43 protein-coding genes (2 of these 43 running past the window's edge) are annotated in these 57,671 nt (G+C 64.2%); 18 read left to right on the forward strand and 25 right to left on the reverse strand.

Going from position 1 to position 57,671, the window contains the following annotated elements:
• Window positions 1-323 carry the beginning of an MFS transporter gene (locus AAC014_RS02535; RefSeq protein WP_339703779.1) on the reverse strand. It extends 904 nt beyond the left edge of the window, so only the first 323 of its 1,227 coding nucleotides appear in the window; it begins with the start codon at window positions 321-323; its stop codon lies beyond the left edge, outside the window.
• 186 nt (window positions 324-509) lie between these two features.
• Here AAC014_RS02535 and AAC014_RS02540 point away from each other — a divergent pair, with 186 nt between their 5' ends.
• The 3 genes from AAC014_RS02540 to AAC014_RS02550 all read left to right on the forward strand — a co-directional run bounded on the left by AAC014_RS02540 (window position 510) and on the right by AAC014_RS02550 (window position 3,908).
• Window positions 510-1,595 carry a hypothetical protein gene (locus AAC014_RS02540; RefSeq protein WP_339703780.1) on the forward strand — a complete coding sequence of 362 codons (1,086 nt, stop codon included), beginning with the start codon at window positions 510-512 and terminating at the stop codon, window positions 1,593-1,595.
• Window positions 1,596-1,608: 13 nt separating this feature from the next.
• Entirely contained in the window at window positions 1,609-2,772 is a 1,164-nt protein-coding gene (locus AAC014_RS02545) for a DUF5624 domain-containing protein (protein ID WP_339703781.1), read from the forward strand.
• Between the two features lie 353 nt (window positions 2,773-3,125).
• Window positions 3,126-3,908 (forward strand): integrase family protein, encoded by a 783-nt coding sequence (locus AAC014_RS02550; protein WP_339703782.1) that lies wholly within the window; start codon window positions 3,126-3,128, stop codon window positions 3,906-3,908.
• On the opposite strand, the gene AAC014_RS02555 is transcribed toward AAC014_RS02550, so the two are convergent.
• Window positions 3,829-4,194: a hypothetical protein gene (locus AAC014_RS02555; RefSeq protein ID WP_339703783.1), complete on the reverse strand. Its 366-nt coding sequence runs from the start codon at window positions 4,192-4,194 to the stop codon at window positions 3,829-3,831. The genes AAC014_RS02550 and AAC014_RS02555 overlap by 80 nt on opposite strands.
• A 127-nt stretch (window positions 4,195-4,321) precedes the next feature.
• Here AAC014_RS02555 and AAC014_RS02560 point away from each other — a divergent pair, with 127 nt between their 5' ends.
• Window positions 4,322-4,597, forward strand: a complete 276-nt coding sequence (locus AAC014_RS02560) for a protein usg (protein ID WP_339703784.1) — start codon at window positions 4,322-4,324, stop codon at window positions 4,595-4,597.
• A gap of 3 nt (window positions 4,598-4,600) precedes the next feature.
• Here the strand turns inward: AAC014_RS02560 and AAC014_RS02565 are convergent, their stop codons facing one another.
• The 5 genes from AAC014_RS02565 to AAC014_RS02585 form a co-directional block, all read right to left on the reverse strand.
• Window positions 4,601-5,695, reverse strand: coding sequence for a PstS family phosphate ABC transporter substrate-binding protein (locus AAC014_RS02565; protein ID WP_339703785.1), 1,095 nt, complete (start codon window positions 5,693-5,695; stop codon window positions 4,601-4,603).
• A 153-nt stretch (window positions 5,696-5,848) separates the two neighbouring features.
• Entirely contained in the window at window positions 5,849-8,665 is a 2,817-nt protein-coding gene (gene polA, locus AAC014_RS02570; RefSeq protein ID WP_339703786.1) for a DNA polymerase I, read from the reverse strand.
• Window positions 8,666-8,701: 36 nt separating this feature from the next.
• The gene (nadB, locus tag AAC014_RS02575; RefSeq protein ID WP_339703787.1) at window positions 8,702-10,291 is read right to left on the reverse strand and encodes an L-aspartate oxidase; all 1,590 of its coding nucleotides are present in this window, start codon (window positions 10,289-10,291) and stop codon (window positions 8,702-8,704) included.
• Window positions 10,291-11,211: an ABC transporter ATP-binding protein gene (locus AAC014_RS02580; RefSeq protein WP_339703788.1), complete on the reverse strand. Its 921-nt coding sequence runs from the start codon at window positions 11,209-11,211 to the stop codon at window positions 10,291-10,293. Before AAC014_RS02580 ends, nadB begins: the two co-directional genes overlap by 1 nt.
• Window positions 11,212-11,253: 42 nt before the next feature.
• Window positions 11,254-11,694 (reverse strand): host attachment family protein, encoded by a 441-nt coding sequence (locus tag AAC014_RS02585; protein ID WP_339703789.1) that lies wholly within the window; start codon window positions 11,692-11,694, stop codon window positions 11,254-11,256.
• 93 nt (window positions 11,695-11,787) lie between these two features.
• Here AAC014_RS02585 and serS point away from each other — a divergent pair, with 93 nt between their 5' ends.
• From serS to rimO, 4 genes are all read left to right on the forward strand, one after another.
• On the forward strand, window positions 11,788-13,059 hold the full coding sequence (serS, locus tag AAC014_RS02590) for a serine--tRNA ligase (protein ID WP_339703790.1): 1,272 nt from the start codon (window positions 11,788-11,790) through the stop codon (window positions 13,057-13,059).
• Window positions 13,056-13,823, forward strand: coding sequence for a 5'/3'-nucleotidase SurE (gene surE, locus AAC014_RS02595; RefSeq protein WP_339703791.1), 768 nt, complete (start codon window positions 13,056-13,058; stop codon window positions 13,821-13,823). Before serS ends, surE begins: the two co-directional genes overlap by 4 nt.
• A 49-nt stretch (window positions 13,824-13,872) precedes the next feature.
• Window positions 13,873-14,907 carry a M23 family metallopeptidase gene (locus tag AAC014_RS02600; RefSeq protein WP_339703792.1) on the forward strand — a complete coding sequence of 345 codons (1,035 nt, stop codon included), beginning with the start codon at window positions 13,873-13,875 and terminating at the stop codon, window positions 14,905-14,907.
• 533 nt (window positions 14,908-15,440) lie between these two features.
• On the forward strand, window positions 15,441-16,769 hold the full coding sequence (gene rimO / locus AAC014_RS02605) for a 30S ribosomal protein S12 methylthiotransferase RimO (protein ID WP_339703793.1): 1,329 nt from the start codon (window positions 15,441-15,443) through the stop codon (window positions 16,767-16,769).
• A gap of 4 nt (window positions 16,770-16,773) precedes the next feature.
• On the opposite strand, the gene AAC014_RS02610 is transcribed toward rimO, so the two are convergent.
• Entirely contained in the window at window positions 16,774-18,198 is a 1,425-nt protein-coding gene (locus AAC014_RS02610) for an FAD-binding oxidoreductase (RefSeq protein WP_339703794.1), read from the reverse strand.
• Window positions 18,199-18,517: 319 nt separating this feature from the next.
• On the opposite strand from AAC014_RS02610, the gene AAC014_RS02615 reads away from it, so the two are divergent.
• From AAC014_RS02615 to AAC014_RS02630, 4 genes are all read left to right on the forward strand, one after another.
• Entirely contained in the window at window positions 18,518-21,505 is a 2,988-nt protein-coding gene (locus tag AAC014_RS02615) for a TonB-dependent receptor (RefSeq protein WP_339703795.1), read from the forward strand.
• Window positions 21,506-21,613: 108 nt separating this feature from the next.
• On the forward strand, window positions 21,614-23,035 hold the full coding sequence (locus AAC014_RS02620) for a diguanylate cyclase (RefSeq protein ID WP_339703796.1): 1,422 nt from the start codon (window positions 21,614-21,616) through the stop codon (window positions 23,033-23,035).
• Window positions 23,036-23,144: 109 nt separating this feature from the next.
• Window positions 23,145-24,518, forward strand: a complete 1,374-nt coding sequence (locus AAC014_RS02625; protein ID WP_339703797.1) for a DEAD/DEAH box helicase — start codon at window positions 23,145-23,147, stop codon at window positions 24,516-24,518.
• Window positions 24,519-24,656: 138 nt separating this feature from the next.
• The gene (locus AAC014_RS02630; RefSeq protein WP_339703798.1) at window positions 24,657-25,706 is read left to right on the forward strand and encodes a GGDEF domain-containing protein; all 1,050 of its coding nucleotides are present in this window, start codon (window positions 24,657-24,659) and stop codon (window positions 25,704-25,706) included.
• A gap of 18 nt (window positions 25,707-25,724) precedes the next feature.
• Here AAC014_RS02630 and pip read toward each other — a convergent pair whose 3' ends face one another.
• The 6 genes from pip to AAC014_RS02660 all read right to left on the reverse strand — a co-directional run bounded on the left by pip (window position 25,725) and on the right by AAC014_RS02660 (window position 35,020).
• The gene (gene pip / locus AAC014_RS02635) at window positions 25,725-26,669 is read right to left on the reverse strand and encodes a prolyl aminopeptidase (protein ID WP_339703799.1); all 945 of its coding nucleotides are present in this window, start codon (window positions 26,667-26,669) and stop codon (window positions 25,725-25,727) included.
• 62 nt (window positions 26,670-26,731) lie between these two features.
• Window positions 26,732-28,540 (reverse strand): CocE/NonD family hydrolase, encoded by a 1,809-nt coding sequence (locus AAC014_RS02640; protein ID WP_339703800.1) that lies wholly within the window; start codon window positions 28,538-28,540, stop codon window positions 26,732-26,734.
• The gene (locus AAC014_RS02645) at window positions 28,540-29,901 is read right to left on the reverse strand and encodes an amino acid permease (RefSeq protein ID WP_339703801.1); all 1,362 of its coding nucleotides are present in this window, start codon (window positions 29,899-29,901) and stop codon (window positions 28,540-28,542) included. The genes AAC014_RS02640 and AAC014_RS02645 overlap by 1 nt, the downstream gene beginning before the upstream one ends.
• Window positions 29,898-31,436: an AMP-binding protein gene (locus AAC014_RS02650; RefSeq protein WP_339703802.1), complete on the reverse strand. Its 1,539-nt coding sequence runs from the start codon at window positions 31,434-31,436 to the stop codon at window positions 29,898-29,900. The genes AAC014_RS02645 and AAC014_RS02650 overlap by 4 nt, the downstream gene beginning before the upstream one ends.
• The gene (locus tag AAC014_RS02655) at window positions 31,436-32,782 is read right to left on the reverse strand and encodes an aspartate aminotransferase family protein (RefSeq protein WP_339703803.1); all 1,347 of its coding nucleotides are present in this window, start codon (window positions 32,780-32,782) and stop codon (window positions 31,436-31,438) included. The genes AAC014_RS02650 and AAC014_RS02655 overlap by 1 nt, the downstream gene beginning before the upstream one ends.
• Before the next feature lie 66 nt (window positions 32,783-32,848).
• Window positions 32,849-35,020, reverse strand: coding sequence for a TonB-dependent receptor (locus AAC014_RS02660; protein WP_339703804.1), 2,172 nt, complete (start codon window positions 35,018-35,020; stop codon window positions 32,849-32,851).
• 123 nt (window positions 35,021-35,143) lie between these two features.
• On the opposite strand from AAC014_RS02660, the gene AAC014_RS02665 reads away from it, so the two are divergent.
• Both AAC014_RS02665 and AAC014_RS02670 read left to right on the forward strand, forming a co-directional pair.
• Window positions 35,144-35,743, forward strand: a complete 600-nt coding sequence (locus AAC014_RS02665; RefSeq protein ID WP_339703805.1) for a helix-turn-helix domain-containing protein — start codon at window positions 35,144-35,146, stop codon at window positions 35,741-35,743.
• A gap of 209 nt (window positions 35,744-35,952) precedes the next feature.
• Entirely contained in the window at window positions 35,953-37,155 is a 1,203-nt protein-coding gene (locus tag AAC014_RS02670) for a DUF2254 domain-containing protein (RefSeq protein WP_339703806.1), read from the forward strand.
• A 153-nt stretch (window positions 37,156-37,308) separates the two neighbouring features.
• Here AAC014_RS02670 and AAC014_RS02675 read toward each other — a convergent pair whose 3' ends face one another.
• The 9 genes from AAC014_RS02675 to AAC014_RS02715 all read right to left on the reverse strand — a co-directional run bounded on the left by AAC014_RS02675 (window position 37,309) and on the right by AAC014_RS02715 (window position 52,460).
• Window positions 37,309-39,552 carry a TonB-dependent receptor gene (locus AAC014_RS02675; protein WP_339703807.1) on the reverse strand — a complete coding sequence of 748 codons (2,244 nt, stop codon included), beginning with the start codon at window positions 39,550-39,552 and terminating at the stop codon, window positions 37,309-37,311.
• 151 nt (window positions 39,553-39,703) lie between these two features.
• On the reverse strand, window positions 39,704-40,813 hold the full coding sequence (locus tag AAC014_RS02680; protein WP_339703808.1) for an acyl-CoA dehydrogenase family protein: 1,110 nt from the start codon (window positions 40,811-40,813) through the stop codon (window positions 39,704-39,706).
• Between the two features lie 41 nt (window positions 40,814-40,854).
• The gene (locus tag AAC014_RS02685) at window positions 40,855-42,429 is read right to left on the reverse strand and encodes a long-chain-fatty-acid--CoA ligase (protein WP_339703809.1); all 1,575 of its coding nucleotides are present in this window, start codon (window positions 42,427-42,429) and stop codon (window positions 40,855-40,857) included.
• Complete coding sequence (locus AAC014_RS02690; RefSeq protein ID WP_339703810.1) at window positions 42,426-42,947, reverse strand: hypothetical protein; 522 nt, start codon at window positions 42,945-42,947, stop codon at window positions 42,426-42,428. Before AAC014_RS02690 ends, AAC014_RS02685 begins: the two co-directional genes overlap by 4 nt.
• Before the next feature lie 137 nt (window positions 42,948-43,084).
• Window positions 43,085-45,310, reverse strand: coding sequence for a hydantoinase B/oxoprolinase family protein (locus tag AAC014_RS02695; protein ID WP_339703811.1), 2,226 nt, complete (start codon window positions 45,308-45,310; stop codon window positions 43,085-43,087).
• Window positions 45,307-47,463, reverse strand: a complete 2,157-nt coding sequence (locus AAC014_RS02700) for a hydantoinase/oxoprolinase family protein (RefSeq protein ID WP_339703812.1) — start codon at window positions 47,461-47,463, stop codon at window positions 45,307-45,309. Before AAC014_RS02700 ends, AAC014_RS02695 begins: the two co-directional genes overlap by 4 nt.
• Window positions 47,464-47,466: 3 nt before the next feature.
• Window positions 47,467-47,877, reverse strand: a complete 411-nt coding sequence (locus AAC014_RS02705; RefSeq protein ID WP_339703813.1) for an acetone carboxylase subunit gamma — start codon at window positions 47,875-47,877, stop codon at window positions 47,467-47,469.
• A gap of 6 nt (window positions 47,878-47,883) precedes the next feature.
• On the reverse strand, window positions 47,884-49,746 hold the full coding sequence (locus AAC014_RS02710; protein ID WP_339703814.1) for a hydantoinase/oxoprolinase family protein: 1,863 nt from the start codon (window positions 49,744-49,746) through the stop codon (window positions 47,884-47,886).
• Window positions 49,747-49,853: 107 nt separating this feature from the next.
• Window positions 49,854-52,460, reverse strand: a complete 2,607-nt coding sequence (locus AAC014_RS02715; protein ID WP_339703815.1) for a LuxR C-terminal-related transcriptional regulator — start codon at window positions 52,458-52,460, stop codon at window positions 49,854-49,856.
• Between the two features lie 155 nt (window positions 52,461-52,615).
• Between AAC014_RS02715 and AAC014_RS02720 the strand changes: the two genes are divergently transcribed.
• Both AAC014_RS02720 and AAC014_RS02725 read left to right on the forward strand, forming a co-directional pair.
• Complete coding sequence (locus AAC014_RS02720; protein ID WP_339703816.1) at window positions 52,616-53,812, forward strand: lipid-transfer protein; 1,197 nt, start codon at window positions 52,616-52,618, stop codon at window positions 53,810-53,812.
• Window positions 53,787-54,848 carry an NADP-dependent oxidoreductase gene (locus AAC014_RS02725; protein WP_339703817.1) on the forward strand — a complete coding sequence of 354 codons (1,062 nt, stop codon included), beginning with the start codon at window positions 53,787-53,789 and terminating at the stop codon, window positions 54,846-54,848. Before AAC014_RS02720 ends, AAC014_RS02725 begins: the two co-directional genes overlap by 26 nt.
• A 93-nt stretch (window positions 54,849-54,941) precedes the next feature.
• On the opposite strand, the gene AAC014_RS02730 is transcribed toward AAC014_RS02725, so the two are convergent.
• Complete coding sequence (locus tag AAC014_RS02730) at window positions 54,942-55,415, reverse strand: GreA/GreB family elongation factor (RefSeq protein ID WP_339703818.1); 474 nt, start codon at window positions 55,413-55,415, stop codon at window positions 54,942-54,944.
• Window positions 55,412-56,725, reverse strand: a complete 1,314-nt coding sequence (locus AAC014_RS02735; protein ID WP_339703819.1) for an Hsp70 family protein — start codon at window positions 56,723-56,725, stop codon at window positions 55,412-55,414. The genes AAC014_RS02730 and AAC014_RS02735 overlap by 4 nt, the downstream gene beginning before the upstream one ends.
• 475 nt (window positions 56,726-57,200) lie before the next feature.
• On the opposite strand from AAC014_RS02735, the gene AAC014_RS02740 reads away from it, so the two are divergent.
• Window positions 57,201-57,476: an HU family DNA-binding protein gene (locus AAC014_RS02740; protein ID WP_339703979.1), complete on the forward strand. Its 276-nt coding sequence runs from the start codon at window positions 57,201-57,203 to the stop codon at window positions 57,474-57,476.
• A 44-nt stretch (window positions 57,477-57,520) separates the two neighbouring features.
• Window positions 57,521-57,671: the 5' portion of a PaaI family thioesterase gene (locus AAC014_RS02745; RefSeq protein WP_339703820.1), read on the forward strand. It continues 446 nt past the right edge of the window; only the first 151 of its 597 coding nucleotides appear in the window; the start codon lies at window positions 57,521-57,523; the stop codon falls past the right edge of the window.

Genomic DNA, 57,671 nt, shown 5'->3' on the forward strand with positions numbered 1-57,671 from the left:
AGAACCAGAAGGCTCTGGAACGTTTCGGCGAGGGCGCACAGCAGCGTTGCGACGCCTGCGAGCAGCAGAGACAGGACGAGCATCGGCTTGCGGCCGAGTCGATCGCCGAGCGGCCCCATCGCGAGCCCGCCGATCACCGCCCCGCTGTAGCCCGCGGCGAACACGCCGCCGATCTGGGGATGTGTCAGGCCCCAGTTCTGCGCAAGGAGCGGCGCGATGAACGCGATCATCAGCGTATCGTAGCCGTCCACCATGGCGATGAAGAATGCCTTCGTCGCAACGCTTTTCGATGTGGTGCCCGTAGACACTGGTGCGCTCGTCATTTCCGTTCACTCCCCCGGATCAACCGATTGAACCTCTCCCAAAGGCGCGCGCCGATCCAATTCAATCCTCCTTGACGATTGATGGGCGTTCTAAATCAATTGCCGGGTAAAAATGAAATTGTGCGAACCATTCGGCCGCAATACCCATGCCATGGCAATATAAGCGCAATCCGGGCGAGGCAGGTGATGTCCATCCTTTCGATCCACCAGCGCCTTGAAACCTCGGGGGCAAGAACGGCGCTGCCATTCAGGCGCGGGAACGACATCTGGCTTGGGGTGGCGCAGCTCGCCGAAGACATCGAAGGCACACCGCCGCACATGAACGGCGGCAACAACGACGTCGATGCGCTTCTTTTCAGGTGGAACGATGGACGCTTCGAACTGCAAGCGCGTATTCCCGCGCACGGCGGCGAGGACATCGAGGTCTTCCAGATCGGCCATGCCGTGTTTCTGGCTCTCGCCAACCTCAGAAGCGGGTCGGGGCCTTACGAGCCGAACGTGGCGTCCGTCATCTATCGGTGGCGTGCTGGGGGATGGGAGGTCTTTCAAACAATCGATACCTTCGCGGCAAAGCAGTGGCGCCACTTCACGTTCGACGGACGCCATTTCCTGGCGCTCGCGCAGGGGCTCACCCTGCCGCATCTCACTGCCGTGAACCCCGCGCAATCATGCATCCTTGAATGGGATGGTGCGCACTTCGTGCCGTTTCAGGTGCTGGACGGCATGTGGGGGTATAATTTCACGCACTTCACGGTCGATGGTGCGCACTATCTCGCCTACGCGGATCATACGAGCGAGAGTCTGGTCTGCCGATGGGACGGCAGGGCCTTCGTTCGCTTCCAGTCGCTTTCCGACAAGGGCGGGCGGGCGTTCAGCCATTTCCGCTGGGACGGGACCGATTATCTCGCTTTCGCCCGGATCGACGGCGAATCCATGCTTTACCGTTGGAACGGCGGCGAATTCGTGCCTTATCAGACGCTCGGCGGCCCGGCGGGGCGCGAGTTCTGCGTTTTCGAGTCCGGGGGCGATCTCTATCTCGTCCGCATCTGCTTCATCGAGGGAACACCGGCGGACCCGAAGAGCGATCTCCAGTCGGAGCTCTATCGCTGGAAGGGCGATCGCTTCGTTCTCGCCGAAACGTTTCCGACCTTCGGCGGAACCGATGCCCATGTTTTCGAGAAGAATGGCAGCAGATATCTCGTCGTTTCTAACAGCCTGACCGCTGATATCCGCTTCCGTACCGACACGATCGTCTACCGTCTCGGCGTTTGATCAGGGCAATCCGATGCAAGAACCGCACGCAGCATTTCTGGATCTCTTCGAGGCCTACACCGGCCAGCCCGATGCGATCGGCCCGCACCTCAACGCGCACATGGGCAGGTTGTCGGCAGGCGACCCGCTTCTGGTGGCGACTGGAACCGATCTCGTGCTGTTCTCCGGCAGCGGGGCGAAGCCGCGCATCCTGAATTTTCGGCTCGGTACGCGGGGGTTCAAGGAACTGACGGCGATCTCGCACCTCGGTGTCGCGGTTCCCTACCTGCGGCGCATGTACGAGCTCGACTGCGCCCAGTGGCGGGATGACGCGATCCGGCTCAAGGCTGCCATCGAGACTGCCCAGCGTGTGAATTCACCCGCGTTCTGGCGTGACGATGTCGCCGCCGTCGCATTCAGGGGCCGCGAAGAGGCAATCGCCGGAATGACAGCCTACGCCTGCAGGGTGACGCTCCGGGTTCTGGAAAACCTGCTTCGCGATCCCACGCGCATCGACTTCGAATATCTTCGAACCGAATGGCTGGACGTCCTCTCGGGCGGCGATTTTCCTATCGCGATGAACGACGTGATGGCCGCGACCTTCGCGCTTGTCTTCCTCGATGCCGCATACCGGACGATCACATGGCTCGGCGAGCACGACATCGCGTGGGACCGCGCAATGGTCCTTATCAGCGGAAAGGCGGGCCGGCCGACGGCGGGGGTGACCTGGCAGACGAACAGCATGTGCCACCTGCTGTGGCAGGCGTCCGGGCAACAATTGTCTCCCGATCGTCTGTACATCGCGCCGCACGGGCCCGATCTCGATCTGGCCCAGCTGGCGGATGAAGCCGCCGCCAGTAGAATCGAGGCGCGGTTCCGGGAAATCTGGTTCAGCACCAACGCGACGGTGGAAATGGGCCGCCTGATGTTCGACGGATATCCCGCGTTTCACCGGCCGGCCGAGGCGGCGCCCGTCATTGATGTCGAAACACGGGAGGCGACCGAGCTCCCCCGCGTCCGCTCCGTCGACGATCGCAGGGCGATCATCACGCGGCTCCGTTTCGTCATGGAAGATCCTGCGCAGCAGCTCGCAAACGCCGGTGCGCAGTTCATTGTCGACCAGCTCTGCAGTAACGGCAATGTACCGGAAGCCGTCGTCATCCCAGGGCTCGACAATATTAATTACCGCGCGAGCTGATCCGGACAGCACGTTATCAGGTCGACGGGCACGTGGAGATCATTAGAGGGCGCTAAAAGTACACGGTTTGGGAATCGCATTGAGCATGTTTGTTTTGACGGTATATCTGACGGTACATCATGCGTACCGCGTGCAAATAAACGCATGATATATTTGTAGAAATTTTCCCTTTTCGATTCCGTCCCCGGCACCATTTGTTCTCCATAGCCGTCCATAGCCGTCCAAGAAAGTACGCATTTCTGCGGCTCTCCGGAGATTTGAGTCCGGCGCAGTTCGGGGCCAGTTGTTGGTATCCAGAGCGTTCAGTGGTAAAAATGATGGTATCTGCCAACACTCGAACGGGAGATACCATCATGGCGCTATCCGCAGTGGCGGTGCTGCACGCGAAGGGCAGGCAGCAGCCGTACAAGCTGACCGATTCTCCGGGTCTCGTGCTTCTAGTGAACCCCGACGGCCGGAAGTATTGGCGCTACAACTACCGCTTCGACGGCAAACAGAAGACGATGGCCCTCGGCGTCTACCCGGATATCAGCCTCGCTGAGGCGCGCGAGAAGCGCGATGCTGCGAGAAAACTCGTGGTTTCGGGCATCGACCCGATGAAGCAGCGCAAGGAAGCCGAGCGTGAAAAACGTGTCCGCGAACAGGAAACCTTCAAGGCGATTGCCGAAGAGTGGCTGGAACGCCTCGAGCTCCAGGGACGCGCGGCAGCGACGCTGAAAAAGAACCGGTGGCTGATGGAGTTCTCCTACCCGCGCCTCGGCGATCGTCCCATCGCCGAAATTACGGCGACGGACCTCCTGGAGGTGCTTCGTAAAATCGAGGTTCGGGGCCGCTACGAAACAGCGAATCGGTTGCGCGGGACGTTCGGCACGCTCTTCCGTTTTGCCGTCGCGACTGGCCGCGCGCCGCGCGACGTCGCCATCGACCTTCGCGGAGCCCTCATCCGGCCGCAGGTCACGCATCGTTCCGCGCTGCTGGAGCCTGGAGACATCGGCGCCCTTCTGCGAGCGATCGACGGGTATGAGGGTCAGCCTACCGTTCAGATCGCGCTACGCCTCAGCGCGCGCGGCGGCCTTCGCGGGCGCTGGCCAGCGCGTGGGCGAGCGCGGCAAGGCCGAGGCACAGCATGGCCGTGAGGACGACGCCATAGAAACCCGCGCTCTGCTTTGGCGGGCCATGGAGCAGGTGATCGAGCGTCGGGACGAGCAGCGACAGCATCAGACCGCAAAAGGCACCCCATGCGGCGACGATCGCCGAGGGGCCGAGGCGCTTCGTCAGAAGCGCGGCGAGCGCGAGGCCAGCGCCCACCAGCACCTCGTCGAAGGCCAGCGGAACGAGGCGCGGATTGCCCCACCAGCGGGCGAGTTCACTGGCGGCGAGGAGGCTTCCGGCCGCGAAGGTGATGATGCGAAAGCGTTTCATGCCGCACGGCTACCAGCAATCGGCAAAGAGGGCGAGACAGGCGCCCGGCCGTTAACGTTATTTACAGTCGTGTGACGGCATGATTCTCTGTGCACCGGTTCCAGATTTGCGTGGAAGGGAGCATGCGATGCACGGCGTTGATGACGACTTCACCCGGCAACTGCAGGACTGGCGGATGCTGACCGCCGAAGTGCTTTACCACATGCCCGATCACCCGCATGTGCTGCAAAGCTTCACATGGCAGACACTGGACGTGCCGCCGCGCTTTCCGCGACTGATCGGCTTCCTCGATTTCTGGTCGCACAGCATCGACGGCATGCTGCATTCGGTGCGGATCATGCACGATGCCCTGATCCGCCCGGCCGAATACCGCTTCGTCGACAAGGAACTGCGGCTGAACTGACGCCTACTTGAGGACGGCAATATCGAGCGGCGTCAGCGCGGCCGCAGCGGCGGCGCTCGCCTTGCGCTCGGCATCAGGCTCGGCGATGAGACCGCGTGCCTTGAGATAGCCTTCGGGCCCGAACGCCGCTTCGCTCGTGTATTCCTGCAGGAACACCGCAAGTGCCGGCTTGGCGCGAGCATGCTCGCCCTTCACGTAGATGTAGAGCGGGCGCGAGGCGGGATAGGTTCCGCTGGCGATCGCTTCATACTCTGGCGCGACGCCGTTCATCTTCACGCCCTCGATCTTGTCGAGATTCTCTTCGAGATAAGAATAGCCGAAGACGCCGAGCGCGGTGGGGTTCGCCACCAGCTTTTGTACGATGAGGTTATCGTTCTCGCCAGCCTCCACATAGACACCGTCCTCGCGCAGCTTCGTGCAGCGCGTCTTGTATTCGTCCTCGTTCGAATCCTTCAGCGCCTTCAGGTTCGCGAAGGTGGCGCAGCCAGCTTCCATGACGAGTTCATTGAAAGCGTCGCGCGTGCCCGAGGTCGGCGGCGGGCCGAGCACCTCGATCTTGCGGTTCGGCAGCTTCGGATCGATCTGGTTCCACGTGGTAACGTCGTTCTTCGAGCCGTCCGGCTTCGTGGCAGCGAGCGCGAGGAAAATCTGCGCGGGCGTCACGTCCATCTCGGCATCCGACTTCGCCTGCGCGACGGCGATGCCATCGATACCGACCTGCACTTCGACGATCTGCTTGACGCCGTTGGCGTTGCAAAGCTCGACCTCGCTCTTCTTGATGCGGCGGGAGGCGTTGGCGATGTCCGGGTGCTGCGTTCCGACGCCGCCGCAGAACAGCTTGATGCCGCCGCCGGTACCGGTCGATTCGACGATCGGCGCCGCCGCCGCCGGATACTTGCGGCGGAAGTTCTCAGCGACTGCCGTGGTGAATGGGTAGACGGTGGAGGAGCCGACGATGCGCAGCGCCGGGCCAGAAACGTTGATGCCGCCCGTCGCAGCCGTATCGCCGCCCTGCGGCGGTGTGGGCGCGGGGGACGAATCGCAGGCGGCGAGCGCCAGAAGACCGATACCGGCAAGAGCAAGGCTGGTGGTGCGCATGGGATTTCGTCTCCGCTTCAAGGATGACCTGTTCTGACGCCGCCCCTAGGCGTGTTCAATGACGCTTTGGTGACAGACAAATGTCGGATGCATGACAGCTACTCTTGTTTGCCCCTCTCCCCAACCCTCTCCCCGGGTGGGGAGAGGGAGTCTTTAATGCGCGGCGTTCCAGTTTTGGCCGGTGCCGACCTCGACGACGAGGGGGACCGTCATTTCGACGATCGGCGCACAGGCATCCTCCATCACGCGCTTGATGACCGTGCCCGCCGCTGCCGCCTTGTCCACGGGAACCTCGAACACGAGTTCGTCGTGCACCTGCAGCAGCATCCGTGCGGCTGACAGGTTTTCGGCTTCGAGCGCATCTTCGATGCGGACCATGGCGCGGCGGATGATGTCGGCGGCTGTGCCCTGCAGCGGTGCGTTGATCGCGGCGCGCTCGCCGAAGGCGCGCTCGGCCTGGTTGGAGGACTTGATGAGCGGCGTGTGGACGCGGCGGCCGAACAGCGTTTCGACATAGCCGTGATCGCGCGCGCTCATCTTGGTGCGCTCCATGTAGTCACGGATGCCCGGGAAGCGCTCGAAATAGCGCTTGATATAGTCGCCAGCGACACCGCGATCGATGCCGAGGTTGCGCGCGAGGCCGAACGCCGAGATACCGTAGATGATGCCGAAGTTGATCGCCTTCGCCTGGCGGCGTACGGACGGGTCCATGCCCTGGATGGGCACGCCGAACATTTCGGACGCTGTCATTGCGTGGATGTCGAGACCGTCCGCGAACGCCTGGCGGAGCGCCGGAATCTCGGCCATCTCGGCAAGCAGGCGCAGCTCGATCTGGCTGTAGTCGGCCGAGAGCAGCACATTGCCCGCTTCCGGCACGAAGGCGTCTCGGATCTTGCGGCCTTCCTCGGTACGAACGGGGATGTTCTGGAGGTTGGGATCGGTGGAGGAGAGGCGCCCCGTGGTCGTGGAGGCCAGCGCGTAGCTGGTGTGCACGCGGCCCGTTTCAGGGTTGATCTGTTCCTGCAGCGTATCGGTGTAGGTGGACTTGAGTTTGGCGAGCTGGCGCCAATCCAACACCTTCTGCGCGATCTCCACGTCTTCGCCGGCGAGCCGATCGAGCACATCCACGTCGGTTGAATAAGCGCCGGTCTTGGCTGATTTCTTGCCGCCCTGCAGGCCCATCTGTTCGAACAGGATCTCGCCGAGCTGGCGGGGCGAGGCAACATTGAAGGGCGCGCCCGCAAGCGTGTGGATTTCTGCCTCCAGCCGCTCGAGGCCCTGCGCATAGTCCGCCGAAAGGCGCGCGAGCGCTGCCCGGTCCACCTTGATGCCGCGCCGCTCCATACGCATCAGTACGGGAACGAGCGGGCGTTCGAGCGATTCGTAAACTCGCGTGAGCTTTTCCCGCCACAGGCGCGGCTTCAGATGCTGCCAGAGACGGAGCGTGCAATCGGCGTCCTCGGCGGCGTATTTCGTCGCGGCATCGAGCGGCACCTTGTCGAACGTGATCTGCGCCTTACCGGTGCCCGCGACCGTCTTGAACGCGATTGGCTTGTGACCGAGCAGCCGCTCCGAAAGCCCGTCCATGCCGTGACCCATCGGGCCGCCGTTTTCGAGCGCCTTGCCTGAATCGAGCGCGTAAGACATCAGCATCGTGTCGTCGAACGGCGCGATTCCGATGCCCTGCCGCGCGAGCACAAGCATGTCGTACTTGAGGTTCTGACCGACCTTCAGCGTCGCGGGATCTTCGAGCAGCCGCTTCAGCCGGGCGAGCGCTTCCGCCCGGTCCACCTGCACCGGTGTTTCGCCGAGCAGCCCCTCGCTCGCGACATGGCCGAGCGGGATGTAGCAGGCGCGGTTCGGCGCGGTCGCGAGGCTGACACCGACGAGGTTGGCGCGCATGGCATCGAGATTGTCCGTTTCGGTATCGACCGCGACAGTGCCGACCGCCAGCGCCTCGGCGATCCAGCGGTCGAGCGCCTCGAGCGTCGCGACGGTCTCGTACGTGTCGTGCGCGAAGGGCAGCAGGGGCGGCGAGAAGGCATCGGGCGGGGGAAGCGCCGCACCCGGCGCGCCGCCTGCCGCTTCCACCGCCGCGTGCTTCCCGAGCTTGGAGAGGAGCGTGCGAAAGCCATGCTTCTTGAAGAATGCCGAGAGCGGCTCATGCGGCGGATCCTTGAGCGCGAAGGTCTCGATCGGCTCGGGCAGCGGCCAGTCCGTCTTCAAGGTGACGAGCACGCGCGACATGCGGATGGCGTCGACGCTTGATGTTATCATCTCGCGCAGTTTGTCGCGCTTGATCTCGGATGCGCGAGCGATCAGTGTCTCGACGTCGCCGAACTGCTGGATAAGCTGCGTCGCTGTCTTGGGGCCCACGCCGCGCACGCCGGGGATGTTGTCGACCGCGTCGCCCATCAGCGCCAGCACGTCGCCGACCTTTCCGGGCGGCACGCCGAACTTCTCTTCGACGTGGGCGACGTCCATCCTGAGGTCGCGCATGGTATCGAGCATGTCGATGCCGCCGCCGACGAGCTGCATCAGATCCTTGTCCGACGAGACGATGGTGACCTTCATGCCGTCCGCGCGCGCCTTCACGGCGTAGGCGGCGATGATATCGTCGGCCTCGATGCCGATCTCCTCGATGCACGGCACGGAAAAGGCGCGCACGGCATCGCGAATCAGCGGGAACTGCGGGATCAGGTCCTCGGGCGGCTCCGGCCGGTTCGCCTTGTATTCGGGGTAGATCTCCATGCGGAAGCTGTGCTTCGAGGCATCGAGGATGACCGCCAGATGCGTGGGCCCCTCGCCCCGGTTCAGCTCCTCAATCAGCTTCCAGAGCATCGCGGTGAAGCCGAACACGGCGTTGACGGGCGTGCCTTCGGGATCGGTGAGCGGCGGCAGGCGGTGGTAGGCGCGGAAGATGAAGCTCGACCCGTCGACGAGGTAGAGATGCTGGGGGGAGTCGGTCATGAAGGTGCGTTTAGCAAGCCCCGCCCAGCTTGGCGACTAGGGGATCAGCACCGTGTCCTCCGCGACCGGCGATGGCTGCGGATAGTCGAGCGTGTAGTGGAGGCCCCGGCTTTCGTGGCGGCGGAGTGCCGAGCGGACGATGAGGTCGGCGGCCATCAGCAGATTGCGCAGCTCGATGAGATCGGGCGTGACGCGGAAGTGGCCGTAGAAATCCTCAACCTCGCCTGTGAGTAGCTTGATGCGGTGCTGCGCGCGCTCCAGCCGCTTCGTGGTGCGGACGATGCCGACATAGTTCCACATGAACCTGCGGATTTCCGTCCAGTTCTGCTTGATGACGACTTCTTCGTCCGAATCCGTCACGCGGCTTTCGTCCCACGCGCGGATCGGCGGCGGCGCGGCCAGCCCGTCCCAGTTCGCGGCGATGTGCTTCGCCGCCGCTTCCCCGAACACGAAGCATTCGAGGAGCGAGTTGGAGGCGAGGCGGTTGGCGCCGTGGAGGCCGGAGTGGCTGACCTCGCCCGCCGCGTAAAGGCCGGGAAGGTCGGTGCGGCCGTCGCGGTCGATGACGACGCCGCCGCACGTATAGTGCTGCGCGGGGACGACCGGGATCGGGTCCTTCGTCATATCGATGCCAAGCGAAAGCAGCTTCTCGTAGATGTTCGGGAAGTGGCCCTTCACGAAATCGGCGCCCATGTGGCTGATATCGAGGTGCACGTAGTCGAGGCCGAGGCGCTTGATCTCGTGGTCGATGGCGCGGGCGACGATGTCGCGGGGGGCAAGCTCGGCGCGCGAATCGAAGCGCGGCATGAAGCGCTCGCCGCCGCCGGGAACGCCGGGCGGTAGTTTCAGGTGGCCGCCCTCGCCGCGCACCGCTTCGGTGATGAGGAAGTTCTTGACCTCCAGATTGTAAAGGCAGGTTGGGTGGAACTGCATGAATTCCATGTTGGCGACGCGGCAGCCCGCGCGCCACGCCATCGCGATGCCATCCCCCGTGGCGCCGCGCGGCGCGGTCGAGAAGAGATAGGTGCGGCCCGCGCCGCCGGTCGCGAGCACCGTCGCGCGCGCCGTCAGCGTCTCGACACGACCGCTGGCCCGGTCGAGCGCGTAGACGCCCCAGACGTGTCCGTCGCCCGAATAGCGCTCGCCATGGCGGCTGGTGACGAGATCGATTCCCACCCTGTCCGGCAGCAACGTGATGTTGGGGCTGGCGGCAGCGGCCTTTTCGAGCGCCTGCTGCACCGCCCAGCCGGTCGCGTCGTCGACGTGCACGATGCGGCGGTGGCTGTGCCCACCTTCGCGCGTCAGGTGCCAGCGCTCGGTGCCGCCTGCGTTGAAGGGCACGCCGATCTCGGCGAGCCGCTCGATCGCGGCGGGGGCGTTCTCAACGACGAACTCGACAATGTCGCGATGGTTGAGCCCAGCGCCCGCCACCATCGTGTCCTCGATATGGCTTTCGAACGTATCACCCGGCTCCAGCACGGCGGCGATGCCGCCCTGCGCCCACGACGTGGACCCGGCGGAGAGGTCTGCCTTCGACAGCACGCCCACCTTGAAGCGCTGCGCGAGGTTGAGCGCGCAGGTGAGCCCCGCGGCGCCGGAGCCGATGACGAGAACGTCGAACTGCATCACGCGGCCACTTGCCGCGTGAGGTGAAGGAACACGTCTTCAAGGTCCGCCTCGCGTGTCGAGACATCGACGACGCCGAGGCCGGTGGCGCTGATCGCCTGCAGAAGCTCGCCCGCGGTGAGCGCGCCGCGATTGTAGGTGAGGATAAGCTGGCGCGCGCCCTTTAGCTCGATCTTTTCGGCAGGGAGACCGGCGGGCGGGGTATCGAGGTCGCGGTCCACCGTGACGATCAGACACTTTTCCTGCGCGCTGGCGAGGAGCGCGTGCGTTTCGTCATTCGCCACCACCTCGCCGTTGTTGATGATGGCGATGCGGTCGCAAAGCTCCTCCGCCTCTTCGAGATAGTGCGTGGTGAGCACGACCGTGGTGCCTGCTGCGTGGAGCTGGCGCACGTAGGACCAGAGCTGCTGGCGCAGCTCGATGTCGACGCCCGCGGTGGGCTCGTCGAGAATCAGGATCGGCGGATTGTGGACGAGCGCCTTGCCGATCAGCAGGCGCCGCTTCATGCCGCCCGAGAGCGTGCGCGCGTAGGCGTGCGCCTTGTCCTCGAGCCGGAGCGCGCGGAGAATTTCCATGGTGCGGCGTTCCGCCTTCGGCACGGCATAGAGCCCGGCGTGGATTTCCAGCGTCTCGAACGGCGTGAAGAAGGCATCGAACAGGATTTCCTGCGGCACGATGCCGATCGCGCGCTTCGCGTTCCTGCGGTCTTCATCAATGTCGAAGCCCCAGATGCGCGCGCTGCCGCCGGTCTTGTTCACAAGGCCCGCGAGGATGTTGATCAGTGTGGACTTCCCCGCGCCGTTGGGGCCCAGAAGGCCGAAAATCTGGCCGCGCGGCACATCGAAGCTGACGCCCTTCAGGGCGCGCTTGCCGTCCGAATAGGTTTTTTCGAGGTCGCGGATTTCGATGGCAGGCTGCATGGACGCCTCGCATAGCGCGGACGTCCATGCCCGCCAAGCGACTTACGCGGCCTCCACCATTGCGGCGATGGCATCAGGCGGCAGATTCGTCGCTTCCTTGGCGATCTCGGCGACGATGCGGCCCGAGACCTCCTTGTGATAATGCTTGCGCATCTCGCCGAGCGTCGCTGGCGGCGCGATGATGATGAGACGGTCGGTTTTGCCGCCAAGCGCGCGCTTTTTCAGGATTTCGGCAACCTCTGCGGCGAAACGATCCTCGGCGAGCTGTTTGAAATCGGTTTCCTCATAGCTGCTACGCCGCGCGCCGACGCTCTGGAAGCTGCGGCCCGGCCTGTCGGTCGAAAGCTCACGGTCGGGGCGGAGGTCCTGCTCTTCCTCGCGGATCACCTGCAGATCGGGGAATTTTGTGTCGCCTTCGTTGACGAGGAGGAGCAGCTTGCGCCCGTCGGCGACGCAAATCTCGGTCTTGTGCTGGAGGATCATGGCCTCTCCCTTTTCTGCCTGTGTGTGAAGCTTAAACGAAGCAAGGCGAAACCGGTTGCGGGCCAAAGGCACCCGTTCCATAGAGCCTTCGCCATGCACGATATCCGTTATATCCGGGAAAACCCCGCCGAATTTGATCTGGGTCTAGCACGCAAGGGGCTGGCGCCCCTGTCGGCGGACATTCTTGGCCGAGACGCCGCGCTGCGCGAGACCGTGACGACGCTGCAAGCCGCGCTGACGCGGCGCAACGAGGCCTCGAAGGCAATCGGGGCCGCGAAGGCTCAGAAGGACGAAGAGAGCGCCTCCGCGCTGATGGCAGAGGTGAGTGAGCTAAAGACACGCATTCCCGACCTTGAAGCGAAGGAACGCGCGCTTTCCGATGCGCTGAACGCGCAGCTTTCGGCCATTCCGAACCTGCCCGCCGCCGATGTGCCGGAAGGGCCGGACGAGACCGCAAACGTGGTGCTGAAGACATGGGGCGAACCGCGCACCTTCGATTTCGAGGTGAAGGAGCACGATGCCGTCGCCGCGCCGCTCGGCCTTGATTTCGAGCGTGCCGCGAAGCTTTCCGGCGCGCGCTTCGCGGTGATGAGCGGCGGCGTCGCCCGCCTTCACCGCGCGCTCGCGCAGTTCATGCTCGACCGGCAGGTGGAGAACGGCTTCACCGAAACCGCCGTGCCGCTGCTGGTGCGCGACGAAGCGGTGTACGGCACCGGCCAGCTTCCGAAGTTCGCTGAAGACCTGTTTCAAACGACGGACGGCCGCTGGCTGATCCCCACCGCCGAGGTGAGCCTTACCAACCTCGTGGCGGCCGAGATCCTTGATACGGCGAGCCTGCCGCTGCGGCTGACCGCGCTTTCCCCCTGCTTCCGCGCCGAGGCGGGCTCGGCGGGGCGGGACACCAAGGGCATGATCCGCCAGCATCAGTTCGAGAAGGTGGAGATGGTGGTGATCGCGGCGGCGGACCAGTCCGAAGCCGAGCACGCACGCATGACCGAATGCGCCGAGGGCATCCTGCAGGCGCTCGGCCTTCCCTACCGGGTGATGCTGCTGTGCGCTGGAGACATGGGCTTTGCCTCGCGCAAGACATACGACCTTGAGGTCTGGCTGCCTGGGCAGGGCTGTTACCGCGAGATTTCGAGCGTTTCCAACTGCGGCGACTTCCAGGCGCGGCGCATGAACGCGCGCCACCGCGCGGCGGGCGAGAAGGGTACGGCGTTTGTCCACACACTGAACGGCTCCGGCCTCGCTGTCGGCCGCACGCTCGTCGCGGTGCTCGAGAACTACCAGCAGGCAGATGGATCGGTAACGATCCCCGAAGTGCTGCGGCCCTACATGGGCGGTTTGGAGGCGCTGCGGCCGTGAGAATCCTGCTGACCAACGATGACGGCTACCATGCCCCCGGCATGGCGGTGCTCGAAGCGATCGCGCGCGAACTCAGCGACGACATCTGGGTGGTCGCGCCCGCCGAGGAACAATCGGGCGCGGGCCATTCGCTGACGCTGTCGCAGCCGATCCGCCTGCAGAAGCACGGCGAGCGCCGCTTCGCGGTGCGCGGCACGCCGACCGACAGCGTGATGATGGCGCTCGGCCTGCTGATGAAGGACAGCCCGCCCGATCTCGTGCTTTCGGGCGTCAACCGCGGTGCGAATCTTGCCGAGGACGTCACCTATTCGGGCACGGTGTCGGCGGCGATGGAAGCGACGCTGTATGGCGTGCCCGCGATCGCGCTCAGCCAGTGCCTCGGTTCGATGCGCGCCGTTGAGGCGTTCGAGACGGCGGCGAAATGGGGCGCCACGGTGGTGCGCGCGCTCGCCGCGAAGACGTGGCCGAAGGGCGTGCTCATGAACGTGAACTTCCCCGCCGTCGCGCCGGACGCGGTGAAGGGCGTGCGCGTGACCGAGCAGGGCTTCCGCGACTACGGCGCCACCGCCATCGAGGAGCGCGTCGATCCGCGCGGCTTCACCTATTACTGGTTCGGCCTCGGCCGCGAGGCGACGGAAGCCGGACACCTGACCGACCTGCAGGCGACGCATGAGGGCTTGATCGCGGTGACGCCGCTTCACCTCGACCTGACGCACTACGAAACGCTCGATTCGCTGAAAGATGCGGTGAAGCACATCTCTTAGGCGCGATCGGCGATTCAAATCCGTATCGCACCGGGTTAGAGACTTACCCATGTTCCGCTTCGCCGTTCCGCTCGTCCTGCTTTTCGTCGCCGCCTGCTCGGCCCCGTCGCGGCCGCAATTTCCCGTGCCGACGCCCAAGAAGCCGATCGAAAGCACGGCTACCCCCACACCGGCCGCGCCCAAGCGTGCGCCTTGGAAGCCCGTGAAGGTTGTGGCGGATGCGGTGGACGTGCCGCAGCAGACGGTCACCGTCGTGCGCGGCGATACGCTCTCCGGCATCGGGCAGCGCACGGGATCATCGGTGCAGGCGATCGCACAGGCGAACAGGATCGCGCCGCCCTACACGATCGAGGTGGGGCAGGTGCTCACCATCCCGGGCGGGCGCTATCACACGGTGAAGGCGGGCGAGACGGGCATCACCATCGCGCGCGCCTATGGCGTGGACTGGGAAGGCATCGTCACCACCAACGAACTGAAAGCGCCCTACACGCTCCGCGTCGGCCAGCGGCTGCGGCTGCCGACGAAGGCGCAGGTGCGCGAGATGACGCTCGCCGAACGCGCCGCCGCCTTCACCATCGACATCGACGACCTGATCAACGGCAGCGAACCCGCTGCGACCGAAGCCGCCGCTGCAGCACACCCCGCAGGCGAAACCGCGCCCCCGCAGGCCGTGGCCGCGCTACCCCCACCGCCCGCCTTCAACGGCCGCTTCATGGCGCCCGTGGAGGGCAAGCTCATCAGCCGATTCGGCGCCAAATCGGGCGGGCTCTACAACGACGGCATCAACCTCCGTGCGCCTGCAGGCGCACCGATCCGCGCGGCAGCGAACGGCGTGGTCGTCTATGCCGGAAACGCAGTCGAGGGCTTCGGCAACCTTGTGCTGCTGAAGCACGATGGCGGCTGGGTGACGGCCTATGCCCACGCCGAAGACCTGCTCGTGATCCGCGGCGACACCGTGCGCCAGGGCGACCCCATCGCCCGCGTCGGCAAGACCGGCTCCGTCGACGAGCCGCAGCTTCACTTCGAGATCCGCCAGGGCAAAAAGCCGGTCGACCCGCTGCCGCTTTTGCCGGGGGCGGGGTGAGGATGGGCTATGATAAACGTACTGAGCTTTGAACGCGGCCATACGAATGATGGTGACGTCTCTTTCATACCCTGTATCGACAGGGTGAGTTTGGTAGACCTCGCTACAGCTTTCGAGAAAGCTCAAGGGTACACTGATCCCGCCGGAGGATACGGCGGCATTGTACCTTCCCATTCAGAACTCAGTTCGATCGCAAACAATTTTTCATGTCAGGGAGAGCCCGCCAGAGACTGCGAGCAAGGACGAATCTACGCATTATTCTGCGAATGCGGAGAGGCTGGCTGTTGGCCGCTCGTAATGCATATCGAGCAAGACGACGGTCATGTGATCTGGAGAGGCTTCAATCAGCCACATCGACAGAACCGTGATTATACTACGTTTGGACCTTTCAAGTTCAATCGCGCACAATACGAGTCCGCGTTAGCCGAGATTACGGCCTCCAAGGCCCCCGCTTAGTATCTACCCATCAATACATTTCAGGACGCTACTTCCTCTTGCGTCTCAGCCCTTTTTCCGTCAGTGGCGCGCGTCTCATGACCGTGAAAACGCTCCCCGCGCCGCCGAAGGTCGGCATGGTGTCGCTCGGCTGCCCGAAGGCGCTGGTCGACAGCGAGCGGATTCTGACCAAGCTTCGCGCGGACGGCTATGCGATGAGCCCGGACTATGCGGGCGCGGACGTTGTGCTGGTGAACACCTGCGGGTTCCTGGATTCGGCGAAGGAAGAAAGCCTTGCCGCGATCGGCGAGGCGATCGCCGAGAACGGGCGCGTGATCGTGACCGGGTGCATGGGGAACGAGGCGGACGTGATCCGCGCGCGCTTCCCGGACGTGCTCGCGGTGACGGGCGCGCATCAGTATGAGGCCGTCGTCGAGGCCGTGCACGAGGCCGCGCCGCCGGTGCCCTCGCCGTTCGTCGATCTGGTACCGGAGGCGGGGCTGAAGCTCACCCCGCGCCACTATTCGTATCTGAAGATTTCCGAAGGTTGCAATCACCGCTGCAAGTTCTGCATCATCCCGAGCTTGCGCGGCGACCTCGTCAGCCGGCCTGCCGCCGCCGTGGTACGCGAGGCGGCGAAGCTGGTGGAGGCGGGGACGAAGGAACTGCTCGTCATCAGCCAGGATACGTCGGCCTACGGCGTCGATATCCGTCACGCAGCGTCGAAGTGGGACGGGCGCGAGTATCGCGCGCACATCACGGACCTTGCGCGCGATCTCGGATCTCTCGGCGCATGGGTGCGGATGCACTACATCTACCCCTATCCGCACGTCGATCAGCTGATGCCGCTGATGGCAGAGGGGCTGGTGCTGCCCTATCTCGACATTCCGTTCCAGCACGCGAGCCCGGCGGTGCTGAAACGCATGGCGCGGCCCGCGAACGAGGCGAAGGTGCTGGAGCGCATCCGGTCCTGGCGGACGCAAGTGCCCGACCTCGCCATCCGCTCCACCTTCATCGTCGGCTTCCCTGGCGAGACGGAAGAGGATTTCCAGTACCTGCTCGACTGGCTGGAAGAGGCGGGAATCGATCGCGCCGGCTGCTTCAAATACGAAGCCGTTGAAGGTGCCGCCGCGAACGCGCTGGATGGCGCCGTCCCCGAAGAGGTGAAGGACGAGCGCTGGCACCGCTTCATGGCGGCGCAGGCCCGGATTTCAGCTGCGCGCCTGCAAAGCCGTATCGGCCGCGAGATCGACGTGATCATCGACGAAGCCGACGACGAAGGCGGCGCGACCGGGCGATCGCAGTGGGACGCGCCGGAGATCGATGGCCAGGTGCTGCTGCGCGATGCCGATGTCGCGCCGGGTGACATCGTACGCGTGCGCATCGAGGATGCCGACGAGACGGACCTGTTCGGCGTTCCCGCTTAAGACTTCAGACGAAAATCTTGCCGGGGTTCATGATGCCGTTCGGATCGAGCGCGGCCTTCACTGCGCGCATCGCGGCGAGCTTCGCCGGATTGCCGAGTCGGGCCAGCGTTTTCGCCTTCGATGTGCCGATCCCGTGCTCGGCGCTGATCGAACCGCCATACCGTGCGACGATATCGTAAACCTGCTCGCTGAGCTCGTAGCGGCGGGCCATCAGCTCGGTTCGCGGCCCCGGCTCGGCCGTCTTGACGTTGTAGTGCACATTGCCGTCGCCAAGGTGGCCGAATGCCATCACCTGTGTGCCCGGCCAGTCCGCCTCGATGATCCGCGTCGCCTCTTCCATGAAGCGCGGCATGTCGGAAACCGGCACGGAGACGTCGTGCTTAATCGAAGGTCCATCGAGACGCTCCGCCTCCGGCAGCTCCTCGCGCAGGCGCCAGAAATCGAGGCCCTGCGTGCGGTTCTCGGCGAGGGCCGCGTCGACCACGAGCCCGTCTTCGAACGCGGCGGCAAGCGCGGTTTCAAGCGCCTGACGCTGGGTTTCGCCGGTCATCGCCGAAGTCACCTCCACGAGCACGTACCACGGATACGGCGCCGAAAGCGGATCGCGCGCGCCCGGGATGTGCTGCAGCACGAGATCAAGGCCGTGGCGCGGGATCAGCTCGAAGGAATCGACATTGTCTCCCGTGGCCTTCTTGAGATGACCGAGCAGCGTCAGCGCGGCGTGCGGATCGGCGAGCGCGACAAATGCCGTCGCCACTTCGCGCGGCGCAGGCACCAGCCGAAGCGACGCGGCGGTGACGAAGCCGAGTGTGCCTTCGGCGCCGATCAGCAGCTGCTTGATATCGTAGCCGGTGTTGTCTTTCCTGAGCGGCGTGAGTTGATCGAGGATGCTGCCATCCGGCAGCACGGCTTCGAGCCCGATCACCTGCGCGCGCATGTTGCCGTAGCGGAGCACCTGCACGCCGCCCGCGTTCGTGGAAATAAGGCCGCCGATCGTTGCCGAGCCCTTGGCGCCGAGCGAGAGCGGGAACATGCAGTCCGCGTCTTCTGCGGCCTTGTGCAGCGTTTCCAGGACGACACCCGCCTCTGCAATGACCGTGAAGCCCGGCGCATCGAGCGCACGGATGCTATTCATGCGATCCATCGAAACGAGCACGGCCGCGCCGTCTTCCTCGGGCACACCCGCGCCCACGAGGCCCGTATTGCCGCCCTGAGGAACGAGCGGCGTGCCGGTTTCATTCGCGATCTTCACGATACGCGCCAGCGTTTCCGTATCGCGCGGAAGCAGCAGCAACGGAGAAGCGCCGGTTTTCTGATTGCGCCAGTCCGTGAGTTTGGGCGCGAGACGATCAGGATCGTCGGACCAGCCGCCGGGTCCGGCAGCGTCGCGGAGTCGGTCGAGGGCTGTCATATCGAGGTGTGTCGCCATGGGTCCGACGCTCTAGGCGAAACCGGTACATTGCGGAAGATGCAACGTTTGGCGACATGGACCCTGCAAAAACCGATAGGCTGAATGGTCACAAACGTTGCAATCGGGCAACGCTCTGCTGTCAGCCTTGTTATATACCTGTCCAAAACCGGGGGGGCAGCGCAGCGCCGCTGGACAAGCCCTTGAATCCGGGTTTCTATGCCCTTCGAGCGGTACAGGAACGGCTGTCGCTGTGATGGGCAGGGCCTTCCTCCGCCATCCGACGCGCTACATGAGACTGGCGCGCGGATGCAACGGTAACCTTGGGAGGGTACTCGTCATGCAATCTCGTTTTCGCGCCCGTAGTGTATTCGTTTCCAGCGCATCCGCACTTGCCGTTCTTGCCGCTTCACCCGTGTTCGCGCAGGTGACCGAGCAGAACGATTCCGGCATCGAAACCATCATCGTCACCGCCCAACGCCAGGCGGAATCGCTGCAGGATGTGCCGATCGCCGTCAGCGCGTTTTCATCGGATGCGCTGGAGCGCCAGCAGATCGAGAATTCGAGCGACCTTCAGCTTACCCTGCCCAACGTGACCTTCAGCAAGACGAACTTCACGTCTTCTAGCTTCACGATCCGCGGCATCGGCGACCTCTGCGTCGGCGTGACCTGCGACCAGGCAACCGCCATCCACGTGAACGATACGCCGCTGCTGCAAACCCGACTGTTCGAGACGGAGTTCTTCGACCTTGAACGCGTCGAAGTGCTGCGCGGCCCGCAGGGCACGCTGTTTGGACGCAACGCGACCGCCGGCGTCGTGAACGTGATCACCGCGAAGCCCGATCTCGGCAGCTTCGGCGCCGCGGGCGATGCAGAATACGGCAACTTCAATGCCTACAAGCTGAAAGGCATGATCAACCTGCCGATCGGCGAAACGATCGGCATCCGTCTCGCCGGTTTCTATCAGAAGCGCGACGGCTATACGGAAAACGTCTACGACGGCAGCGACATTGACGATCGTGACATGTATGCGATCCGCGGGTCACTGCGCTGGGAGCCGACCGACTCCACAACCATCGATCTGATGGCGTATTACTTCCGCGAGGACGACAACCGGTCTCGCGTCCAGAAACAGAAGTGCCAGCGCGACCCGACCGGCATTCTCGGCTGTCTTCCCGCCAACCTGAAGTTCGAGACGCTGAACGGCAATGCGACGATCGCGGGGCTCCTGACGTCGCAGCAGTTCCTCTCCAGCCAGGGCATCCCGACCGCGTTCGCGCTTGGCAGCATCTATGGCACGGACGTCTATGCAGGCTTCACGAACCCCGCCGACGTCCGCAAGGTGAATACGGATTTCAGGCCGACGTATTTCACGGATGAAGAGCAGTATCAGGCCCGCATCACGCAGGACATCGGTGCGTTCACGGCCCAGCTGACGGGCCTCTATCACGTAAGCCGCGTCGATTCGATGCAGGACTACAACCTCTCCGTGCAGAACCGGGCCGGATATACGCCCGGCCTCACCGCGCTCTATGCAGGCGCGAACGGCCTGATCGCGCTGCCGCCGGGCCTTGCGGGGTATCTCGCTCCCGTCGCGTCCGCGCTCATCCCGAGCGGCCCGGGCGGAGAGCTTTGCACGTCCCAGGCCGAACCGAGCGGAACCGGCAGCTACGGCGGCCACACGGTCTGCGCCATGACGCCGCAGGATTTCGACCGCTCCGTCCAGACCAGCAAGGACTGGTCGATCGAAGGCATCCTCACCAGCAACTTCGATGGCCCGCTCAACTTCCTTGTCGGCGGCATCTATGCGGACCTGAAGCTGAGCGAGAACAGCTACTACGTGAACGCCTTCGGCCTCGACTACGCAACAGGCCTCCTCGGGGCATTCAACTCCTACAGCAACGGCCTGCCCCCGAGCTTCCTGGCAACGCCGTCCTACCGCAACAACACGGATTATTTCCGGCTGAAATCGTACGGCATCTTCGGTGAGGCCTATTACGAGTTCAGCGACCGCGCGAAACTGACGCTCGGCATTCGATACAACAACGACAAGAAACTGGTGCGTGCGCGTACCACCCTGGCCAACTTCCTGGTCCCGCACGGCCTTGATCAGGCCTTCGACTCCCCGTTCGTCGGCCTCTACGACGCTGATCCCGGAATGGCAGGCAACCAGATCATTCAGGAACGCCGGGTGTCGTTCAAGGAATGGACTGGCCGCGCCGTGTTCGACTTCAAGCTCACCGACGACAGCCTGCTCTATGCTTCGTACTCGCGGGGCTATAAATCAGGTGGCATCAACCCGCCGCTGTCGCCGATCTTCGCGGTTTCCGACAGCTTCGAGCCCGAGTTCATCGACGCCTTCGAGATCGGTTCGAAGAACAGCTTCCTTGACGGCTCGCTGCAGCTCAACCTCACGGCGTTCTACTACAAGTACAAGGCTCTGCAGCTGAGCCGTATCGTTGCGCGTACTTCGGTAAACGACAACGTCGATGCCGACATCTACGGCATCGAGGGCGACGCGATCCTGAGCCCAACGCCGGGGCTGCTGTTCAATGTCGGGTTCAGCTACCTGCACACCAAGGTCGCCAGCGACAAATACCTGTCGAACCCGCGCGATCCTTCGGGCGGCCGTTCGGACGTCGTGATCATCAAGGACATCACGAACGCTTCGAACTGCGCGGTGGTGCCCACCACCGCCGGCAATGCCGCGGGCGCCAACGCGTTTGTGAACTACGTGAACGCCAACGTGATCAACCCCAGCATCGTCACCTCGGGCGGGCTGGTTCCAAGAACGCCTTCGCAGCCGAATACCGCACCGCTCGCCGGAACGACGCCGTTCCCATCTGACAGCGGTATCGGCGCAACGGGCGCGTTCAGCATCTGCAGCGTGCTCAACGCAGCGGCCGCTTCGGCCGGCGCGCTGTTCGGCGGCATCTCGGTCGCGCCTTCGGGCGTCGAAGTGAACCTGAAGGGCAACAAGCTGCCGCAGGCGCCGAACTACAAATTCTCGGTGGGCGCCCAGTACACTGCGGACTTCGACAATGGCATGTCGCTCGTTCCGCGCGTTGACCTGACCTATACTGGTGAAAGCTACGGCAGCATCTTCAACGGGCAGGTCAACAAGATCTCGGGCTACGCCCAGATCAACGCCCAGTTGCAGCTGAACGGCGCGAACGACCGCTGGTACATCCGCGGCTTCGTCCAGAACCTTCTGGATAACAGCGCCACGACCGGCCTTTACGTGACCGACGCCTCTTCGGGTCTGTTCACCAACATCTTCACACTGGAGCCGCGCCGCTACGGTGTGGGTGCCGGCTTCAAGTTCTAGAACAGTTTTCGTACCGGGATGTGGGCGGGACTTCGGTTCCGCCCGCGTTTTTTATAAAGGCTTAATTCAGGTTCCACGCTATATCGCGCCCTAAACGGGCGGGGACTCATGCTGAATCAAGGCTTCTACATGACCGAGAAGCGCGCGGTGCGCGCGAAGGGTCCGTTCACCACGGGCCCACTCATCGTCGGCCTTGCGCATTTCATCGTCGCTCTCATCAACATCCGCCTGACGGGCTGGTCTGTCGGCATGGCGACGGTGTGGGCGGCGAACGCGCTGGTGCTCGCCGCGCTGCTCGTCGTACCGACGCGACGCTGGACCGCCTATGTGATTTCGGTCTGGATCGCGGGGTTCGCGGCCAATCTTCTGGGAGGCTACCCCGCCTTCGCCGCCGCGCCCTTCGCCGCGCTCAACATCGCCGAAGCCGCCCTCGCCGCCCTCCTCACCCGGCGTCTGATCGGCGGACCGCTACAGCTCGAACATCCCGACCACCTGCTGAAGTTCATCGGCTCCTCCATCGTCGCCGCTGCATTTTCGGCCTCGCTCAGCGCACCGTTCATGTCGGCGGCTGTCGACGAGGCAATGGGACGAAGCTGGTTGTCGTGGTTCGCGTCCGACACGCTCGGACTCTTGTTGGTAACGCCTATCCTGCTGATCGTTTTCGCGATCTGGTCCGGCAAGCGCTCCTTCCTGCAGGGCCGCAGCGCCGTGGAGGCAGCAGGACTGTTCGCGCTCGTAACAGGTCTCAGCGTCCTCGTTTTTGCGCAGACACACTGGCCGATGCTGTTCCTGCTACTACCGCCGATGCTGCTGACGACCTTCCGCCTGCGTTCGGCAGGTGCCACGGTCGCCATCGTGACCGTCGCGTGCATCGGCTCCTACTTCACAACCATCGGTTCCGGGCCCATCGCGCTGATGCCGGGCGACCTTGCGGACCGAATCTACTTCTTCCAGTTCTTCCTCGCGGTCGCTTTCCTGCCCTCTCTCCCCGTCGCTTCCGTGCTTGACGAGCGCGACGCGCTCGCGGCGATCGCCGAACGGCAAGCCTCCACCGACGAGCTGACCGGAACCGCTTCGCGCCGCATGTTCCTCGCCCGGCTCGAGGCCGCTGGCGAAGCCGCCAATGCCAACGGCACCGCCTTTTCGGTCGCGCTGTTCGATGTCGACCATTTCAAGTCCGTCAACGACCGCTTCGGCCACGACGTCGGCGACGCTGTGCTACGCCACGTCGGCGCGCTCGCGATGGCCATCGTGGGGCGCCACGGACTCGTCGGGCGGCTCGGCGGTGAAGAATTTGCCGTGCTGATGCCGGGCCGCAGCCTCGACCAGGCGGCGGGGCTGTGCGAGGCGCTCCGCAAGGCCTGCTCTGACACCGACGACATGCCGGAGGGCGTCGTGCCGGTCACGATCAGCGTCGGCGTGGCGGCACTCGCGCGCGGCCGGGCGGCCGCAGACGTGCTGAAAGCCGCCGACGCGGCGATGTATCTTGCCAAGTCGAGCGGCCGCGACCGCGTGCAGATCGTCCGCTGAGGACGCGGTCTCTTGTCGCTGCACCGCGCAGTTTCCTTGACATTTTGCGGGGAAACGCCAAAAGCGCGGCGCAAGGCACTCTGTTAACGCCTGCACAAGGTCATTGAATTTGAGCTTTCACGCCCTCGGCCTTTCGGACGAGCTTCTCGCGGCTGTTGAAGACAGCGGCTACACTGAGCCTACCGCCATTCAGCGGCAAGCGATTCCGCTTGTTCTGATGGGCCGCGACATCATCGGCGTTGCGCAGACCGGCACCGGCAAGACCGCCTCTTTCGTGCTGCCGATGATCGACATCCTTGCCCACGGCCGCGGCCGCGCCCGGATGCCACGTTCGCTCATCATCGCGCCGACGCGCGAACTTGCTGATCAGGTGGCGCAGAACTTCCTGAAATACGGCAAGAACCACAATCTTTCGATGGCGCTGCTGATCGGCGGCGTCGGCTTCGGCGATCAGGACAAGGCGCTGGAAAAGGGCGTCGACGTGCTGATCGCGACCCCCGGCCGCCTGCTCGACCAGTTCGAGCGCGGCAAGATTCTGCTGTCGGGCGTCGACATTCTCGTCATCGACGAGGCCGACCGGATGCTCGACATGGGCTTCATTCCCGATGTGGAGCGCATCTGCTCGCTGCTCGGCCCGAACCGGCAAAGCCTGCTGTTCTCCGCCACCATGGCACCGCCCATCAAGAAGCTCGCCGACCGATTCCTGAACGACCCGCGCATGATCGAGGTGGAACGGCAATCGAGCACCAACGCCAACATCGCGCAGTCGCTGCTGATGACCGGCGCGCGCGAGAAGAAGCAGGCGCTGCGCGAACTGCTGCGCGCCGACGAGGTGACGAGCGCGATCGTCTTCTGCAATCGCAAGCGCGACGTGAAGGAACTGGTCGAGTCGCTGAAACGTGACGGCTTCCGCGCGGGGCAGATTCACGGCGACATGGAGCAGCGCGACCGCCTTTCGACGCTCGAGGACTTCAAGGCGGACCGGATCTCGATCCTCGTCGCCTCCGACGTCGCGGCCCGGGGCCTCGACATCAAAGGCGTCAGCCACATTTTCAACTTCGACGTGCCGTTCAACGCCGAAGACTATGTGCACCGCATCGGCCGCACCGGACGCGCGGGCAAGACCGGCATTGCGGTGACGCTGGTAACCTCTGCCGACGTGGACCTCATCGCCGACATCGAGAAACTGATCGGCGCCCGCATCGAGCGTCGCGGCGAGGTGCCGCAGCAGGACGGCAGCGCCAAAAGTGCTGACACGGACGCCGTCAGCGATGCGGAAAAGGACGCCCGCCCGGCAGGCAGCCGTGCGCGGGGCGGAAAACGCGCGCGGGGCGGCGATCGCAAGCCGGAAACGCCGCGCACAGAGCCAGCCCCCAAGGCGGCTCCCAAGGCAGCCACGCGCCCTGCGCGCGAGGAAGACTCCGATGATGGTGGCTGGAACGGCCCCCTTCCCGACTTCCTTTCCGTATCCGCACGCGGCTGATTTTATCTTCCTTTTCGGAAATTTTAACCTGCGCCTGCCATAGCTTGCAACGAATGGGCTGGTCGGTGGTTCTCCGTGCGCCGCAACGGGCATGGAAATCCGCGACTTTGGTCCGAGGGGACATTCGGTGGGCTGTAAATGACGGATTCGAAACAGATCTTCGAAAATATCCGCCAGCACTTGGAGGCTGGGGCCATTTCGCCCACGCCCGCCAACTACGAATTCTGGTATCGTTACGTCACTGGGTCCGATCCTGAACTTCGCGTTGCCGTAGACGCCGTTATGCACACGGTGGGTCGCGTATCGACGCGCGCGATGCACAACATCCGCCGCGAACTCTACGGCGCCTCGATGCCCGCCGATCTCAGCGTTCTGATCGACCAGACGCAGGCACAGCTGAAGCGCATGTCGCACTTCGTTGAGGAAACCGGCGGGGACGCCAAGGATTACAGCCGCACGCTGCGGGAAAGCTCCGACAGCATCAACGCTGCCGCCGACATCGACACACAGCGCGCGCTTCTCGCCGATCTTGTTACCGCCACGGGCGCGATGATCGACAAGACCGAGCGGCTGGAGGCGCAGCTCGCGATTTCCGGCCAGGAGATCAACATCCTGAAGCAGGACCTGGAAACGGCGCGCACGGAAAGCCGCACCGATCCGCTCACCGGACTGTCGAATCGCAAGGCGTTCACCTCGTATCTGGAAGCGCAGGCCGGCCGTGCGCTTGCCGACCGCAAGCCGCTGTGCCTAGCGTTCTGTGACATCGACCATTTCAAGCAGTTCAACGATACGTGGGGCCACCGCATGGGTGACGAGGTGCTGCGCCTCGTCGGACAGAGCCTCGAACAGCTTTCGCACGGCGTCGGCTACCCCGCACGCTTCGGCGGCGAGGAGTTCGTGATCGTGTTGCCGGGCAAGACGCTGCAGGCGGCGCACGACATCTGCGAGCAGATTCGCGACTACATTTCGTCGCGCAGCGTCCGCGCCAAGAACAGCAACAAGGAAGTGGGGCGCATCACCCTGTCGCTCGGCATCTCGCAGCTGCGCTGGAACGACACGGTCGACACACTTGTCGAGCGCGCCGACATGGCGCTCTACCGAGCGAAGGCGACCGGCCGCAACCGCGTGGTGGGCGAGGGCGAGCTCGAAGCCGCCGCTGCGCCCAAGGCGACCGCACACGCCGCCTGACCGGCGCCGAGCCACGTCTCAGCCGTTTCTGAAACGATCCGTCTCTTCGATGAGCTGGTGGAGGATTCCCGGCTCCGAATAGGCATGGCCGGCACCCTCCACGAGATGGAAGGCCGCATCGGGCCACGCCTTGTGAAGCGCCCAGGCATAGCGCGCAGGGCACGGCATGTCGTAGCGGCCATGCACGATCGCGCCCGTAATACCCCGAAGCCGCCCGGCGCTGTTCAGCAGCTGGTTGTCCGCCAGCCAGGCGCCGTGATGGAAATAGTGATTCTCGATGCGCGCGAAGGCGAGCGCGTAGTGGCCGTCGTGGAACGGTGCCGAGAACGACGGATCGGGGAGCAGCGTGATCGTCTCCCCCTCCCACACGCTCCAGGCCTTTGCCGCCGCGAGCTTCGCAGCCTCGTCGTCTCCGGTAAGTAGGCGGCGGTAGGCGCCGATCATGTCGCCCCGCTCCGCCTCCGGTACCGGTGCTATGAAACGCTCCCACTTGTCTGGGAACATCTCCGAAACGCCGAACTGGTAATACCATGCGAGTTCCGGCCGCGTGCACGTGTAGATCCCGCGCAGGATGAGCGCGCTGACGCGTTCGGGGTGGGTTTCTGCATAGGCCAGCCCGAGGGTGGAGCCCCACGAACCGCCGAACACCAACCACTTTTCGGCACCGACCATGACGCGCAGCCGCTCGATATCGGCGACGAGGTGCCAGGTCGTGTTCGCCTCCAGCGACGCATAGGGCAGCGATCGGCCGCAGCCGCGCTGGTCGAACAGCATCACGTCGTAGACATCGGGATCGAACAGACGCCGGTGCGCGGGCGAAATGCCGCCGCCGGGGCCGCCGTGCAGGAACACTGCAGGCTTGCCGCCGGGCTTCCCCGATCGCTCGTAATAGACCTGATGCCCATCGCCCACGTCGAGCAGCCCCGTCTCGTAGGGTTCGATCTCCGGATACAATGTCCTCATCGCCCGCTTCCTTTCGTCTGGCGGGAAGCGATGCCGCATTGCCGGCGCGAGGACAAATGCCTTTAGCGCCAGGGGCGCAGCGGCACCGTGATCGCGCTCGCGGCATCGGCGCCGAGCGATACGCGGAACCGCTCCGGTCCCTGCTCGGGATAACGGCGGAAGACGTCCGCGTCCGCACCGGCAATGGCGACGCGCAGGCGATGGCCTTTGCGGATGAGCGCCGCGGTGGGGTTGAGCGCGAATTCGATGCGCATCGTCTCGCCGGGCATGACGGGAAGCGCATCGGCGCGGCGGAAGCTGTGGGGTGCCGGCCCCTGATCGTAGGGCAGGGTGGCGGGATCGGCGGGCGCGCGGTGGATGGCGCGGAGCTGGCCTTCGGTGATGTACGTCACGCGGCCATCGGGGGCGACGTCTTCGAGATAGACGAAGAAGACCGGATCGGAGGATTGCGCGGCGGCGAAGAGTTCGATCACGGGGGTGCCCGCCACTTCCATGTCCGCATCGAAGGGCGCGGTGTCGAAGACGAGGAGCTTCGCGTCGGCTTCGCGGCGATCGGGGTAGTTGGGCGGTGCGCCGAACTGGGTGGACCAGCGGGTGTTCTGGCCGGTGCCGGCGGTGAAGTTGACGATGTAGTCGACGGTGCCCTTGTTCGCGGGGCGCTGGGGCTGGAGCGTTCCTTTCGCGAAGTAGAAGCGTGTTTCGGTGATGCCGAGGGGCGGCCAGACCCTGGTGTCGCGGAAGGCATCGGCGCCGAGGACGTAGTAGTGGATGTTGCGCGTGACGGGCTTGCGCGCGCGGACGCGGTCCATGAAATCGAAGACGGTTGCGAACTGCGCGTCGCGGGTCGGCACCGGGACGACGCGATCGGGGAAGAAGGGATCGGCGCTGCGGTCGTGGCCGTGGTTGTTGGCGGTGATGACGATCTCGACGGGCGCATCGGGCGTCGAATGGAAGCGCGTGAGCGCCGCCTGCGCCGTGGTCGCATCCATCCACGAGCCCCAGATCATCACCGGCTTGTTTTCGCGGATGAGCCCGGCGAGTTCGCTTGCAGGCGAGAAGTCGAGCATCGAATGGCCGTTGCCGCCCTTGTCGTCGCGGAACGGGGCGTTCACGTAGTCTTCGGGCGTCCAGTGGCGGCGGCCATTGAGCGCCTGCCGCAGCAACGTGAAATCCTTGTCGCTATCGACCGGCTGGATATCCGGGAACAGCCCCGGGCAATCCTCCACCCTCAAACGGCAATCGAGCGCGTCGTTGCGGGGCGAGCGGCCGAGATCGACCTTCAGCGTGTAATTGCCCCACGTGTAGAGTAGGAAATTGTTCTGCACGCCGCCCGGCAGGAAACCCTGCAGATAGGCATCGAAATCCATCTGGCGCGGGACCGAAGCGATGAGCGCGGGCGCGGGGCGGCTGGCGGCGAAATCGGCCGTGTCGGCCATGTAGGAAATACCGTAGCCGATCACGCGCCCATCCGACCATTTGCGCGCGGCGAGATGGGCGATGATCTCGTCCATGTCGGCGCGCTCGTCCGGCCCCATCTCTACGTCGCGCGGGCCGAACGAGGCCGTCGAGCCGCGCGTATCGACGACGGCGACGACGTAACCACGCGCAAGGAACATCTCGATGTCGGTCGGCGCGCCGCCCCTGCGCGCTTCCACGGCGCGGCCGTAGCGCGTCTGAATGAGGATCGTCGTCGCCTTGGCGGCGGGCGGCTTGCCCCCTGGGAAATGCAGGCTGAGCGCGACGCGCACGCCGTCGCGCATCGGGAGATAATAAGACTGATCGCTCCAGCCCGCAGGGCGGGACGCCGGCGCCGGCGCGGCACAGGCGCCGAGCAGGCACAAACCGATGAGTGCGGCCAGACGACGTGCCATCAGAATGCCCTTTCCTTCCGCGTGCGGGCGAATGCCCACATCGCCGCGCCGAGACCTGCCCAGAGCGCGAGAGCAGTGGCTTCGGGCAGGCGTTCGCCCACATTCGCAAGGATCGTCCACGCCGAATAGGTGGCAACCCCCGCGAGCGCGAGCGCCCCCACCCATGCCGCGAACACGGGAAAGCGGCTGCCGCCCGCGCCGCGCCGAAGCGCAAGGCTCGACAGGCAGGCGCCGATGAAGGCGACCGCGAACCCCATCGCGCCGATCTGAACGAGCGGCTCGATGAACGCGCGGCCCATCAGGCCGCCGAGAAGCGCAATGACGCCGACGAACACCACCGCGATCGACGGCGTGCCGTTCTTCGGATGCACGCGCGCAAGGGCTGCGGGCAGCGCGCCGTCCCGCGCGAGCGCATAGAGCAGCCGCGACGCCGCGAACATCGCCGCGTTCCAGGCACTGAGCAGCGCGACGACACCCGCGACGAGCACGATGCGGCCACCCCACGGGCCTGCCACCGCCTCCATCGCTGCCACCACCGGAAGCTCCGCGCCATCGAGCACGCCGCGCGGCGCGGCAAAGGCGGTCGCGGTGATGACCGAGACGTAGAAGAGCGTCGTCAGCAGGATCACCATGCCGAGCAAACCGGCGAGCGCGCGTGCCGCCGGGCGCTCCCGCGCCTCGCCAAGCGCCTGCGGCAGCGCGTTGAAGCCGCAGAACCACGCGGGCACCATGACGAGCACGGCGAGCACGCCGTGCCACGGCGTTTCTGTCGGCAGGAACGCGGGCTGAAGATTGGCAGGCGTGCCGCCCGCAAAACCGATCGCGACGAAGCCGAAGCTGAGCAGCACCTTGCCGACCGTGACCGCCACTTGCACACGCGCCGATTCGCGCGCGCCGAAATGGTTGATCGCGGTGAAGAACAGCGCGCCGCCGATGATGACGGCAAGATCGAGCAAGCGCACCGGCACGCCGACCGCCGTGTAGAGCGTCGGCCCGGTGAAATCCGGCATGAGCACCCCAAGCAGCCACGCCAGCGCCAGCCCTTCGAAGCCGCAGATGCCGACGTAGCCGAGAAGCGCGCTCCAGCCGACGATGAAGCCCCAGCCGCGCCCGAACGCCATCGAGACATAGCCGTATTCACCGTTCGCCTGCGGCGCGCGCGTCGCCGCCTCGGCGTAGCAAAGCGCAACGAGGCCCATCACAGCGCCGCCGATGAGGAACGCGAGCGCCGCGCCGAGCGGCCCCGCGCGCGCGATCCAGCCGCCGGTGACGACGATCCAGCCGACGCCGATCGTCGTGCCCATGCCGATCGCCGCCAGCTGCATGGGCGTGAGCGTGCGGCGAAGGCCGGGCGCACTCATCCGCGCGTTGCCGCGAACAGGCGTTTCAGCGCGGGCTTGTCGATTTTTTCGGTGGGCGTTTTCGGCAATGCATCCAGAAAGACGACGTGCTCCGGCACCATGTAGCGCGCCATGCGGCCTTCGCAGTAGGCGCGCAGTTCGCCGTCCGCGAGCGCGGCGCCGGGACGAAGCACGACCGCCACGGCGACATCCTCCTCGGTTGCCGGGCTCGGCACGCCGAACGCCGCCGCTTCCAACACCGCCGGATGCGTTTCGATGCCGCGCTCGATTTCGAGCGCCGACATGTTTTCGCCGCGACGGCGGATGATGTCCTTCTTCCGGCCCGCGAAATAGAGATTGCCCGATGCGTCCAGCCGCCCGAGATCGCCGGTGTAGTACCAGCCGTCACGGATCAGTTCGGCGTTCACTTCGGGCATACCGAGATAGCCGCTGAACATCAGCGTGGGATCGCGCGGCCGCGTGACGATCTCGCCGACCGCACCGGTGGGCACTGGATTTCCTGCATCATCGAGCAATCGCAATTCGAACTCCGGCGCCACGCGCCCGCAGCTGCCCTTGGGATAGGTTTCGCCGAGATCCTGGAAAACGCAAACGCCGCCTTCGGTGCTGCCGTATCCCTCGTAGAGCGGGAAGCCGAAGCGCGCTTCGAAATCCGCGCGGAATTCGGGCATCGGCAGGCCCCACGCAAGGCGCACGCGATGGTCGCGGTCGCGCGGATCGGGCGCGCGCTGATAGAGGAAGGTGAGCGTCGAGCCCATGAAATCGAACATGGTGGCGTCGAACGTCCGGATGTCGTCCCAGAAGCGCGAGACACTGAATCGCTCGCCGAGCGCGGCCGTCGCGCCGGTGACAAGCGACCCCATCACCGTGCCGATGGTCGCGTCCCAGTGATAAAGCGGGAACGGACAATAGACCACGTCGCTGTCCTTCAGATCGAAGTAGCGCGCGGTGAGCCGCGCCTGCCCGACGAGATAGCCGTGGCTGAGCTGCACGGGCTTCGATACGCCCGTCGAGCCCGACGTGAACTGGATCATGGCGATCGCCGTGCGCGCCACATCGGAGCGGGGCGCAGGCGCCGGCGGAATTTCCTCAAGCGTGCGGAAGCGCACGGGCCCCACATCCTGCGTATCCGCGCTGGAAACGATCACATCGCGCACAGTCGGAAGTTCCGGGAGAACGCCCGCGATCAGATCGACGTAGCGCGGATCAACCAGAACCAATCGCGCCCCCGTCGCATTCAGCGCGGCGACAAGCTGCGCACCCCGGAATTCGGTATTGATCGGCGCCCACACCGCCCCGAGCCGCATGAGCGCAAACCATATCGCAGCCGCCGTGATACCGTTCGGGAAGAAGGTCGGCACGATGTCACCGGGGCGCACACCGGCGGTGTGAAGCCGCCCCGCCGTGGTTTCGGCAAGCGCGCGAAACGCGGCATAGCTGACACGCCCGCTGTGGAAACGCAGAAAGTCCTTGTCGGCACGCGTTTCCGCCTGCGTCTCGAGAAGATTCCAGGCCAGAAGGTCGATGGTCTTCATCACAGCAGCCCGTCTGCGCGGCAATCGTCGAGCGCCTCGATGAACGCGCCGGTCGCGCGGTCGATCATCGCATCGTCGTGTGCGGCGGAAAGGAAATAGACGTGGAAGCTGGGCAACAGGATGCCGCGATCGAGCACGAGCGCGTAGAACGCCTCCTCAGCGGCGCGGTTGCTCGGGTACGTCTCGCGGAAGGACTGGATCGGGCCTTTGCGGAAGTGGAAGCACTGGATCGACGCGGCGTGCATCAGCGTCACGTCCATTTCGTGCGTCTCGCAGTGCGCGGCAACCGCGCCTGCCATGCGCGCACCGCGCGCTTCAAGCGCGGGATAGAGCGTATTCTGGCGCGCCTTCAGCGCTCGCAGTGTCGCCGCGCCCGCGCTCATCGTCAGCGGGTTGCCGTTGAAGGTTCCGCCCGCGAACACACCCGCCGTGCCACCCTTGGCAAACAGGCCCAGAATATCGGCGCGCCCGCAGACCGCGCCGACCGCCGTGCCGCCGCCGATGATCTTGCCGAACGCTGCGAGATCGGGCGTGACGCCGTAATAAACCTGCCCGCCGCCGTAAGCGAGGCGGAAGCCGGTCACCACTTCGTCGAACATCAGGAGCACGCCCGCCTCGTCGCACACCGCCTTGAGGTCGCGCAGATAGGCGCCGTTGTCGAGATGCGGCACGGTGTTCTGAACGGGCTGGATCACGACCAGCGCCAGCGCATCGCGGTGCTTCCGGATCAGGTCGAACGCGGCGGCGTTGCGATAGGGCAGCGCAAGCATCGTCTGGTCTCGCACCGCACCTGGAATGCCGGCGCCCACCGTCTTGGTGCCGGGCGCCGCTTCGGGCGTCGTCGGATCTTCCTGCACCAGTGCATAATCATGCGTGCCGTGATAGCCGCCGCCGAACACCGCGACACGGTCCTTCCCCGTGAACGCACGCGCGAGCCGCATCGCAAACATCGTGGCTTCCGTGCCTGAATTCTGGAAGGCGACTTTCTCCGCGCACGGCACCGCCTCCGCGAGCAGCTCGGCAAGTTCGATCTGGGCGGTCCCTGGAAGGATCGTATGCCAACCCTTGTCGATCTGGCTGTGCATCGCCGCTACGACCTCAGGCGGACGATGGCCGAGGATGAGCGACCCGAAGCCCATCGCGAGATCGAGGTAGGTGTTGCCGTCGACGTCCGTCATCCACGCCCCGTCGCCGCTTTCAATGTAGAGCGGCACCGGCATCGCAAAGGTTGGCACCGCCTCGAGCGCGAGGCGCCGTTTGGCGCGCGGGCGCAGCGCCGCAGACCTCGGCGTGCGTGCGCGCAGCCTTTCGAGCGCCGCAGCTTTGCGAGGCGTGGCATTAGACATCATGTTCTCCGAAGGTGATGGCGCGCCCGCGGACGCGGCGGGCGCGCGCCTGCACCGAAACCGTCGTTAGAAATTGCGGCGCCACTCGATACCGATCGTTCGCGGCTGATTGACGACGATACGGGGGCGGCCCGGCGTCTGCACGCCAAGCGGAGGAATGTCCGCATAGTTCGCCGCTTCATCAAAGATGTTGTCCACGAACAGCGCGATCCTGCCCAGACCGAATTCCGCCCCCAGCCGGGCGTTCGCGACCTTGAACGCGGGACGGCGCAGCGGCGTCGTCGGGTTGTTGTTCCCGCTCCAGCTACCGCCCGTGTAGGAATAATCCGCGTGGAGGAACGCGGGGACCGCGCCGACCTGGAAATCCTGATCGAGCGCGACGCTCCAGGTCCACTTCGGCACGTTCTGGATGGAGTCCCCGCGCGTCACCGTGCTGAGCCCGCCCGTGTCGGTGATTTCGGTATCCACGTAGCCGACATTGAAGAGAATGCGCGTGTCATCGAACGGCAGCAGATCGAATTCGAGTTCGGCCCCCTGAAGCCGCGCCTCGCCGGCGTTCACGTTGAGCGAGAAGCCGCAGCCGAGGCCCTGCCGCTGCTGCAGATCCTTCCAATCGATGCGGAACGCGGCGACGTTCACCGTCATGCGCCGATCAAGCCATGATGACTTCAATCCCGCCTCGTAAGAGCGCAGCGAATCTGAGTCGAACGTCGTCGTGTCGCCAAGGCCGAGCCCATCGATTTCCCCCTGGCAGAGCGCGGCCGCATAGAAGTTCACACCGCCGACGCGGAAGCCTTCGGACATGGTGAAATAGAGCATCCGGTCGTCATCGATATCATATTGCACACCGACCTTGGGGGTGACGCCCTTCTCGCTCTGCTTGCCCGCGTAGAATTCGTCCGGGCCGATGAAGTCGCCGCCCTGCCGGAGATTGAAATCGACCTCGTTCTTGAAGGCGCGTGCACCGGCGATGAGCCGAAGCGCATCGGTGACGTGCCACGTCGCTTCCGCGAATACCGCCTTCTCGGTAACCTTCGTGGGGTTGTCGAGATTGAACGCATCGTCGGAAAACCCATCGATGATCGTGGTCGGGAAGCGCCAGTCCGACTTCGAACGCTGGTAGAAGAGACCGGCGGTGAGATCGACAGGGCCCTCCCAGCCCGACACGAAGCGCAATTCCTGGCTGAAGATCTTCTGATCGGTTTCGGAAAAGGTGGTCGACGCGCCCTGGAAACCGAACACGGCCGTCGTCCATTCCGAGAAATCCTCGGAATCGCTGTAGCTGCGATCGAAATACGACGTGGCGGCGAGGAACGTGCCGAAGGGCGCGTTGTATGTCGCCGTGAGCGTCGCGAGCGTCCATTCGTTCTCGCTCGGTTCGTCGATATCGTACTGGCGCAGATTGACGCGGTTGCCCGCTGTGAAATCCGCCTGCGTGCGGCCATCGCGCTCGGTGCGCTCATACATGATGCGCGGCGCGATCGTGAGGTCGCCGCCCGCGAGCGACAGCAGACCCGAAAGCTGCAGGCCGCGCACCGACTCGCTGTCGATATCCTTGCGCCGGGCGAAGGGCGTCGGCGCATCGGCGCGCGGGGCGCGATCGATGAAGCCGCCGTTTTCCTGGATGTAGCCGACCGCGCGTACCGCGAAGACGCCGGGGACGACGGGCAGGTTCACGGCGCCGTCGACGCCGTAGTTCATGCCGCCCTCGTGGATCGTCGAGACGAGCGCGTGCGCCCGGCCGGATGTCTCATCGAGATCAGGCTGGGTGGTGATCAGCCGCACCGTGCCGCCCATCGAGCGCGCGCCATAAAGCGTGCCCTGCGGGCCGCGCAGCACCTCGATGCGCTCGAGATCGACGACGCGCGGATTGAGCGTCGCGAGCAGCGGCGAATCGTCGATGTAGAATCCGGTCGTGTTGTTGCCGAACACGCCGCGGATCGCGATCGAGAGCGCGCCGTCGGTCGAGCTCGACCCAGAAGCGGAGAAGCTGAGGTTCGGGATGCGCGTTGCGTAGTCGTCGAACTCGGAGAAGCCTGCGCGCTCGATATCCTCGGTGCTGAGCGCCGAAATTGAAATGGGCACGTCCTGGATGGATTGCGCCCGCCGCTGCGCGGTGACGACGATCTCCTCACGCTCGACGGCACCCTCCTGCGCCAGCGCCGACGTTGCCGCCAGCGCCAGACCCGCCACGCTGATCAGCAAATCCGCCGTGCGCCTGTTCATCTTCGAAATCATGAGCCCCTCCCTGCTGTACGCTGGAAATCCCGACATGGATCGTGTCTAATTTCTCCTTCGCGTATACGATCGTATATAACGAATGTATACGTCTGTATAGTCTTGTTTCGAAGGAACGCGATTGTGAGCCAGATCGAGGCGCAGGGCCGCCGCCAGCTTCTGAAGGCCGGTATGAAGCTGTTCGCCGAGCGCGGCTTCGCCGCAGTCGGTCTGCGCGAGATCGCGGCGGCGGCGGGCGTTTCGCTTGGATTGGTCCGCACGCATTTCGGATCGAAGGACGGCCTGAGGGAGGCGATCGACGCCCATGTGCTTGAGGAGATTCGCGCGCTCTACGCCGCTGTTCTGGAGCATTCCTCCGTCGAAGCGCTCGAGCAGGCGGTAGAGGACGCGCTCGACTGGATTCCCCGCGACCACGACGCGCTGATGTACGCGCGTATGTCGCTGATGGAACGCACCCCCGGCAGCCAGGCGCTGTTCGACGAGATGCTGGCGGTGATGCGCCAGTTCATCGACAATAATGCAAGGCTCGGCTTCCTGCAGCCCGATGTGGACCGCGAATGGGCCGCAATCTACATGGTGTTCGACTTCATCGGCCCCGCCGTCATCGAACCCTTCGCCGAGCATGCACTCGGCCAATCCATGTATGCGAAGCCGATGATCGCAAGGCGCAACGCTTTCATGATCCGCCTGTTCACGCGCGGCTTTCTGAAGCGTGAGGGATAATCGATATGTTCGAGGCGAGGAACGACAACCTGCGCCAGAAAAATCCATCGACGTGACGATGCCCTTCTTGCCGAGCGGGTCGAATTCCTCCCAAGGTTCGCGCGGAACCAAAATCGCCGCGGACCTTTCCGTATCCGGGCATGATTGCGGTTGATGAGGGGGCGCATTTGAACAGGTGGCAGTGGGCCTTTCGACTTTTAACGCGGCGAATGTGGTTTCGCGCGGCTTTGTTTTGCGTCTTCGCCATACTGCTGGCGCTCGCCAGCGCATTCCTCGCGCATCTTATTCCGTACCAGTTTGCCTCGAAAGTCGGCGCGCAATCGGTCGACAACATCCTGAACGTGCTGGCGTCCAGTATGCTCGCGGTGACGACCTTCTCGCTGACAGCGATGGTATCGGCCTATTCCGGCGCCACCAGCAACATCACGCCGCGCGCGGTGCAGTTGCTGGTCGACGATTCCACGGCGCAAAACGCGCTTGCCACCTTTCTCGGCAGCTTCCTGTTTGCGATCGTCGGGATCATTGCGCTTTCGACCGGGCTTTACGGAGACAGCGGCCGCGTCATTCTGCTCGGCGGCACCATCCTGATCATTGCGATCATCGTGATCACCTTCCTGCACTGGATCGAGCACATCACCCGCTTCGGCCGGGTCAACGACACGATTCACCGTGTCGAAAGCGCAGCGATGAAGGCGGCACTCACCATGGGCGCCTCGCCGCACTTCGGCACCCGCCGACAGCGCGAGGTGCCGGACGACGCCTGCCGCATCCATCACGATTGCATCGGACGTATCACGCACATCGACATCACCGTACTGCGCGAGGTGGCCAAAGACCTTGATGCCGAGATCATCCTGTCCGCGCTTCCGGGAACCATGGCCGATCCGTCGCGGATGCTTGCCTGGACCACGGCCCCGATCGAAGACGAACATTTGAAGCGCTGTCGGTCTGCCTTCACCCTCGCGCACGACCGTGCCTTTGATAACGACCCGCGGTTCGGCCTCGTCGTTCTTTCGGAAATCGCATCGCGCGCGCTTTCGCCTGCCGTCAACGATCCGGGGACGGCCATTTCAGTGATAGAGGCCGGGACGCGGGTTCTGACAGCCATGCTGAACACCGAAGCGGACGAGGATGAAGAACAGGCAGACAATGTCATCGTGCCGCCGTTCGCTTTCCCCGAATTGCTGGAGGATCTGTATCGGCCGATCGCGCGCGACGGCGCCGGGATGCTTGAGGTGGCGATCCGGCTGCAGAAATCGCTGGCCGCGCTTGCCGAAACGGCACCCGAGGGCGCCAGCGACTGCGGCAGGGTGGCGCGCAATGCGCTGGACCGCGCGCTGCACGCCATGACCAACGCGGCCGACCGCGAGAAGATCACGCACGTTCATCTCCGCTATTGGCCGACACCATGATCGTACCGCATGGCAGGAGGGGCGGACGCGACGTTCGGCGTGACGTCCGCCCTTCACCGCATTTTCCTGCGCGCCATTCCTGCGGCGCAGGCTGGTAAGACAATGGCCAGCTCCGGCTGAAGCGCGGGGCCGGCCACGGGAAGTGTCCTGTCTTCAGAACCTGTATTCGAGGCTCAGACCATAGGTGCGCGGCATGTTGTACCACACGTTCTGGTAACCGAAGAGGCCGACCTCGACGACGTCGATGATCGTCACTTCATCAGTCAGATTTTTCACCCAGAAGCTGAGCTCGAACTTGTCGTTCATTCCGGTATAACCGATCGAGGCATTCAGGTTTTCGGTGGCGCCCTGGCTGCTCAGTTCTCGCAGCTCGCGCTCGTCATAATAACGATGACCGGAATAGGAGTAGTCGCCGCGTAACCAGAAGTCGCCCTTGCTCGTCGGCACGGTATATTTGCCTACGATGTTGAACTGGCTGTTGGGCGCCCCGATCAGGCGATTTCCGCTCAGATCTTCGGTGACGCCGCCGGTTTCGCGGACAAAGTCCTTATACTCACTCTTGAGCAGGCCGACGCTGGCGCCGAGTTCAAGATTATCGACCGGCATGGCTTGCACCTCAAGCTCGATGCCCTTGATCGTTGCGTTCGAAGCATTCTCGATGAACTGCAAGCCGCCCGCGGTGAAGGTGAACACCTGCAGGTCGCTATAGTCATAGAGGAACGCCGTTGCGTTGATGCGCAGGCGCCGATCGAACAACGTCGATTTAATGCCGGCTTCGTAGCTGACGACAGTTTCGGGGTTGAATATGCGTTCCGCCCCGACGGGATCGTTGAAGGCGCCGGTGTTGAAGCCGCCGCTGGTGAAGCCGCGATTGACGCTGGCGAACAGCAGCACATCATCCGCAATCTCATAATCGATGGCGGCGCGGCCGGACCATTCTGTCCAGCTTTCGGAGAGCTGCAGATCGAACAGGGGGCCCGGGAATACGGAAACGCCCGCTGCCGTCGTTGCGAATGTGCGATGGTCGAGCTTACGCTTTTCGTGGTTGATCCGCCCGCCCAGCGTCAGGTTCAGGCGGTCGGTCAGCGCCAGACTCCCTTGGGCGAACGCGGCAAACGTATCGGTTTTCTGCGTATAATATTGGTCGAATGCGTCAAAGCCGAGCGCGAAGCTGACAGAGGCCAGGTTGTAGAAATTGTGCACTGTGCCTTTTTCGTGGAAGGCAAAGGCACCGACCAGCCAGCTGAAGCTGCTGTCGGTGGGTGAGCTCAGGCGCAGTTCCTGAGAGATGGACTCGAACGTCGAAGGCCCCCAGTCAATCGTGAAGATCGTGCTGGGTGCGCCATTGCCTTCCTGCAGCACATGCCGCTTGGATTTTTCATAGCCGCTGACCGAGGTGAGCGTATAGCCATCGCCCAGTTCGAAATCGCTGACGAGCGAGACCCCCACCAGATCGACCTTGGCGAAAGTATCCCCCTCATAGGTGTTCACATAAGGGTCCGGGTTCGGGTCCGCATAACCCAGGATATCAACGGCGTTGCCCGCAATAATATCGTTTGCGGACATCTTCACGAAGTTGCCGAGCGCCAATTGTGCGGGATCGAATATGCCGCGATGCACGCTGTTGTTGTGGGTGGAATCCGAACTGCCGCCGTGAACATTGAGCTTGATGTCGACGGCGTCGCTCGGCTGCCAGCGCAATATCGCGCGCGCGGCCCACTGCTCTGCGTCGTTGACTGTCTTGCCGGTGCCCAGATCCTTCACATAGCCATCGCGTTTGGACCAGGTGCCGGCGACACGCGCGGAGAGCGTGTCGGAAAGCGGCAAGGTTGCCGCGCCTTCGAGTTCATAGGCGTCGTAATTGCCATAGCCTGCGCGGACATAGCCTTCGGTGTCGCGCCCCGGCAGCTTGGAATAGACCGAGATCGCGCCGCCCGTTGCGTTCTTGCCATAGAGCGTGCCCTGCGGGCCGCGCAGCACCTCGATCCGTTCCAGATCATACATCTGGAACAGCTGGCCGGACGGCGCCGAGAGATAGACCTGGTCGAGATACACCGCGACCTTGCTTTCGGCGGTCTGGTTGAAGTTGTTGTTGCCGATGCCGCGCATGAAAATCTTGGGACTTGATGAGCCCCACAATGCGGAGATGTTGAGGTTCGGTACGGTCGAGGTCAAATCCTCGACATCCTTGAAGCCCGCTTCCTTGATCCGCTCCGAATCGAGCGCCGAAACCGCGAGCGGCACGTCCTGCAACGATTCCGAGCGGCGCTGGGCGGTAATGACGATGTCAGCGATGCCATCTGTTTCCGTTTCCGCCTGCTGCGCGTGCGCCGTCGGCGCCCCCAGCACTGCGGCGACCCCGCATCCGGCCAGCAAATAGGTTTTCAGGCTATTCATAACTTTGTCACTCCCTCCCACTTTTCCTTTGGATCATCCCGTCTGCGCGGGTTTTTGTGCACCTTGCGCGGGGCATCTCGCGTACCCGTCTCGGCTGTTTCCGGCATAATCCCTGATGCGCAATTCCCCCCACCCGAAAGGGTGGTAGCCGCTACCCGATGCGTCTTCCGATGATTTCCTTCATGATTTCGCTGGTGCCGCCGAAGATGCGCGTTACGCGGCTATCCTTCCACAGACGGGCGATCGCATATTCGTTCATGTAGCCCGCGCCACCATGGAGCTGCAGCGCCGTATCGCAACATTTCCACTGGAGTTCCGTGTGCCACAGCTTTGCCGCCGAAGCCGCCGCATTATCCAGTTCGAGGTCGAGGTGCCGCTTGATGCACATATCGATATGTGCCCAGCCGACCTGCAGCTGCGCCTTCAGATCGGCAAGCACGAAGCGCGTGTTCTGGAGATCGAGCACCCTCCGGCCAAAGGCGCGCCGTTCACGCGTATAGGCTACGGCTTCGTCAAAGGCGCGCTGTGCCGAGGCCTGCGCCATGATGGCGATCGCCAGCCTTTCCTGCGGAAGGCTTTCCATCAAAGCGGCGAAGCCTCCACCCTCCCTGCCCAGAAGATTGGCGCCAGGAACGGGAACATCATGAAAAAACAGCTCTGCCGTGTCCCCGCTATGCTGCCCGATCTTGTCAAGCGCGCGCCCACGCTCAAACCCGGCCATGCCGTTTTCCACCACCAGCAGGCCGATCCCCCTGGCGCCGGCTTCAGCGTCTGTGCGGGCAGCAACAATCACGATGTCGGCGCAGAGGCCGTTGGTGATATAGGTTTTCGCGCCGTTCAGCCGGTAATGGTCGCCTTCACGGGTCGCGGCGGCGCGCATACCCTGCAGGTCGGAGCCTGCCTGTGGCTCCGTCATGGCGATCGCGCCGACGATGTCCCCTGAAACCATGCCGGGCAGCCAGCGCGCGCGCTGTTCGTCGTTGCCATATCGCGCGATATAATCGGCCACGATATCGGAGTGGACCAGCAATCCCGGCGGCAGGCCGAGATAGCCCAGTTCCTCCGCAATCACTGCGTTGAAGCTGAAGTCGAGACCAGGCCCGCCCCATTGTACGGCGATCTGGGGGCAGAGCAGTCCGGCCTCGCCGCACGCGCGCCAGAAAGAGCGGGGCGGCAGGCCCGCCTGCTCCCACTCCGCAATGTGCGGAATGATGTGCTGCGCGGCAAAACGGCGGATCGTCTCGCGGAATTGCGCGTGCATATCTTCATAAAAATCGTTCCGCGGACGGGCGAGCGCGTTCATCATCCCACCCGCCGCTTTTCCCCGCTCCAATAGGGCGCGCGCAGCACGTGCTTGAGCACCTTGCCGCTGGCGTTGCGGGGCAGCGTCTCTACCTGTTCGACCCGGCGCGGCACCTTGTATCCGCCGAGCTTCGTGCGGCAGAAGGCAATCACATCCTCCGAGGGCAGAGGCATGTTGCCGGCGGTTACGATAAACGCCAGCAGAGCCTCGCCATAGCGCGCATCGGGCACGCCGATCACGGCCGCATCGATGATGTCCGGATGGGCGAAGAGCGCATTCTCGACTTCGCGCGGATAGATGTTCTCCCCGCCGCTCACGACCATGTCCTTGATGCGGTCGCGGATGTAGAGATAGCCTTCCGCGTCCAGCTCTCCGGCATCGCCGGTATGCGCCCATCCGTCCTTGAGAAACGCCGCCGTGGCCTCCGGCAAGTTCCAGTATCCCGGCACGATCTGCGGCCCGTGCGCCAGGATCTGACCCGCCGCGCCCGGACCGGCAGGCCGGTCGTCTTCATCGGCAGTAATGATCTGTGAGCCCGGCAAGGCCCGTCCGCACGAAAGCAGCAAATGCTGTTCACCAGCCAGCGCCCGGCGGTGTTCGTCCGCGCCCAGCAAGGTGAGGATCGCGGTCGTTTCCGTCATGCCATAGGCCTGATACACGTCACAGCCGAACACTGTGACCGCGCGTCGCAGCACATCCTCGGCGATCGGCGACGCGCCATACATCAGAACCTTGAGATGCGACCAGTCGCGCTGCGCGATATCCTCCACCTGGGTGAGACAGGCCTGGATCATCGCGGGGACAAGGAAGGTAAAGCTCACCTTCTTGCGCTCCAGCGTATCTACGACATCACAAGCATCGAAATCGCCCTTCAGGTGGATTGTCAGCCCGCGTGCGGTGCTGAAAGCGGCGATCCAAACGGCTGCCGCATGATAGAGCGGCGTTACGACCAGCGCGCTTTCGCCCGCATCGGGCAGGCGTGTAATCATCTGCAGGCACTGGCTGATATTCGCGGCATAATTGGCATGGGTAACGATGACCCCCTTGGGCAGGCCGGTCGTGCCGCTCGTGTACATCTGGTAGAATATGTCCGCGCCCGTTATCCCGCAGTCCACAGGCGTATCCGGCTGCGCGGCCAGCCATGCGTCATATCGCGGCGCTCCCGCGGTCTCACCGTCGAAGGAAATCACAGCCGCAATTTCGGGGAGATCCCCAAGGATCTGCCCCACCGGCGCATCGTAACCCGGCCCGATAAACAATGCCCTGGCGCCCGCATCTTTAAGGATGTGCAGCCATTCGACCGGCGCAAGTCGATAATTGAGCGGCACGGGCACCGCGCCGGTCCGCGCGGCTGCGAGATACATCAGCCACATGTCCGCGCAGTTTTTCGCCACATAGCCAAAACGCTCGCCTTTGCGCAGACCGAGCCCCCGCAGGCCGTTGGCAATACGGTTCACCTCCGTGCCGGCCTCTGCAAAGCTCAGGCTGCGCCGTTCATCAACGACGCAGGTCTGCCGGGGGCGTGACCGCACAAGGAAATCGAACATGTCGTGAAACAGCGGGGTCGCGATCATCGCCTGCCCCCCTGACGCGATGCCGCCAGCCGAGTCAGCGCCGCCTCGGGCTGCGCATCGGCCGGTATCGTCGTGATGTTTTCCCGACCATCCGCATCATCGGGCACTGCCTCCCAGTCCGCCGTGGCAATGTCCCGGCCGATCAGCCTGAGCACAACGCCAGCGTGTTCAGCGATACGCAGCAGAGGCGAAATGCTGTCCAGTGCCTGGGCTTCCGGCTCATCGAGAAGAATTGTGCCGCTGAGCGCGGCGCCTGCCATCTGCCGCAGGATATGCCCTAGAGCCGCGACAACGTCGTCGAGCGCGTCCTCATCCTCCAGCCCACAGCCCAGCCGGGACGGGCCGGGAAGGCGCGGCGCGCACAGCGCCGCCGCCGGGCTGTGCGTCAGCGTGGCGAGGCCGGTCGCCAAGCTCTGCGTAAATGCCGCCGATCCGACGAGGCTGTCCAGTGCGCCTGCGCAGTCCATGTTGTCCCCGTTCCGGGGCAGCGAAGACATGAGCAGCGGCTCGATCGGCACCACCAAACGCCATGGCCGCAACAGGCCGGCCAGCTCGCCATAAAACGGGCCCAGAGAGGCGGGGGTTTGCCATGGCTCACCCCCCCCGCGCAGAAGTCGCGCGCCATAATCATGCGCGTCCAGCCAAAGCCGCGCCACTATGCCGCCCCTTTCAGCTCGGCAATCTGCTTCTCCAGCGCCTCGATTTTCACCTGCATCGGGTTGGGCATGACGACGGGCGCGTTGGCGTGCCCAGCCGGGAAGCAGTGGTCCGGGCTGCCGCCATAGATCGTTTTGGGATCTCTCCAGCTGCCATAATAAGGCAGGTCGGCCGGCGGCTCCGGCGTAACATGACGCGCACAAAACGCGTCATAGCTCATCGCGCCCGCGAGCCTCTCCTTGCGCACAGCATCGCGGGCCTCAGCGGTTGCCGCCTCGTCCACGATGCGCGTCTGCGGATCGAATACGACGCGATAGATGCGCCAGGCGACATCCGGCGAGATCAGATCTTCCTCGTAATCGCGCATGACGTCGGCCGGGTCGCGTTCCAGCGGGTCGCCGAAGCCGCCGCCCGTGCCCTGCGCGATCATATACAGCTCGCCGCGCGACGCGAGCGCATAGGGAAGGGACATCGGATGCGTGCTGTATTCCGCGTCCTCGAACGGGCGCTCGTTCATCATCTCGGCGATGGAGAAGCGGAACCGGCCCGGGTCCGTCTTCATCGCTTCGAACACATCGACGCCGCGCACCCGCGCCAGCGGGTAGGTGGGGCATCCATATCCGCCGAACAGCCCCGGCACATTCGGGAATTTAGACCCGATGGCGGTCAGCATGAATCCCCATGCAGGGCTGTCACGCAGGGCGAGCATCATCTGATAGCCCATGCCGCCGCGCTGGCGGCCAAAGCCCTGATTGTCGCGCATGAGCTTTTTCGAAACGAGCTGCACGAAGGGCATTTCCTCCTCCATGAACTCCTGCTCGCCAAGATCGGCCATGGTGGCGAAGATCGGGGCGCAGCTATGCTGGCCATCCCTGTCGGCAAGCGCGCCGCCGCCCATGCCGTTGATGTCGGCGCAGACATTGCCCACCATCTCGCCATGCTGGGTTATGCCGCCAAACAGGAACGTGTTGATCATGCAATACCAGGGCGCGATCACCCGCGTATATTTGCCGGGCACGCCATAGAGGAATTTCATGACCGAAACCTGGGCCACGCTCCAGGATGTGAACACGGACATCATGCACTGGGAAATCGGCGCGCTCGGCGCCGGGCGCATGATCGAATGTTCGTCGAACAGGAATTTCACCGAATTGAGCACGGCCTGATTGCGCGGCAGATCGGGCCAGACATAGGCCAGCATCAGCTGCGAGAGCATACCCTTCAGCGTGATATCGAGCGTGTTGTTCGCACGGTTGGAAAATTCCGGCGATGACCCGCGATAATCGAACGTCAGCGTTTCGCCCTTTTTCGTCACCGCGAGGTTGATCTTGATCAGCGCATTTTCGCGCAGCGTGCCGTCCGTCCACCAGCTGTGCCGAGTGGTGCCCTCGGGCCATTCCATCAGGCGGCGGCGCACCTCGGCATCTGTATCTTCAAGATTGCGGCGCAGGCAGGAAACGACGGCTTCCAGTCCGAATTCACGGATGGCTTCGTGAAGGCGCTGCTCCAGCCGGCGGCAGGTATACATCTTCACCTTCATGTCGGCGTACTGCAGCTTCGGCTCACGCACCGAATTCTGCAGGAAGGTGACGATATCGCGCCGCAGCCGGTAGTTTTCCGCGACACGGAAAGGCGGCATCCTCAGCCCCTCATCCCAAACCTGCTCGGCGATGGAGGGCATACCGCCCGGCTCGATCGCGCCGTTCTCACCTTCGTGCACGGTCGCGCCGACCCACGCGACATGTTCGCCTTCCCAGAAGACCGGCATCATCAGCGACTGATCGGTATTGTGCGCCTGCCCGTAATGCGCATCGTTCACCAGAAAGGCGTCGCCCTCGCGGATGCCGACGCTGGGGTCTTTCGCCCAGTATTTGTTGATGAACTTGATCGGATACTGAACGAGATTGACGAAGATTACGACGCCGCCCGTGCTGGCGAGGCTGAGGTCGCCGGCCGCGGTGAACATGGCGGAAACGCAGTCCCCCCATTTCGCGCCCGGCGCCGCGCCCATGTTCTCCAGCATCTCGAAGCTTTCATTGGCCCCGGCCATCAGCCGCTCGCGCACGATTTCAAGCCGGGCGGGGTCGCTCTCCTTCGCCATGCACCGCTCTTCCAGCGGCGTGCGCGGCGCAAAGCCATGATTGTTCATGATCTCCGGGTCGGGCGCGAGGAACAGCGTCGCGTCCTGAAGGAATTCGCTGACGTTCGTGTTTTCTATGCTCATTGCGCGCCTCCCGACCCGGGTTCATTGCGTTGCATCCATCCCGCGCCATAGCGCCCGACGGACAGACGCCAGCCCGGCTCGACGAGGAAGGTGGTGGATTGGGAAATCACGACGGCGGGGCCGGTCACGACCGCGCCCAGCGCCAGCGTTTCCAGTGTGTGGAACGCGGTCTCTACCGGGCCTTCCACCCCGACGAAGTGACAGGGGCGAACCGCCTCTGCTTCGGGGGCCTCGTGCAGGCTGTCCTCCGGCGGCAGAATATCGGCAAAGCGCAGCTTCGGCGTCGTGACATAGGAAGCCACGCGCACGGTATTGATCCGGATGCCTGCCTCGGGCGACTGGCTGCCTTCGCCGTAGCGCTTACCGTAATCCCGCCCGAACACGCCGATCAGTTCCAGCAGCTCGTCACTGTTGCCGATGCGGTTGCGCCCCACGACCACGGCGGTCTGCGCCAGCTGATTGCCGTAGCGCATGTCGACTTCGAGCCGGTGCTCAATATCGTCTTCGGCGAAGCCCTGCCGTAGCAGGTCTGCCCGGCCCTTTGCCTCCAGCTCGGGGACAATCTCGTTGAAGCCGTCGAAACTGGAAAGAAGCGAGCGGGTCACACTGTCGTAGATCTGAAGATACAGCGATTTCTCGTGAATATGGAGCTGGTCCATATTGCCCGCGCCTACCGCCGAAAACACGGAGCTGAAGGGGGGCACCAGCACGCGCGTTATGCCGATGGCGCTGGCGATGCCGCACGCATGAAGCGCGCCGTTGCCACCGTAGGCCAGCATCGTGAATTGGCTCGGTTCATAGCCACGGGCGCGCAGCTCCTGCGCGATGCCGTTTGCCATGTCGTTGTCGACCCGCTGCTTGACGAGTTTGGCGGCGGCAATCGTATCGGTGCCAAGCGCCTCGCCCAAGGTGCGGCGCATCACGCTGGCAGCGCGCTTTTCATTGAGAACGATACGACCGCCGGCGTAATTGTCGGTGCGCAGATAGCCGAGCAGCAGGTCCGCATCCGTCACGCTCGCCTCGCGGCCGCCCTTGTCATAGCACGCGGGGCCGGGATCCGATCCGGCACTTTGCGGCCCGACCGCGACGGTCTGGCGCAACCGGTCGAAGCGCGCGATCGAGCCGCCGCCCGCCCCCAGCGTGACGAGGTGGACCATCGGGATATTGACCATCCACCGCTCTATGACCGGATTGTAATCATAGAATTTGATCCCGCCCTCGACGACAAGGCCGATGTCGAAGCTGGTGCCGCCCATATCGGTGCACACGATATTGCCGAGGTCGGTCTCCGCGGCGAGATGCTCCGACGCGGCGATGCCTGCGACCGGCCCACTGTGGATGGTTTGCAGCGCATCGGTCGAGTTGAGCTGAGCCATGCCGCCGGAATTGTGCACCACCTGCATCGGGCGCTCGTGCCCGTTTTCGCGCAGGTTCAGTTCCAAGCTTGAAAGGCCGAGATACATCGCCTTGTGCAGGAACGCATCGAGGATGGCGGAAGATGTGCGGGCATATTCGCCCTTCCGACCGACCACCTTGTGCGCGAGGAGGATCGGCGCGGAGCCGAGCATGTGCTCGGGATATTCCTCGCGGATCACCTCTTCGACACGCAGTTCGTGCGCCGGATTGACCACCGAATTGACGAGGCTGACGACAAAGGCCTGCGCCCCGCGATCGACAAGGCGGTGCACCTGCGCGCGCAGATCGTCCTCGTCGAGCGCCATGATGATTTCGCCATTTTGGGCCATGCGTTCGCGCACGCCGGTGATGAGGGGAATCGGCACGAGAGGGTCCGGCCTTTCCGCCATCGGCAGATCCTTGCGCATCCTCTCCGGAAGGCCCTCGCCATAGCCGCGTCCACGGCTCAGGGGCACGGTGCTCTCGAAACCGGCGGTCGTTATCAGGCCGACGACCGGGCCACGCCGTTCAATGAGGGCGTTGGTGCCGAGCGTGGTGGCGTAGCGCACGCTGTCCACATCGGCCATTACATCTTCCAGGCCCAGGCCGAGCTGGCCATAGGCCTGCGCCAGCGAAGCATTGAATCCCAGCGCCAGATTTTGATGCGTGGTCAGGGCCTTCGCGGCCACATATTGATCGTCCCACACCAGAAAGCAGTCGGTGAAGGTGCCGCCGATATCAACCGAAACGCGCCGCATCGCTCAGTGCCCTCCCTTGTGATGGTGATGGGGCGGGGTGACGAAATCCGGCCCCAGAACGGGCGCGGTCAATGCCTCGCGCGCTGCCCATTGTGCTTTCAGCGCGTCAATATCGAACTCGATGTCATGCACAGGCGGATGGCCCGGCGGCAGATATTCGGCCTCGGCCATGTGGCCGCACCGTGGGCAATAATATTCGATGATGCTCAGCCACCGCGGGTCGGGCGCGAAGGTGAATTCATAGCGCTCCGGATCGATGATCGGCGCGTGGATCTCGCCTGGGTCGCGCGGGCGCAGCACCATGAATCGTTTGTAATTCTCGCGCGCGGAACCAAGCACTGCGCTGCAGGCGCGGCATTCCCATTGTTCGCTGTCCAGGTCTATGATCAGGGCGTCGGTGACATAGATTTTCATGATGCCTCAATCCTCGCGTTCGATCATCAGATCGGAGTTGCCGGTCATGGTGAAGCGCCAACCCGCGCGGACCTGGCAGGTGAAGAACTGTTCCTCGACAAGGCAGGGGCCGGGCGCGCTGTCGCCGGGCGCCATGTCCTCCACCCGGTAGAGCGGCATTCCGCCACGGGCGTTGCGGGTGCCCCCTGCGGTTGCCGCGCGGATGACCCCGCCGCCGGCCGCGCCGAGCGACGGTGAGGCTATGGGCCGCACCACCTCCATTCCCAGAACGCCTTCAGCGCTGTCCGGCACATTCTCGATCGGGCAGGCGCCGCCATCCTTCAGCGCCGCGCTCCATTCAATCGTGCAATCGGCGAGGTCGAAGCCCTCGCTTTGCATGGCGCGGGCGGCGCGGCGCATCAGGCTCTCCTGCGCCTGCCTGATCTGGTCCGGCGCGAAGCCTGCCATTTCCATCCGGTGCTCATGGCGGATCGGACTGAAGCCGATGCCAAACGCGCTGAACACGGCGGCGTAGCGGGGAACGATCACCTTCGAAATGCCCGCCCGTTCGGCGATGCCGCAGGCGCTCATCGGCCCTGCCCCGCCAAATGCCAGCAGTGCGCCGGCGCCGCTTTCGCCGCCCAGCTTGCCGACCGCTTCGGCGATCGCGCCGTCATACGCCGCTTCCGCTTTGTCGAGCGCTTCCTCGAGCGATATGCCCAGTGGTTCGGCAATATGCTCGCGCACCGCCCGCTCGGCCCGCTCGCGGTCGAGCGTCATGCGCCCGCCGAAATAGCTCGCCGGGTCTATAATGCCGAGCAGCAGCATCACATCCGTAATCGTCGCCTGCGTTCCGCCGCGCCCGAAGCAGGCGGGGCCGGGCAATGCCCCCATGCTTTCCGGGCCGACGGCGACCGCGCCATCGCGAACCGCCAGGATCGAGCCGCCGCCCGCCGCTATGCTGGGCACATCGGCGATCGGAAAGGCGATCGGCGCGGTTTCGACATAGCCCTGCGCGTGTTCGGCCACCCGGCCCCTGTCGAACAGGGCGAGGTCGGTCGTCGTACCGCCGATGTCGATGGAAACCACGCGGTCCAGCCCGTAGTGCGCCGCCATCACGCCGCCGCCTTCCGCGCCGCCGCGCGGACCGGAGGAATAGGTATGCAGTGCGATCGTGCGCGCGACGCGGGTTGATCCGCCATCGTTACGAAAAACCAGCAGCGGGTTGCGGATGCGCTGCTGACGCAGCCTATCCTCCGCATGATGCAGAAATTGTTCCATGGAAGGATGCAGGAACGCATTGAGAAGACCGGACCAGCCACGGCGGTCGAAATCGGCCCCGGGCGCGAGCTCGGTTGAAAACAGCAGCGGCACGGCGCCGAGCAGATGCCGCGGAAAGGCCCCGTAAAGCAGACGGCGCAGGCGCATTTCGCCATCGGGTGCATCGGCGCCGTCAAGGCAGATCACCAGCCGGCTCGCCCCTTCCGCCACCAGCGTACGCACCGCCTGTATGATCGCATGATCGTTTCGACGGCTCAGCGCGGCCATTCGCGTGCCGACCAGCGTGTCATATAAATCCGGCGAAGCCGCGCGCAGGCAGGCGGCATCCTCTTCCGTCTCCACCAGCAGGCCCAGACGCGGCCCCCTGCGCTGCGCGATGGCGTTGGTCCCTTGCGTCGTCGAATAGCGCAGATGGTCGATCGACGAGACCAGCTTCAGCAGGTCGCCCCGCGCGTCGGTTTTTTCCGCAAGCGCAGCCAGCCCGGCCATCAGACATTCGGTCAGGTCGTGCGGCGTTGTCAGCGTCTTGGCGTGATAGATTTTCTCGCCATCGAAGGCGCAGATGTCGGTCAGAGTCCCGCCATTGTCGATATTGACCAGCAGGCCCATGGCATCATCCTCCCCTCGGCGGGTTTCCTACCCGCGGTGTTTCGATGATGCTGTGCTTGGAATCGCTTCCGGTGCTTCTGCCCACCCGGACGGGTAGGGGTGGGGGATTATTGTTTGATCAGGCGGAAATGCCGCGCCGCCTGCACCGCCTGCATCCGGTTGCTGACATTCAGCTTCGCGTAGATATTGCGCAGGTGGAACTTGATCGTGTTTTCCGAAACGGCCAGCCGGTCTGACAGGTCGGTATTGCTGTGGCCCAGCGCCAGGAAGCGCAGCAGATCCTGCTCGCGCGGGGTCAGCGTTTCGATCGGCTGGTCGGGCGCGGCGGCGCTTTCCTCATGCGCCGGTTTCTTGATATCCACGAGCCTGCGCACCCAATCCGCTATCGGATCTTCGGCCCATTTGACATTCTGTGCCAGATTTTCCGCTGCCAGTTCGTTGAGCAGGCGCATCGCCGCCGGGCCTTCATCAAGAATAACCCGTATCATGCCGCCGCTCGCCGCGTGGCTTGCCGCCTCCATGATCGTACGCCGGGCGAGCGGCTGATTGCCTTCCTTTTCCAGACAGATCGCAAGCAATGTCTTGAGCCTGGCCAGCCGCCGGATACGCCGCCGCACCCCTGCTATGCGGATTTCTCCCTGCAGGCCTGCCCGCGCTTCGGCATGGCGCCCGCTATGCACCAGCAGGCGCAGATAGGTGATCCGCTGCGCCTCCGTCTCGCCGCTGGCGAAGATGAGCTGACCTTCGGTGGAAAGGCGCGCCTCCGTGCCGACCGCGCGCATACGCCGCTCCGCCGCCTCAATATCGCCCGCCAGCGTCGCCTCGCGCACCAGTTCCGCCCGCCCGCAGGCGACCAGCCGCTCCAGGCCATATTTGTGCCCTGCCGTTATCAGGCTCTCGTAAAGCTCGTGCGCTTTTACCGCATCACCCTCCAGCGCGGCGATCCGCGCGAGCGCGACTGTGCTCAGGCATAGCGGATCGACGATGCACTGTTGCTGGATGAACGGGAGATATTTCTCGATGACCGTGCGCGCCTCCGCCAGCCGGTTCGTCTCGTAGCGGGCATCGCCCAGATGGGCGGCGATGACGGCGCCCGCCCATGTCCCGCTGGGGGCTTCCTGTTCTACCCGCTGCAATGAGCGCGACAGCAGCGCGCAGCTTTCTTCGGCCAGCCCCTGCGACATCTTGGTGCTGGCCAATATCGATTCGGCGTAGCTGCCGCCGAAATAATTTTCGGCCTCTTCATGCAGCGGGCGCGCGCGCAGCATCAAATCGGCAGCCTCCGTGAACTGGCTCTGCGCGGTCAGCCAGAACGCATAGGCATTCAAGGCAACGCCATGGAAGAACGGCCTGTCTGGGCCCAGCCATTTGGCGGCGTCGCGGGCACGGCCCCCCATATCCTCGACATGATCCTCGGCGGCGAGGATATAGCACCGCTGCACTTCCCGCTCGGCCTGAACCTCTGGCGGCACATCCGGCTCGTGCTGCTGTATCCAATCGAGCAGATGATGCGCCCGCCCGAAATTGCGGCGAAAGCCATAGGCGATGATCGCATGTGAAACGAGCGAGGGTCGCGCGAGGAAAATTTCCGGCTCCAGCCGCTCGATCAACGACAGCAGCAGACCCAGCCGCTCCTCGCTCACGAGCCGCCGGGCGATGGCGCTCAGAAGATCAGCGGCCTCCGCCTGGGCATCGGCGGCAAGATAATGATCGACAGCCGCTTCCGTCATGGCGTTGGCGGCAAACCAGTCGGCGATCAGGCGGTGGCGCTGCGCCAATTCCGCGGCTGAAACGCTGCCGCGATAGCGCGCGCGCAGAAAATCACCGAACAAGGGGTGGAACCTGTACCAGTGCCGGTCGCCATCCACCGGATCGAGAAAAAGCCCCGCCGCCCATAGCGCATCGAGCGGCAGCTCGTCTTCGGCATCCACCATGATATGGGTGAGCAGGGACGCGCTGATCCGGTGCGGCAGGCACGCATCGAGCAGCAGGCGCTGCACCTTTTCCGACTGGAGGGCGAAAACCTCCTGCGCCAGATATTCCACCATGTCCTTCGCCATCGCGCGGCCCAACGCGTCACTCGGCGGGCACCCCGGCGATTGCAGGGCCAGGCTGATGAACTGAAATGCCGCGGGCCACCCATCCAGGCGGCTGTGCAGCCTGCGCACTTCCTCCGCGCCCACGCCGGGGCGCTCCGCGAAGAACAGGTGCGCTTCACCCAGATCGAAGCGCAGGTCGACGCTTCCCAGCACCACCGCGCGCCCACTCAGCTTCAGGCGCGCCGCAGCCAGATCGGGCATGATGCGCGATGCAATGGCAATGCGAATGCCCGGCGGCAGCCTCTCGATCAGCCGGGCGAGGAATGTATCCGTCTCCACCCCGGCGAAATGATCATATTCATCGAGCAGGAACAGCGCCGGGCCTTGTATCGCACCCAGCAGCGCGAGCAGATCGCGAGTCGGAGGCGGGGCCGTGTCCCCTTCCTGCAGCAGGCGTTCACAGGCCGCGGAAAACAGCTGCACCAGACGAGAGATATCCGCATCCTGCGACATCGGCGTGATCCACCCGACCTTGCCGCCCGCGTCCAGTTCCTGCTGAGCGAGCTGGCGCAGCAGGGTGGATTTGCCGTATCCGGCCGGCGCATGGACCAGCACGAGCTGCGCCTGCGCTGCGCCGCTGATGCGCTCAAGCAGCTTTTCCCGCCGCAGATCCACTCTTGTCCTCTCCGACACGCGGTTCCTCGACACCTGATTGGGTAGGGTTTGCCTCACGGTAAAGACATTTCCGCCTGCGCACGCTTCTTTGCCCCACCCTTTCGGGTGGGCGCCGTGTCCCTCACTGTCCTCATGAAGCGCGCAAGGAGAGATCAGTGACAAGCAGCAGCATCATTGTGGCGGGAACGGGCATGACACCCTTCTGCACGCCCGCCAATTCGCCGGATTATGTGAAACTGGCCGAGGCAGCTGTCAGTGAGGCGCTGAAGGCAGCCGGGCTGAGCTATAGTGCGCTGGATCAGGCCTATGTCGGTTATGTGTATGGCGACAGCACTGCGGGACAAGCCGCCCTCTATCCGGCCGGATTGACGGCGATCCCGATATTCAACGTCAACAACAATTGCGCGACCGGCTCCTCGGCGCTGTTTCTGGCGCGCCAGTCCATAATGTCCGGCGCCGCCGAGTGTGTCCTCGCTCTCGGATTCGAGCAGATGCGCCGGGGGGCTCTTCAGTCTCAGTGGAACGATCGCACCGATCCGCTTGAAAGGTTCCTGTCCGTAATCGACAACCGCTTCGGCCCTTCCGATGCGCCCATGGCGCTGCGCCTGTTCGGCGGCGCGGCGCTTGATTATCAGGAACGCCATGGCACCCCGGACGATGTCTTTGCCGCGATCGTGTGCAAGGCACGCCGCCATGCGGCCGGCAACCCGCTGGCTGTATTCCGGGAGCCGCTCAGCATCGAGGAAGTTCTGGCGTCCCCACGTCTTTATGGCCCGCTTACGCGCTTGCAATGCTGTCCGCCCACCTGCGGAGCGGCGGCCGCGATCTTATGTTCGCCGGATTTTGCGCGCCGGCATGGAATCTCGGACGATGTGAGAATAGCGGCTCAGGCCGTCACCACCGACGCCGCGGACAGCTTTGTGGGCGATGACCTCGGGGCGACCGTCGGAACGGGCATGACCAGGCGCGCGGCGATTCAGGTTTATGAGTCGCGGGCGATAGGCCCCGAGGACGTGGACGTTGTCGAACTGCATGATTGCTTCACCAGCAACGAAGTGCTGAGCTACGAGGCGCTGGGGCTGGTGCCTGAAGGCGGGGCTGAACGTTTCATCCGCGACGGCGACAACAGCTATGGCGGCCAGGTGGTCGTCAATCCATCCGGCGGGCTTCTCGCCAAGGGACATCCATTGGGTGCGACCGGGCTGGCGCAATGTCATGAACTTTTCGGCCAGTTGCGCGGTTCGGCCGGCGCCCGACAGGTGGAAGGTGCTCGTCTGGCGCTCGCGCACAATATCGGCCTGGGCGGTGCCTGCGTCGTGACATTGTATGAAAGCGTGGGCGGCCGCGTGTGAGGTCCATCCAAAGCGAGGGAATATGAATCGGCAATTGATAGCACAGCGCTGGTATTTCCGACAGAAACCAGCGGAAAAGGTTGATGGCCACACCTTTGAATGGCGCGAAGACCCTGTGCCTGATCTCGCAGAGGGCGAGTTCCTGCTGAAAACCCTGTATCTCTCGCTCGATGCGACCAACCGGGTGTGGATCAGCAACTGGGATATTTACATGGAGCCCGTGCATATCGGCGACCCCATGCGCGGCTTCGTGTTTGGCGAAGTCATCGCCAGCCGCCATCCCGATTATCCGGTGGGTTGCCACGCCAGCGGCCTGCATAGCTGGTCCAGCCTGATCGTCAGCGATGGCACGGGTTTTTCGCCTTTTCCCGCGCTCGGGGGCATAGACCTGGCAGAGGCATTCGCCGCCATGAGTGTTGCCGGGCCGACCGCGCATGTGGGTTTGCACCATATCGGCGCTCTGAAATCAGGCGATACCGTGGTGGTGAGCGGCGCGGCCGGCGCGGTAGGCATGATGGTGGGCCAGATCGCGCGCATCGCCGGGGCGCGGGTGATCGGCATCGCCGGCTCAGCCGCGAAATGCGCGCTGCTGCGGGATGAATTGGGCTTCGATGAAACCATCGATTATCGCACCGAGAATGTGAGCGAGCGGCTGGGGCAGCTATGCCCCGATGGCATTGATCTGTGCTTTGAAAACGTCGGCGGCGATATTCTCGACGCTTCGTTGACGCACATGAAGGACTTTGGGCGGGTCGTGATTTGCGGCCTTATCTCGACCTATAACAGCCACGAGCCCGTGCCCGGCCCTTATATGTTTCGCAACGTCATCATGCGCCGCCTCACGATGCAGGGCTTCGTGATCCTCGACCATGTGGATCTTATTCCGGCGGCGATGCGCGATCTTGCCGACTGGCTGCGTGAAGGCCGGATCAAGATGCCGGTGCACATGATCGAAGGACTGGAGAACGCGCCCGATGCGCTCAACCTCCTCTATACGGGCGGCAATACCGGGAAACTGCTGGTCCGCGTCGCCTGATCGATGCCGCTGGCGGCGCGACGACAAAGACCTCCCGAACATGCCGGGTTCAGACGGTTGACCCATGGCAAGCGAAAGGCGGCAATGTCGGCGCTACCGTCTTAAATCTCCCGGGACTTGAATTGAAACCACGATCGCATCGCTCGCGTTTGCGAAGTCCAGCGTGTCTCCGGGCTCGGCGCCCATCATTGCGCGGCTGAGCGGTGCGGAGAAGGAGAGCAGCCCGGCGGCGGGGTCTGCTTCATCGTATCCGACGATGGTGACGGTGCGCTCGGTGCCGTTCAACCGAAAGGTGACGGTGGAGCCGAAGGCCACGCGCGCGCCGTCGGCGTCTTCCATCAATTGCATCGTGGCTTGCCGGTTGCGCCAGTAGCGCAGGTCACGGCGCGTCGCCTTGATCGCGTCTTCGTCGCTGAGGCCCTGCAGCACGGCTTCGAGCTCTGCCACCCGCGCGCGTATCTGCGCCTGCCCGCGCGCGGTCACGAGGTTCGGCCCCGGCGGGATCGGAAGCTCGAACTTGGGTTCGAGATGTTCGTCATCGCTTTCGCGGCGAAAGGCGACACTCATGCTCCGCTCTCCTCTGGCGCGATCCAGTCCGCGATGTCGGGTGCCCCGCCGATGAGTGCAAGCCCATGCGCGATCGAGGTGAGTTCCTCGCCGCCTGCAAGGCGACTTTCCCCGAAGCGATCGGCGAACAACCGGCGTACCGCCGGGATCAGCGAGGAGCCGCCGGTCAGGAAGACGTGGTCGATATCGGCAGGGGTGAGGCGCGCTGTTGCGAGCGCACTGTCCACCGTTTCGGCGATGCGGGCGAGGTCCGCTGCGATCCAGCGTTCGAAGTCGGCGCGCGAGACCTCAGTGTTGATCGTCAGGTCGACGCTTTCGAAACTGAAAACCGCCTGTTCGTCTGCCGACAGCGCCCGTTTCAGCCTGCCGACCGCCTCGTAAAGCCCATGGCCGAGTTCGTGTTCCACCACCGCGATCATGCGGCCGATCGCGGCCGGATCGAGCGCCGCGCGCTTCAGCCGCGCCAGTTCGTCGAGCGTCCTGCGGTTCCGCATGAGCGCGAGCCGCGACCAGTCCCCGAAATCCGTGAAATGGCCGGCCGGAATCTCCAGCACCTTGTCGAAGGAGCGATACTGACCGCCCTTGCCGAGCAGCGGCAGGACCAGATGGTCCATGATCCGGTAGTCGAACCGGTCACCGGCGATGCCGATACCCGCTGCCCCCAGCGGCACACACCGCTGCGCCGCATCGGGCGCGACGCGGACGATCGAAAAGTCGCTGGTGCCGCCGCCGAAATCCGCCACCAGCAGTGTCGCGGGTTCGCTCAGCCGCGAGGCGAAGCTGTAGGCGGCGCCAAGCGGCTCGTAAACATAGTGGACCGGGCGGCCCAGGGCTTCGAACATCGCGTCGTAGCGTGTTCGCGCGAGCGCCGGATCGGGCCGTGCACCGACATAGCGCACCGGGCGTCCGACGACGATGCGGTCCGGCAGGTCGGCAAGCGGATCGCCGCCGTGCTCGCGCAAGTGAGACAGGAAAATCTGCCCCAACTGTTCGAAACGCAGCCGTGCCTCGAACACGCTCGCCTGTTCGAAATTGGGATTGGCGGCGACCGATTTGAACGATTGCAGGAAGCGCGAACCCTGTGGAAATTCGAGGAACTCGGCAATGGCCCACGGCCCGGCCGCGTGCGCGAGCCCGCCGCGGGCATCCTCGTCCTGCCAGAAACACAGTGCCGAGCGAAACACACTCGAGGGCCCGTCAGGCGCCGCGAAGCTGACGAGTTCAGCCGTTCCCTTGCCATTGGTGCGTGCGACCACCGAGTTGGTGGTGCCGAAGTCGATGCCGATGGCGCTGGCTTTGTCGGCGGGCACTGCATTTCCTTTCCAGCGAGCGGCCGGCGGCTATGGCAGGGCCACGCGCATAGGACAACCATGCCTGCATCACATTGACCCTCTCGGCCCAATGTTCTCCCCGCGCATAGGCGCGGCGAGCATTCCCTTTTATCTTGCTTTCACTTCCCTCCACTTCCTCCCCTCTCGCACCCTTCCGACCCTCGGACAGACCGATCCTGTCCCGGACGCGCATGGACGTGCATGGCACCCCTCTGATCAGGGGGTGGCGTTTTCCGTTTTGCTGGACGGCGGTGGACGCGTTTTCGGATCAAATGTATGCAAAAACTGATCTGAAATACGTCATGCTGCGCAGCATTCTCGCGGCATGACGGCGATCGAAAGTGATGCTTTGGGCATGATTTTCGCTCGCTTTCTCGCGTTAACGACGTGTTCGTTTGACAGCGATTCCATGCGGCGTCAGACGGGCTTTTCCACAACAAAAGGATGCTCAGACATGAACAATGCCGACCTCGCCGAAACGCTTGCCGAGACACTCGGGACCACCAAGGCCGATGCACGCAAGGCCGTCGATGCGGTGTTCGCCGCGATCACCGACGCCGCCGCCAAAGGCGAGGAAGTGTCGCTGAACGGCTTCGGCAAGTTCAAGGTGAAGGCTTCTCCCGCGCGCGAAGGTCGTAACCCGGCAACAGGCGCGGCGATGCAGATTGCGGCCTCGAACAAGCTCGCGTTCAGCCCCGCCAAGGCGGTCAAGGACCGGCTCAACGGCTGATTTTACGGATCAAAAATTGGAAAAGGACGCCGACCCACGGGGGCGTGGAGCCGGCGTCCAGTGCCCATAAGGCTAGTCACAAGCGCGCCGACGCACATTTTGTTCGGTGCGGGATCGCCGAGTTCGCGCTGGAACGACATGGCGACGATCGGCCAGTTGCGCACTTCGCGGCACCCCGCCAATGTGCCGACATGG

The organism is uncultured Sphingosinicella sp., assembly GCF_963974575.1.
Taxonomy (GTDB): Bacteria; Pseudomonadota; Alphaproteobacteria; order Sphingomonadales; family Sphingomonadaceae; genus Sphingosinicella.

Excerpts from the sequence above, each read along its gene's own strand:
- AAC014_RS02740 (WP_339703979.1), top strand. The coding sequence starts at position 57,201 with ATGAACAATGCCGACCTCGCCGAAACGCTTGCCGAGACACTCGGGACC.
- AAC014_RS02685 (WP_339703809.1), bottom strand. The coding sequence starts at position 42,429 with ATGATCGCGACCCCGCTGTTTCACGACATGTTCGATTTCCTTGTGCGG.
- AAC014_RS02710 (WP_339703814.1), bottom strand. The coding sequence starts at position 49,746 with ATGGGCCTGCTGGTCAATATCGACAATGGCGGGACTCTGACCGACATC.
- AAC014_RS02540 (WP_339703780.1), top strand. The coding sequence starts at position 510 with ATGTCCATCCTTTCGATCCACCAGCGCCTTGAAACCTCGGGGGCAAGA.
- AAC014_RS02580 (WP_339703788.1), bottom strand. The coding sequence starts at position 11,211 with ATGCAGCCTGCCATCGAAATCCGCGACCTCGAAAAAACCTATTCGGAC.
- AAC014_RS02675 (WP_339703807.1), bottom strand. The coding sequence starts at position 39,552 with ATGAATAGCCTGAAAACCTATTTGCTGGCCGGATGCGGGGTCGCCGCA.
- AAC014_RS02700 (WP_339703812.1), bottom strand. The coding sequence starts at position 47,463 with ATGCGGCGCGTTTCGGTTGATATCGGCGGCACCTTCACCGACTGCTTT.
- AAC014_RS02655 (WP_339703803.1), bottom strand. The coding sequence starts at position 32,782 with ATGTCTAATGCCACGCCTCGCAAAGCTGCGGCGCTCGAAAGGCTGCGC.
- AAC014_RS02660 (WP_339703804.1), bottom strand. The coding sequence starts at position 35,020 with ATGATTTCGAAGATGAACAGGCGCACGGCGGATTTGCTGATCAGCGTG.
- AAC014_RS02670 (WP_339703806.1), top strand. The coding sequence starts at position 35,953 with ATGTGGTTTCGCGCGGCTTTGTTTTGCGTCTTCGCCATACTGCTGGCG.
- AAC014_RS02560 (WP_339703784.1), top strand. The coding sequence starts at position 4,322 with ATGCACGGCGTTGATGACGACTTCACCCGGCAACTGCAGGACTGGCGG.
- AAC014_RS02550 (WP_339703782.1), top strand. The coding sequence starts at position 3,126 with ATGGCGCTATCCGCAGTGGCGGTGCTGCACGCGAAGGGCAGGCAGCAG.
- AAC014_RS02545 (WP_339703781.1), top strand. The coding sequence starts at position 1,609 with ATGCAAGAACCGCACGCAGCATTTCTGGATCTCTTCGAGGCCTACACC.
- AAC014_RS02725 (WP_339703817.1), top strand. The coding sequence starts at position 53,787 with ATGAAAGCGTGGGCGGCCGCGTGTGAGGTCCATCCAAAGCGAGGGAAT.
- AAC014_RS02600 (WP_339703792.1), top strand. The coding sequence starts at position 13,873 with ATGTTCCGCTTCGCCGTTCCGCTCGTCCTGCTTTTCGTCGCCGCCTGC.
- serS (WP_339703790.1), top strand. The coding sequence starts at position 11,788 with ATGCACGATATCCGTTATATCCGGGAAAACCCCGCCGAATTTGATCTG.
- AAC014_RS02695 (WP_339703811.1), bottom strand. The coding sequence starts at position 45,310 with ATGAGCATAGAAAACACGAACGTCAGCGAATTCCTTCAGGACGCGACG.
- AAC014_RS02650 (WP_339703802.1), bottom strand. The coding sequence starts at position 31,436 with ATGAAGACCATCGACCTTCTGGCCTGGAATCTTCTCGAGACGCAGGCG.
- AAC014_RS02680 (WP_339703808.1), bottom strand. The coding sequence starts at position 40,813 with ATGCACGCGCAATTCCGCGAGACGATCCGCCGTTTTGCCGCGCAGCAC.
- AAC014_RS02565 (WP_339703785.1), bottom strand. The coding sequence starts at position 5,695 with ATGCGCACCACCAGCCTTGCTCTTGCCGGTATCGGTCTTCTGGCGCTC.
- AAC014_RS02585 (WP_339703789.1), bottom strand. The coding sequence starts at position 11,694 with ATGATCCTCCAGCACAAGACCGAGATTTGCGTCGCCGACGGGCGCAAG.
- polA (WP_339703786.1), bottom strand. The coding sequence starts at position 8,665 with ATGACCGACTCCCCCCAGCATCTCTACCTCGTCGACGGGTCGAGCTTC.
- AAC014_RS02620 (WP_339703796.1), top strand. The coding sequence starts at position 21,614 with ATGCTGAATCAAGGCTTCTACATGACCGAGAAGCGCGCGGTGCGCGCG.
- AAC014_RS02630 (WP_339703798.1), top strand. The coding sequence starts at position 24,657 with ATGACGGATTCGAAACAGATCTTCGAAAATATCCGCCAGCACTTGGAG.
- nadB (WP_339703787.1), bottom strand. The coding sequence starts at position 10,291 with ATGCAGTTCGACGTTCTCGTCATCGGCTCCGGCGCCGCGGGGCTCACC.
- rimO (WP_339703793.1), top strand. The coding sequence starts at position 15,441 with ATGACCGTGAAAACGCTCCCCGCGCCGCCGAAGGTCGGCATGGTGTCG.
- AAC014_RS02640 (WP_339703800.1), bottom strand. The coding sequence starts at position 28,540 with ATGGCACGTCGTCTGGCCGCACTCATCGGTTTGTGCCTGCTCGGCGCC.
- AAC014_RS02730 (WP_339703818.1), bottom strand. The coding sequence starts at position 55,415 with ATGAGTGTCGCCTTTCGCCGCGAAAGCGATGACGAACATCTCGAACCC.
- AAC014_RS02555 (WP_339703783.1), bottom strand. The coding sequence starts at position 4,194 with ATGAAACGCTTTCGCATCATCACCTTCGCGGCCGGAAGCCTCCTCGCC.
- AAC014_RS02645 (WP_339703801.1), bottom strand. The coding sequence starts at position 29,901 with ATGAGTGCGCCCGGCCTTCGCCGCACGCTCACGCCCATGCAGCTGGCG.
- AAC014_RS02615 (WP_339703795.1), top strand. The coding sequence starts at position 18,518 with ATGCAATCTCGTTTTCGCGCCCGTAGTGTATTCGTTTCCAGCGCATCC.
- AAC014_RS02705 (WP_339703813.1), bottom strand. The coding sequence starts at position 47,877 with ATGAAAATCTATGTCACCGACGCCCTGATCATAGACCTGGACAGCGAA.
- pip (WP_339703799.1), bottom strand. The coding sequence starts at position 26,669 with ATGAGGACATTGTATCCGGAGATCGAACCCTACGAGACGGGGCTGCTC.
- AAC014_RS02610 (WP_339703794.1), bottom strand. The coding sequence starts at position 18,198 with ATGGCGACACACCTCGATATGACAGCCCTCGACCGACTCCGCGACGCT.